At 70.3% G+C, this 56123-nt stretch carries 55 protein-coding genes, 1 pseudogene and 1 riboswitch (1 of these 57 running past the window's edge); of the genes and pseudogenes, 25 read left to right on the top strand and 31 right to left on the bottom strand.

Annotated features, from left to right (window positions below; genetic code table 11):
• From VF106_RS33010 to VF106_RS33000, 3 genes are all read left to right on the top strand, one after another.
• Positions 1-317, top strand: the 3' portion of a protein-coding gene (locus tag VF106_RS33010; protein WP_330843827.1) for a VOC family protein. Its footprint begins 64 nt before the window's first position; the window shows 317 of its 381 coding nt (coding positions 65-381); its start codon lies beyond the left edge, outside the window; it ends in the stop codon at positions 315-317.
• 368 nt (positions 318-685) lie between these two features.
• On the top strand, positions 686-1729 hold the full coding sequence (locus VF106_RS33005; protein ID WP_330843826.1) for a hypothetical protein: 1044 nt from the start codon (positions 686-688) through the stop codon (positions 1727-1729).
• Positions 1730-1755: 26 nt separating this feature from the next.
• Complete coding sequence (locus VF106_RS33000; RefSeq protein ID WP_330843825.1) at positions 1756-2031, top strand: hypothetical protein; 276 nt, start codon at positions 1756-1758, stop codon at positions 2029-2031.
• Here the strand turns inward: VF106_RS33000 and VF106_RS32995 are convergent.
• The 3 genes from VF106_RS32995 to VF106_RS32985 are packed head-to-tail and all read right to left on the bottom strand — an operon-like array spanning position 2028 to position 5902.
• Positions 2028-3959, bottom strand: coding sequence for a vWA domain-containing protein (locus VF106_RS32995; protein ID WP_330843824.1), 1932 nt, complete (start codon positions 3957-3959; stop codon positions 2028-2030). The two genes, VF106_RS33000 and VF106_RS32995, sit on opposite strands and share 4 nt — an antisense overlap.
• The gene (locus VF106_RS32990; RefSeq protein WP_330843823.1) at positions 3956-5365 is read right to left on the bottom strand and encodes a sigma 54-interacting transcriptional regulator; all 1410 of its coding nucleotides are present in this window, start codon (positions 5363-5365) and stop codon (positions 3956-3958) included. Before VF106_RS32990 ends, VF106_RS32995 begins: the two co-directional genes overlap by 4 nt.
• Before the next feature lie 48 nt (positions 5366-5413).
• The gene (locus VF106_RS32985) at positions 5414-5902 is read right to left on the bottom strand and encodes a signal peptidase II (protein WP_330843822.1); all 489 of its coding nucleotides are present in this window, start codon (positions 5900-5902) and stop codon (positions 5414-5416) included.
• 147 nt (positions 5903-6049) lie between these two features.
• On the opposite strand from VF106_RS32985, the gene VF106_RS32980 reads away from it, so the two are divergent.
• Positions 6050-6685 (top strand): glyoxalase superfamily protein, encoded by a 636-nt coding sequence (locus VF106_RS32980; RefSeq protein WP_330843821.1) that lies wholly within the window; start codon positions 6050-6052, stop codon positions 6683-6685.
• A complete protein-coding gene (locus VF106_RS32975; protein ID WP_330843820.1) occupies positions 6640-7212 on the top strand; it encodes a hypothetical protein in 573 nt (190 codons plus the stop codon). The genes VF106_RS32980 and VF106_RS32975 overlap by 46 nt, the downstream gene beginning before the upstream one ends.
• Here the strand turns inward: VF106_RS32975 and VF106_RS32970 are convergent.
• Positions 7209-8417: a low temperature requirement protein A gene (locus VF106_RS32970; RefSeq protein WP_330843819.1), complete on the bottom strand. Its 1209-nt coding sequence runs from the start codon at positions 8415-8417 to the stop codon at positions 7209-7211. The genes VF106_RS32975 and VF106_RS32970 overlap by 4 nt on opposite strands.
• On the opposite strand from VF106_RS32970, the gene VF106_RS32965 reads away from it, so the two are divergent.
• From VF106_RS32965 to VF106_RS32955, 3 genes are read left to right on the top strand one after another with little or no spacing between them, the layout of a single operon-like run.
• Positions 8416-8949: a YcxB family protein gene (locus tag VF106_RS32965; RefSeq protein WP_330843818.1), complete on the top strand. Its 534-nt coding sequence runs from the start codon at positions 8416-8418 to the stop codon at positions 8947-8949. The two genes, VF106_RS32970 and VF106_RS32965, sit on opposite strands and share 2 nt — an antisense overlap.
• Positions 8950-8997: 48 nt before the next feature.
• A complete protein-coding gene (locus VF106_RS32960; protein WP_330843817.1) occupies positions 8998-9795 on the top strand; it encodes an Rv1486c family protein in 798 nt (265 codons plus the stop codon).
• A complete protein-coding gene (locus VF106_RS32955; RefSeq protein WP_330843816.1) occupies positions 9785-10363 on the top strand; it encodes a hypothetical protein in 579 nt (192 codons plus the stop codon). Before VF106_RS32960 ends, VF106_RS32955 begins: the two co-directional genes overlap by 11 nt.
• On the opposite strand, the gene VF106_RS32950 is transcribed toward VF106_RS32955, so the two are convergent.
• The 6 genes from VF106_RS32950 to VF106_RS32925 all read right to left on the bottom strand — a co-directional run bounded on the left by VF106_RS32950 (position 10345) and on the right by VF106_RS32925 (position 15972).
• Positions 10345-11373, bottom strand: a complete 1029-nt coding sequence (locus tag VF106_RS32950) for a ferrochelatase (RefSeq protein ID WP_330843815.1) — start codon at positions 11371-11373, stop codon at positions 10345-10347. The genes VF106_RS32955 and VF106_RS32950 overlap by 19 nt on opposite strands.
• A gap of 2 nt (positions 11374-11375) precedes the next feature.
• Positions 11376-12143: an enoyl-ACP reductase FabI gene (gene fabI / locus VF106_RS32945; RefSeq protein ID WP_330843814.1), complete on the bottom strand. Its 768-nt coding sequence runs from the start codon at positions 12141-12143 to the stop codon at positions 11376-11378.
• 44 nt (positions 12144-12187) lie between these two features.
• Entirely contained in the window at positions 12188-12892 is a 705-nt protein-coding gene (fabG, locus tag VF106_RS32940) for a 3-oxoacyl-ACP reductase FabG (RefSeq protein ID WP_330843813.1), read from the bottom strand.
• A gap of 75 nt (positions 12893-12967) precedes the next feature.
• Positions 12968-13960, bottom strand: a complete 993-nt coding sequence (locus tag VF106_RS32935; RefSeq protein WP_330843812.1) for a VWA domain-containing protein — start codon at positions 13958-13960, stop codon at positions 12968-12970.
• Positions 13960-14844, bottom strand: a complete 885-nt coding sequence (locus VF106_RS32930) for a DUF58 domain-containing protein (protein ID WP_414639116.1) — start codon at positions 14842-14844, stop codon at positions 13960-13962. Before VF106_RS32930 ends, VF106_RS32935 begins: the two co-directional genes overlap by 1 nt.
• Positions 14845-14901: 57 nt before the next feature.
• On the bottom strand, positions 14902-15972 hold the full coding sequence (locus VF106_RS32925; protein ID WP_414639115.1) for an AAA family ATPase: 1071 nt from the start codon (positions 15970-15972) through the stop codon (positions 14902-14904).
• Positions 15973-16374: 402 nt separating this feature from the next.
• On the opposite strand from VF106_RS32925, the gene VF106_RS32920 reads away from it, so the two are divergent.
• Positions 16375-17166 carry a GNAT family N-acetyltransferase gene (locus VF106_RS32920; protein ID WP_330843809.1) on the top strand — a complete coding sequence of 264 codons (792 nt, stop codon included), beginning with the start codon at positions 16375-16377 and terminating at the stop codon, positions 17164-17166.
• Between the two features lie 130 nt (positions 17167-17296).
• On the opposite strand, the gene VF106_RS32915 is transcribed toward VF106_RS32920, so the two are convergent.
• Positions 17297-18565 (bottom strand): NlpC/P60 family protein, encoded by a 1269-nt coding sequence (locus VF106_RS32915; protein ID WP_414639114.1) that lies wholly within the window; start codon positions 18563-18565, stop codon positions 17297-17299.
• Between the two features lie 185 nt (positions 18566-18750).
• Between VF106_RS32915 and VF106_RS32910 the strand changes: the two genes are divergently transcribed.
• Positions 18751-19239 (top strand): hypothetical protein, encoded by a 489-nt coding sequence (locus VF106_RS32910; protein ID WP_330843808.1) that lies wholly within the window; start codon positions 18751-18753, stop codon positions 19237-19239.
• Positions 19236-20729, top strand: coding sequence for a flagellar basal body protein FliL (locus VF106_RS32905; protein WP_330843807.1), 1494 nt, complete (start codon positions 19236-19238; stop codon positions 20727-20729). Before VF106_RS32910 ends, VF106_RS32905 begins: the two co-directional genes overlap by 4 nt.
• Before the next feature lie 67 nt (positions 20730-20796).
• On the opposite strand, the gene VF106_RS32900 is transcribed toward VF106_RS32905, so the two are convergent.
• On the bottom strand, positions 20797-21162 hold the full coding sequence (locus VF106_RS32900) for a VOC family protein (RefSeq protein ID WP_330843806.1): 366 nt from the start codon (positions 21160-21162) through the stop codon (positions 20797-20799).
• 180 nt (positions 21163-21342) lie between these two features.
• On the opposite strand from VF106_RS32900, the gene VF106_RS32895 reads away from it, so the two are divergent.
• A complete protein-coding gene (locus VF106_RS32895; protein WP_330843805.1) occupies positions 21343-24147 on the top strand; it encodes an aconitate hydratase in 2805 nt (934 codons plus the stop codon).
• An 894-nt stretch (positions 24148-25041) separates the two neighbouring features.
• Here VF106_RS32895 and VF106_RS32890 read toward each other — a convergent pair.
• Together VF106_RS32890 and VF106_RS32885 are read right to left on the bottom strand one after the other, a co-directional pair.
• The gene (locus VF106_RS32890) at positions 25042-25704 is read right to left on the bottom strand and encodes a response regulator (protein WP_330843804.1); all 663 of its coding nucleotides are present in this window, start codon (positions 25702-25704) and stop codon (positions 25042-25044) included.
• Positions 25705-25756: 52 nt separating this feature from the next.
• Positions 25757-26986, bottom strand: a complete 1230-nt coding sequence (locus VF106_RS32885; RefSeq protein WP_330843802.1) for a sensor histidine kinase — start codon at positions 26984-26986, stop codon at positions 25757-25759.
• A gap of 242 nt (positions 26987-27228) precedes the next feature.
• Here VF106_RS32885 and VF106_RS32880 point away from each other — a divergent pair, with 242 nt between their 5' ends.
• Positions 27229-27924 (top strand): hypothetical protein, encoded by a 696-nt coding sequence (locus VF106_RS32880; RefSeq protein WP_330843801.1) that lies wholly within the window; start codon positions 27229-27231, stop codon positions 27922-27924.
• Between the two features lie 55 nt (positions 27925-27979).
• Here VF106_RS32880 and VF106_RS51210 read toward each other — a convergent pair.
• Positions 27980-28138, bottom strand: a pseudogene (locus VF106_RS51210) (DUF8691 family protein); the annotation flags it as partial.
• Between VF106_RS51210 and VF106_RS32875 the strand changes: the two are divergent.
• Positions 28137-28505 carry a zinc-binding dehydrogenase gene (locus tag VF106_RS32875; protein WP_330843800.1) on the top strand — a complete coding sequence of 123 codons (369 nt, stop codon included), beginning with the start codon at positions 28137-28139 and terminating at the stop codon, positions 28503-28505. The pseudogene VF106_RS51210 and the gene VF106_RS32875 overlap by 2 nt on opposite strands.
• A gap of 96 nt (positions 28506-28601) precedes the next feature.
• Entirely contained in the window at positions 28602-29078 is a 477-nt protein-coding gene (locus VF106_RS32870) for a DUF6326 family protein (protein WP_330843799.1), read from the top strand.
• 349 nt (positions 29079-29427) lie between these two features.
• On the opposite strand, the gene VF106_RS32865 is transcribed toward VF106_RS32870, so the two are convergent.
• The 6 genes from VF106_RS32865 to egtA all read right to left on the bottom strand — a co-directional run bounded on the left by VF106_RS32865 (position 29428) and on the right by egtA (position 36586).
• Positions 29428-30342 (bottom strand): DNA-3-methyladenine glycosylase family protein, encoded by a 915-nt coding sequence (locus tag VF106_RS32865; protein WP_330843798.1) that lies wholly within the window; start codon positions 30340-30342, stop codon positions 29428-29430.
• A gap of 126 nt (positions 30343-30468) precedes the next feature.
• Positions 30469-32061, bottom strand: coding sequence for an alpha/beta hydrolase (locus tag VF106_RS32860; RefSeq protein ID WP_330843797.1), 1593 nt, complete (start codon positions 32059-32061; stop codon positions 30469-30471).
• A gap of 240 nt (positions 32062-32301) precedes the next feature.
• Entirely contained in the window at positions 32302-33270 is a 969-nt protein-coding gene (gene egtD / locus VF106_RS32855; RefSeq protein WP_330843795.1) for an L-histidine N(alpha)-methyltransferase, read from the bottom strand.
• Positions 33267-34034, bottom strand: coding sequence for an ergothioneine biosynthesis protein EgtC (egtC, locus tag VF106_RS32850; protein ID WP_330843794.1), 768 nt, complete (start codon positions 34032-34034; stop codon positions 33267-33269). Before egtC ends, egtD begins: the two co-directional genes overlap by 4 nt.
• Before the next feature lie 3 nt (positions 34035-34037).
• The gene (egtB, locus tag VF106_RS32845; RefSeq protein ID WP_330843793.1) at positions 34038-35363 is read right to left on the bottom strand and encodes an ergothioneine biosynthesis protein EgtB; all 1326 of its coding nucleotides are present in this window, start codon (positions 35361-35363) and stop codon (positions 34038-34040) included.
• Positions 35360-36586, bottom strand: a complete 1227-nt coding sequence (gene egtA, locus VF106_RS32840; RefSeq protein ID WP_330843792.1) for an ergothioneine biosynthesis glutamate--cysteine ligase EgtA — start codon at positions 36584-36586, stop codon at positions 35360-35362. Before egtA ends, egtB begins: the two co-directional genes overlap by 4 nt.
• Positions 36587-36719: 133 nt before the next feature.
• Here egtA and VF106_RS32835 point away from each other — a divergent pair, with 133 nt between their 5' ends.
• The 4 genes from VF106_RS32835 (at position 36720) to VF106_RS32820 (ending at position 40550) form a co-directional block, all read left to right on the top strand.
• Positions 36720-37280 (top strand): TetR/AcrR family transcriptional regulator, encoded by a 561-nt coding sequence (locus tag VF106_RS32835; RefSeq protein WP_330843791.1) that lies wholly within the window; start codon positions 36720-36722, stop codon positions 37278-37280.
• A gap of 162 nt (positions 37281-37442) precedes the next feature.
• A complete protein-coding gene (locus VF106_RS32830) occupies positions 37443-38006 on the top strand; it encodes a TIGR03086 family metal-binding protein (RefSeq protein ID WP_330843790.1) in 564 nt (187 codons plus the stop codon).
• Positions 38007-38151: 145 nt separating this feature from the next.
• Positions 38152-39504, top strand: coding sequence for a hemolysin family protein (locus VF106_RS32825; protein ID WP_330843789.1), 1353 nt, complete (start codon positions 38152-38154; stop codon positions 39502-39504).
• On the top strand, positions 39501-40550 hold the full coding sequence (locus VF106_RS32820; protein WP_330843787.1) for a hemolysin family protein: 1050 nt from the start codon (positions 39501-39503) through the stop codon (positions 40548-40550). Before VF106_RS32825 ends, VF106_RS32820 begins: the two co-directional genes overlap by 4 nt.
• 129 nt (positions 40551-40679) lie before the next feature.
• On the opposite strand, the gene VF106_RS32815 is transcribed toward VF106_RS32820, so the two are convergent.
• Positions 40680-41576, bottom strand: a complete 897-nt coding sequence (locus VF106_RS32815; protein ID WP_330843786.1) for a DMT family transporter — start codon at positions 41574-41576, stop codon at positions 40680-40682.
• On the opposite strand from VF106_RS32815, the gene VF106_RS32810 reads away from it, so the two are divergent.
• The 5 genes from VF106_RS32810 to VF106_RS32790 all read left to right on the top strand — a co-directional run bounded on the left by VF106_RS32810 (position 41575) and on the right by VF106_RS32790 (position 45066).
• Positions 41575-42951, top strand: coding sequence for an aminotransferase-like domain-containing protein (locus VF106_RS32810; protein ID WP_330843785.1), 1377 nt, complete (start codon positions 41575-41577; stop codon positions 42949-42951). The genes VF106_RS32815 and VF106_RS32810 overlap by 2 nt on opposite strands.
• Positions 42948-43799, top strand: coding sequence for a 3-methyladenine DNA glycosylase (locus VF106_RS32805; RefSeq protein ID WP_330843784.1), 852 nt, complete (start codon positions 42948-42950; stop codon positions 43797-43799). Before VF106_RS32810 ends, VF106_RS32805 begins: the two co-directional genes overlap by 4 nt.
• Positions 43800-43809: 10 nt before the next feature.
• Positions 43810-44322: a SecDF P1 head subdomain-containing protein gene (locus tag VF106_RS32800; protein WP_330843782.1), complete on the top strand. Its 513-nt coding sequence runs from the start codon at positions 43810-43812 to the stop codon at positions 44320-44322.
• Positions 44319-44729: an ASCH domain-containing protein gene (locus VF106_RS32795; RefSeq protein WP_330843781.1), complete on the top strand. Its 411-nt coding sequence runs from the start codon at positions 44319-44321 to the stop codon at positions 44727-44729. The genes VF106_RS32800 and VF106_RS32795 overlap by 4 nt, the downstream gene beginning before the upstream one ends.
• A 127-nt stretch (positions 44730-44856) precedes the next feature.
• Positions 44857-45066, top strand: coding sequence for a winged helix-turn-helix transcriptional regulator (locus VF106_RS32790; protein WP_330843779.1), 210 nt, complete (start codon positions 44857-44859; stop codon positions 45064-45066).
• Between the two features lies 1 nt (position 45067).
• On the opposite strand, the gene gcvP is transcribed toward VF106_RS32790, so the two are convergent.
• The 9 genes from gcvP to VF106_RS32745 all read right to left on the bottom strand — a co-directional run bounded on the left by gcvP (position 45068) and on the right by VF106_RS32745 (position 53040).
• Positions 45068-47938: an aminomethyl-transferring glycine dehydrogenase gene (gene gcvP / locus VF106_RS32785; protein WP_330843778.1), complete on the bottom strand. Its 2871-nt coding sequence runs from the start codon at positions 47936-47938 to the stop codon at positions 45068-45070.
• Positions 47939-48084: 146 nt separating this feature from the next.
• Positions 48085-48176, bottom strand: a riboswitch (glycine riboswitch).
• Between the two features lie 220 nt (positions 48177-48396).
• Positions 48397-48954: a MerR family transcriptional regulator gene (locus VF106_RS32780; protein WP_330843777.1), complete on the bottom strand. Its 558-nt coding sequence runs from the start codon at positions 48952-48954 to the stop codon at positions 48397-48399.
• 143 nt (positions 48955-49097) lie between these two features.
• Positions 49098-49571, bottom strand: coding sequence for a bifunctional nuclease family protein (locus VF106_RS32775; RefSeq protein ID WP_054046144.1), 474 nt, complete (start codon positions 49569-49571; stop codon positions 49098-49100).
• 164 nt (positions 49572-49735) lie between these two features.
• Positions 49736-50419 carry a transcriptional regulator FtsR gene (gene ftsR / locus VF106_RS32770; RefSeq protein ID WP_330843775.1) on the bottom strand — a complete coding sequence of 228 codons (684 nt, stop codon included), beginning with the start codon at positions 50417-50419 and terminating at the stop codon, positions 49736-49738.
• A 46-nt stretch (positions 50420-50465) separates the two neighbouring features.
• Entirely contained in the window at positions 50466-50912 is a 447-nt protein-coding gene (garA, locus tag VF106_RS32765; protein ID WP_330843774.1) for a glycogen accumulation regulator GarA, read from the bottom strand.
• Between the two features lie 85 nt (positions 50913-50997).
• On the bottom strand, positions 50998-51381 hold the full coding sequence (gene gcvH / locus VF106_RS32760) for a glycine cleavage system protein GcvH (protein ID WP_330843773.1): 384 nt from the start codon (positions 51379-51381) through the stop codon (positions 50998-51000).
• 34 nt (positions 51382-51415) lie between these two features.
• Positions 51416-52006 carry a cardiolipin synthase ClsA gene (clsA, locus tag VF106_RS32755; RefSeq protein WP_330843772.1) on the bottom strand — a complete coding sequence of 197 codons (591 nt, stop codon included), beginning with the start codon at positions 52004-52006 and terminating at the stop codon, positions 51416-51418.
• Between the two features lie 21 nt (positions 52007-52027).
• Positions 52028-52213 carry a hypothetical protein gene (locus tag VF106_RS32750; protein WP_330843771.1) on the bottom strand — a complete coding sequence of 62 codons (186 nt, stop codon included), beginning with the start codon at positions 52211-52213 and terminating at the stop codon, positions 52028-52030.
• A 65-nt stretch (positions 52214-52278) separates the two neighbouring features.
• Complete coding sequence (locus VF106_RS32745) at positions 52279-53040, bottom strand: class I SAM-dependent methyltransferase (RefSeq protein WP_330843770.1); 762 nt, start codon at positions 53038-53040, stop codon at positions 52279-52281.
• Positions 53041-53158: 118 nt separating this feature from the next.
• Here VF106_RS32745 and VF106_RS32740 point away from each other — a divergent pair, with 118 nt between their 5' ends.
• Positions 53159-55948, top strand: coding sequence for a helix-turn-helix transcriptional regulator (locus VF106_RS32740; RefSeq protein WP_330843769.1), 2790 nt, complete (start codon positions 53159-53161; stop codon positions 55946-55948).
• The last annotated feature ends 175 nt before the right edge of the window (positions 55949-56123 follow it).

Below are 56123 nucleotides of genomic sequence, written 5' to 3'. Positions count from 1 at the left end.
AGAAGGTCTTCGGCTGGAAGTTCGACCGGTGGGGTGAGATCCCCTACTGGGTGATCACCACTGGTGACGGCCCGGGCATCGACGGAGGTCTGACGCCCCGCAGCGGTCCACGGCCAGCTCCCGACGCACCGGTCAGCTCGTTCGTGAACACCATCGGCGTCGACGACCTCGACGCGACGCTCGAGAACATCCTCCGCAACGGCGGCACCATCGCCCTGGAGAAGCAGGCGGTGCCCACGGTCGGGTGGCTCGCCTACTGCAAGGACACCGACGGCAACCTGTTCGGCGTGTTGCAGCCCGACACAGCCGCGGGCTGAAACTCATAGGAACCCGGTCGGCGGCCTATAGTGAAAGGGGTTTCAGCAGCGGCCCTGCTGGGGGGTGCGGTGTGTTCAGATATCACCAACGGTCCGAATCCGCGGAGCCACGGCAGAAGGACGCCGAACTGTCGCCAGAAGTGCGGCGTGTCGTGAAAGCCGCTGAGGAACGCGCGGCCCGCGCCGAGCGGGCAGCACGACCCGTTCCGTGGTGGCTGACGCGACCCGCCGAAACGGTTTCCACCCGGCCCGCCGAACAGGTTTCCACCCAGCCCGCCGAACGGGTTTCCGCTCCGCTCCCGGTCGCCGCTCAGACGCCGGTTTTCGCTCAACCAGAGGTACGGGAGTTTCCCAGGCACCTGGCGCCGATGATGATCGTCAAGTCGCCGCCGCACGCGCGGGTCCGTGCCGTCGGGCTGGGGAAGTTCATGCCGGCGAACACCGTGCACGTCACGTCCGCCAACGCGGTCGTCGCCGGCGACCGGTGCAAGCTGATCGGGGTCGATCACTACCACGTGCACCGGGCGACCGTGAACATCGAGCCGCTGCGGCGCCTTTCCGGTGCGGGTCGAGAGGCGTTGGCCCGGCTGATGGACGATCCCACCGACAGCGGGGCCATCCGCGCGTTCCAGAACGCGCTGGGAACCCGGCCGACGCCGCGGCTCGACGGCGACACCCAGGAGAAACGGCGGATCGCGGCGCGGCACAACGTCTTCGTCAGCCACAGCTCCGGCGTTCAGACCGGCTCGGACTCCACGATGAAGGTGCACACCAACTACGTGGTCGAGGAGACCGTCATCCCGCTCGCCGAGCTGCTCGCCGAGAACGCGCGGCTCGTCACCCGCTTCGCCGAGGCGATGCGAGCGCCCGAGGCCGGCGACGAGATGACGGCGTTCTGCCGGCTGCTGCTCGACGCCGTGGACGAGGTCGACGAGCTGACCAGGCTCGCCCAGGCCACGGACATCACACAGGTCCACGACACGACGCTGTGTTCCTTCTTCGGCATCGCGCACGTCAAGGCGGCGTCGGCCGTGCTGATCGGGCAGGACAACAGGCTGACCGAGAAGCTCGAGATCAACCTGCCCGGGATCGGCCGCCGCGGGCTCCTCGCCGACCTCGCCGACCTGCGTGAGCTGTACGGCTTCGCAGTCCAGGCCTCGAGCGTCGACCCGGTCAAGGCGACGTTCGACGCGGGGCCGATCGTCATTTCGGGGGAATGGCCGGACTGGCTTCCGGACCCGACAGGGTCGCCGATGCCGTCCCCCGAACCCACCGGTCGTCCGCTGCAACTACCGTCAGCCGGCCCGGTGCCTCCTCCTCCTCCGCCGCCGCCGACGGACCCGGACGTGGAACCTCCGCCGCCGCCGCGCCGTCGCCGTCGGCCCGGCGCGTTCCGCTGGCGCGACCTGTGAAACCGAAGCGACGCGGGCGTCTCCTCGTGTCGATCCTCTCGGCGCTGCTTCTCCTCGGCGGTGTCGTCTGGTTCGCCACGCACAACCTCGGCGCGGCCGACCAGGTCGCCAGCGTCGCCAGCTTCCTGGTCGGGCTCACCGGTCTGGTGTGGACGGTCCGGCACTCACGCACGGCACCGGAACCGCCCAGCCGCAACGTCTACGTCCGCGACAGCGTCGTCATGTCGACCGGCGACCACGCCACCAACGAGCTGACCGTCAACGTCGACCAGCGGCCCTCGCTCTGGCGGCGGCGGCGCTAACGGCCCCGGCGGGTGCGCAGGTAGTCGCTGACCACGGCGGCACCCAGGCCGTCCAGGTCGGGAGCCACCACCCGCCCGCCGCTGCGGCGGGCGACCAGGTCGACGAACTTCTTCAGTGACGGGTCGTCGCCCAGCATGAAAACGCTCACCGACGCACCCAGTTTGGCCAGTGCGTCGACCTCCGCGACCGTCTTGCGCAGCGTCCTGGGTTCCGGGGGCCAGGAGAACTCGGCCGTGCCGTCCTGTTCGAGGTGGGCGGTCGGTTCGCCGTCGGTGACCACCAGGACGACCGGCTCGGCGTCCGAGTGTTTGCGCAGGTGGCGGCCGGCCAGCAGCAGGGCGTGATGCAGGTTGGTGCCCTGCTCCCACACACCTTCCATGCCGACCAGTTCGGGCAACTCGACCGTCTGGGCGTGCCGGCCGAACGTGATCAGCTGGAGCGCGTCACCGCGGAAACGGGTCGTGATCAGCTGGTGCAGGGCCAGAGCCGTGCGCTTCATCGGCACCCAGCGACCGTCCTGCACCATCGACCACGACGTGTCCACGCACAGTGCCACCGCGGCCCGGACCCGCTGTTCGGTCTCCACGACCTCGACGTCGACCACGTCCAGGGAGACCGGCCCGGGACCCGAGCGCAACACCGCGTTGCGCACAGTCCTTGACGTGTCCCACGGCGACGTGTCACCGAACTCCCACGGGCGGGTCGAGCCGGTCGGCTCGCCGGACGCGCCCGACAGCGCCGACTCGCGCTGGCCGGCGTTGCGGGCCGCCATCAGGACGTCCTTCAGCGCGGTCTGTCCGAGCCGGCGCAGTGCCTTGGGGGACAACCGAAGCGAGCCGTCCGGGGCGCGTTCCAGCAGGCCCTGGGCGCGGAGCTGCTGCTCCAGCTCCGCGAGCCGCCTGGCGTCGACCCGGCTTTCCTCACCCAGCTGGCGTTCCAGCGCCTCCAGGTCGATGTCCTCCAGGCGGGCGCCCGGATACGACTGGGCGAGCTGCTCCGCCAACGCGTCCAGCTCCGCGAGGTCCGCCATCGCCTGCGCGCCCTCACCCATGCCCAGCGGCTGGTTGCCGCGGAACCGGGCCGACCCGGTCCAGTCCTCCCCCGGCCGCAGCGCACGCAGGTTCGCGTCCAAAGTGGAGATCTGCTGTGCCAGCCGGGGGTCACCGAACGCGGACGCCATCAGCTCGGACAGCTCCGCCCGCTGCTGTTCGGACATCGAGTTCATCATCCGCTGTGCCGCGGCGGCACGGGCGGCCAGCGCGTCGATCAGTTCCTCGGTGTTGCGCGGGTTCTCCGGGAAGAACTCGCCGTGCTGGCGCATGAAGTCCTGGAACTGCTGGGTGGTGTCGTCGCCACGCAGGTGCGCCAGCAGGAGGTCGTTGAGATCCGCCATCATCCGGCGGATCCGCTCGGTGTCCTCCGGCGTCATGTTCTGCAGGGTCTGTTTCATGCCCTGGAACCGGGACTCCATCAGCTCCTGGCCGAGCAGGTTGCGGATCTCCTGGTACTTCTCGCGCGCCTCTTCGGAACGCCAGTCGTACTCGGACAGTTCGCGTACCGCGGCGGCGGTGCCGGAGGGCAGCGCGTCCAGCTGCGCCTCGCGGAAGCGGGCGTCGTCGTCCGGGTCGGGGAACAGCGCCGCCTTCTCCAGACGCAGTGCGTCCTCCAACAGCTGCCGCACCTGCTGCAGCGTGCCGTCCAGGTTGTGCCGACGCTGGATCTCCGACCGCTTCTGCCAGAGCTTCCTGGTCAGCTCGTCCAAGCCGGCCGAGTTCCGCGTTCCGCGCCGGAGCAGCTCCTCCAGCGCGGAACGGGGAGAACGGCCGTCCATGACGTCCCGGCCGATCGCGTCCAGCGCGTCCCGCAGGTCGACCGGCGGCGCGAGCGGATCGGGACCGTCGTAGTACTTGCCGTAGGTAAACTTCACGGCCCGTACACCGTCGTTCCCTCGTCGGAGTCCTTCGCCAGCTTGCGCCGCAGGTACAGCGACTCCAGCGCCAGCTCGATCGCGGCGGCGATCCGGCCGGGGCTGTCGGTCGGGGACACGTCCAGCCGGGACGCGACCTCGTGCAGGATCGGGAGTTCGGGCAGTGCCTCCAGCACCTCGGCGCCGGGCACGCGCTCGCCGGTGGCGACCAGGTGGCCGTCGACGACCGTGTCCACGAGCGGTCGCAGGTCCAGCCCGGCGAACCGGTCCTTCGCGGTCTCGGCGACCGCGCGGCGCAGCAGGTGCACCAGGTGCTCGATCTCCCGGCCCTCCTCGCCGGACTCGAACTCCAGCTTGCCGCGCAGGACGCTCGGCACCGAGTCGAGGTCGACCGGGCGGGCGACCGCCGGGTGCTCGCCGACGATGGCGGAACGACGCAAGGCGGCCGCCGCGATCGTTTCCGCCGCGGCCACCGCGAACCGCGCGGACACGCCGGACCGCTGGTCGATGGCTGACGACTCACGCAGGTTGCGCACGAACCGGGCCAGGATCTCCAGCAGCTCGTCGCCGACCTCCGCGACGAGGTGGGCCTCCTGCCGGATCACCTCCACCTCGGCCGCGACCGTCATCGGGTAGTGCGTGACGACCTCGGCGCCGAAGCGGTCCTTCAGCGGGGTGATGATCCGGCCGCGGTTGGTGTAGTCCTCGGGGTTGGAGGTGGCGACCAGCAACACGTCGAGTGGAAGGCGCAGCGTGTAGCCGCGGACCTGGATGTCCCGCTCCTCCATGACGTTCAGCAACGCCACCTGGATCCGCTCGGCCAGGTCGGGCAGCTCGTTGATGGCCACGATCCCGCGGTGGGCCCGCGGCACGAGTCCGAAGTGGATGGTCTCGGGGTCGCCCAGCGTGCGGCCCTGCGCGACCTTGACGGGGTCGACGTCGCCGATGAGGTCGCCGACGGACGTGTCCGGCGTGGCGAGCTTCTCGGCGTACCGCTCGGAGCGGTGCCGCCACACGACCGGCAGGTCGTCGCCCAGCTCGGCCGCGCGCCGGCGCGACTCGGGGGTGATCGGGTCGAGGGGGTGTTCGCCCAACTCGGCCCCCTCGATCACGGGGGTCCACTCGTCGAGCAGGCCGACCATCGTGCGCAGCAGCCGGGTCTTGCCCTGGCCGCGCTCACCGAGCAGCACCACGTCGTGCCCGGCCAGCAGCGCCCGCTCCAGCTGCGGCAGCACGGTCTTGTCGAACCCGACGATGCCCGGCCACGGGTCGCGCCCCTCGCGCAACGCGGCCAGCAGGTTGTCGCGTATCTCGGTCTTCACGCCGCGCGGGAGGTGCTCGGCCGCACGCAGCTCGCCCGCGGTACGCGGGAGGTTCTCGGGTGGGGTAGGTACAGCGCCTGTCACGATTACAACGTTACGGACGTTTCCCGGCTGAGTCGACGTGGAGTGACTCTAGGTGCTCGGGGAGACCTCTGGCTTGCGGATGCCGAGCAGCACGAGCGACACCGCGCCGAGGAACAACGCGATGTCCGCGACGTTCCCGACGAACCAGCCGTTGTAGTCGATGAAGTCGACCACATGGCCGCGTGCGAAGCCGGGCGCCCGGAACAACCGGTCACCGAGGTGGGTCGTCGCACCACCGAGCAGCAGTGCGAGCCCGATCAACCACCCCTTGGCCTGTGGCCGTGCGACGAGCCACAGCAGCCAGCCCACCGCGACCGCGGCGGCGATCGCGAAGATCCACGTCGCGCCCTCGCCGATCGAGAACGCCGCGCCTGGGTTGTAGAGCAGCCGGAACTGGAGGAAGTCGCCGAGCACCGGGATGGGGTCGCGACCGGTGAGCGTGCGCTCGGCCCAGAACTTGGTGGCCTGGTCGAGCACGACCACGACCACCGCGATGCCCAGCGCGAGCGGCAGCCGGCGTACGGGAGTGGTGTCCATCGGTGGCCAGCGTAGCCGCGGCGGGCTAGGCTCCCTCGCAAGCGTGCTGGGGATCGCGCCGTGACTCGCCGGAAGGCTCGAAGCCACCCCTGGGACACCGAACGCTCTGCCGCACCCGTGCGAGTCCGGGTGACGAGCGAGGTGCCCATGCGAACGCTGCCCGACAACCCCGATCTCGACCACCTGCGACAGCAGGCCAAGGACCTCCTGACCGGCCTGCGTGACACCGACCCCACCACGTCGCTGGCCACCGCGCAGAACCTGCTCGCGCGGCAGCACGGGTTCCGCACGTGGACCGACCTCAAGGCCGAGGTCGACCGGCAACGCGGCGGAGCCGATGTGACCGACCCGGCACTCGCGCGGGCCGTCGCCGACGTGTACAGCCTCGGTGCGGTGACCGGCCCGATGCGGTCGTTGGCCAGGCCCGACGACGCCGGGCGCCAGTGGTCCCTCGAAACCGATCGCGGCCGCTGGGCGGTGCGCACCATGGACACGTGGTGGCCCATCGTCAGCGACGAGGACGACGTGGCGCTCCAGGAGGCCGCCGCCGCGGCCGGTGTGCTCCTCCCAGCCCCGGTGCGTAGCCGGTCGGGCGCCGTCACGGAGTCGGTCGGTGAGCACAGCTGGCGGGTGTACGAGTGGGCGCACTCCGGACCTCCGCTCACGGCACCGGCCGGCTCGGCGGTCACCCGTGAGGTAGGCGGGATCCTCGCCACCTTCACGGGCTGGCGCTGCCGGTGGACCGCGTCAGCCCGTGGCACGACCTGCTCCTGTCCGAGGTGAGCTGGCCGGAACTGGCGGCCAAGGCGGGGACGGAAGGCGCCGACTGGGCCCCCGTCCTGGCCCAACTGGTCCCGTCGCTGGTGGCGCTCGGCACCATCGGCACCGGCGCCCCGGCCGAGAAACCGGTGCTGTCGCACAACAGCCTCGGTCCGGCGAAGGTGCGACGCGGGCGACAAGGCCTCGTCGTCTTCGGGTGGGAACACGCGGGCGGTCAGCCACCGAGCTGGGAACTGGGCGACGCGCTGGTGCACTGGACCGTCGACCCCGGCCGCGGAGTGAACGTGGCCGGGGCCCGCACGCTCGTCGAGGGTTACCACGCGACTGCCGGATCGCTACCCGCGCTCGGCATGGACATGTTCCGCGGCGCCGTCACCAGCCTGGCCAACCACACCGCCGGGCAGATCGAGCTCGCACTGACGGCCCACGACGACGAGGAACGGCGGTACGCGAACCGCAGCGTGCGGCACCTGCTGACGCACCTGCCGACACGAGCCACCCTCGAACAGCTCCTCGACGCCGTGAGCTAGTGCTCGCCGTGCCGGATCTCGTCGCGGGCCTGGCTCAGTTTGATCGACTCGACGGCGTTCAGCGCGATCAGCAGCGCCGAGAGCACGCCGAGGCTCGCGAGGGCGGGCAGGTTCGCGACGAGCGGCACCAGCGCGAGCAGCACGAGGGCCACCGCCAGGCGGTACACCTTGAACGCGCGGTAGCAACTCCACGCGAAACCCACGTGTGCCAGGAGGTACATCGCCGCGCCGCCGTACATGGCCCACAGTGGCGCCCCGTACAGGGCGTCGGACAGTGTGTGGTGCTCGGTGTCGCCGACATAGGTGAGGACCTTCTTGAGGCCCAGTGCCAGCAACACGATGCCCAGCATCATCGGCATGTGGAGGTAGGTGAACCCGGTCCGCGCCATGGCCACCCGCTGGTCGCCCTGGGCTCTCACCAGCGCGTGCTCGCCGTGGAGGGCGGCGGTGTCGAAGTAGGTCCACCACAGGCTCGCCGACACCGCGAGCCCCAGGGTCGCCGCGATGACGATCGGCCACGAGATCGCCAGGTGGGTGACGCCCACGCCGATGGCCACGATCGACTCGCCCAGCGCCACGATCACGATGAGCCCGTGCCGTTCGGCGAAGTGGCGCGCGGAGTTCAGCCGCCAGCCGCGGGCGCCGATGACGAGCGTGCCGCCGTAGTCGGCGACGACCGCGGCACCCCAGAGCAGCAGCTGCGCGGTGCCGGACGTGTGCGCGGCGAACAGGAGCAGCACGGTGCCGCCGACCATCGTGGGTGCGAACCGGCCAACCTGGCGGTGCAGCACCGGGTCGTCGCGGCTGATGATCCAGAACAGCACGAGGTGCGCGGACCGCAGCACGAGGTAGCCGAACGCGAACACGGTCGGGCCGTGCAGGCCGCCGGGGAGGTCGGTGAACGACTCGGGGATGGCGAGCGCCAACAGGAACATGGGCACCATCGCGAAGAGGATGGTGACACGGGCGAGGCCCTCGTCGGCCTTCACCAAATTGGACACCCAGGAGTACCCGACCCAGCACCACCAGACGACGGCCATCAGCAGCGTGCCCCGCAACAGGCCCAGTCCGGTGGGCTCGTCCGCCATCAGTGCCGTGATCTGGGTGAGGGCGAACACGAAAACCAGGTCGAAGAACAGTTCCAGCGTTGTCGCTGAGCTCGCTTCCCGTAGCCTTTCGACCCGTACCCGGGCTGGTTGTGCCATGCGCACAGTCTCGCCCATCGCCGCGCAGACCAGAAAGGACGGCATCCCGATGGCCCTCGAACTGAGGTGGGACCCGGCGCCGTCGGACTGGAACGACGCGCTGCGTGCGGTGTACCCGACCTACCGCTGGGCGCCGTGGTTCGCGCTCGGCCTCGGCGCGCTCGCGATCGTGCTGCTGATCGCCGGCCAGCCGGCCCCGGGCTTCTTCGGACTCGTCGCCGCGATGATCATCGCGGCGATGCCGATGGTGGCCGTGTGGGTCCAGTTCCGCCGCAACCCCGTGGCGGCGGCGACGGTGACGGCGACCGTGGACGAGCAGTCGTTCCGCATGATGACGATCGACGGCACCGCCTACACCGACCTACGCTGGCCGACCCTGGCCGGCTGGGTCGAGACCAAGCACAACTTCGTGCTGCGTACGGGCGGTACCGCGCTGTTCCCGGTGCCCGCCCGCGCATTCACGAAGCAGGAAGACCTCGACGGGTTCCGCGACCTGTTGCGCGCCAAGCTCGGGGAGCCTTCGAGGCGCTAGATCACCTACCCGAAAGCAAGCCGACCATCGTCGCGTAATCTTTCTCGTGTGTCATCCCCCAGCGCGACATTGGCGGTGTGGAGCTCAGCCTGGCTGAGTGGCGCTGCCGCCGCCGACGATGTACTCGACGCCTTGCAGGACTGGGCCGAGCTGCACGAGGTGGTCGCCGCGGACGAGCGGCTCGCGGCCACCCTGGAAATCCCTCTTCGCGGTGAGGCCGGCGGGTCCCCCGCGGTGTTACTCGCCGCGCTGCGCCGGTCCGGCGCGGTCAACGCCGAACTGGTGATGCCGGTGCCCGGCGACGTGCGTGGCCTCGGCGGCGCGAGCCAGTTCGCGTCGGAGGCCCTGCGTGCCGGTGAGGCCGTGGTGCTGAACGGGCTCGGCATCGTGCCGGAGCGGCTCGGCGGCAACGTCGACACCGGCATCATCCGCTGGACGGTGTTCGAGATCGAGCGGACCTCGCCGACCCCGAACGTGCCGCTCGGCGAGGCGGAGCACGAGCTGACCGGCGCCATGCGTGTCGCGGCCGGCATGCTTCTCGAACTCGGCGTCGCCAAGCAGCGCGCCGGCGTCCGCGAGGAGCTGCAGGCCCGCGTCGCGGAACGCACGAAGGCCCGGTGGCCGGCCGGCACGCCGCAGCGCGCGTTGCGGGTGCTACAGCGGGCGGCCGAGGTGTCGGCGATCCTCGAGCTGGCCATGGAGGACGAGCCGGGTGGCGCGTTGTCCGCGTCCGCCGCGCTCAAGCGCGCCGAGGCCCTACGCCCGCTGTTCCACGCCGTCCGCACGGCCCGCTGCGCGGCGGTCGCCGAGGCCGTACGGGCCCTCGACGTGTCTGATGCTCATTGAGCAACGACTGCATGCCGGGATCCGGGACGGCTCCGTCACGGTGATGTTCCGCCGGTGGAAACGCCGGCAGGTCGTCGCGGGCAACACGTACCGGACCGCGGCCGGGCGGGTCGTGGTCGACGAGGTCACCGAGGTCACGCCGTCCCGGATCCGGCGGGCCGACGCGCTCGCCGCCGGGTACCGGTCCGTGGCCGAGGCCGTCGCGGATCTCCGTGGCACACCAGGGGATCCGATCTTCCTGGTGCGCCTGCGTCCGGCGACCGACGAGGATCCGCGTGCGGTGCTGGTCGAGTCGACCGAGCTGTCCACTTCGGACGTCGAGGCGATCACCAACCGGTTGGCGCGGCTCGACCGGGCCAGCTCGCACGGCCCGTGGACACAGGAGACACTCGCGATCATCCAACGTAGACCGGCGGTCCGAGCGGGAGATCTCGCGGAGGAGTTGGGCCGCGAGATGCTCCCGTTCAAAGTGGACGTTCGTAAGCTCAAGAACCTGGGCCTGACACTGAGCTTGGAAGTCGGCTACCGCCTGTCTCCCCGAGGCGAGGCCTACTTACGGCTGAGGTGAGGTTGTTCGCAACACCCGACCGCACAAGCCGCGCCGTTCAATGTGCAGCCCGCCACCGGGAAGTCCGACAGCTTGCGTGCCGGCGCGTCCGCCAGGTGCTCCCGCACCAGCTCCACCACCAGCTCGGCGAACCGTGGGTCGCCGCTCGGGGCGATCGCGCGGCCGAAGCCCATGCCCAGCTCGGCCGCCTTCTCCGCGGCCTCGGTGTCCAGGTCCCACACGACCTCGAGATGGTCGCTCACGAACCCGACCGGGCACAGCACGACCGCCGGAACTCCCTTGGCGTGCAAGGCATCCAGGTGGTCGAGGATGTCCGGCTCCAGCCACGGCACCTGCGGCGGCCCCGACCGGGACTGCCAGACCACGTCATAGTCGGCCACACCAACATCGGCCGCCACGAGCCGGGCGGCCTCCGCGACCTGCCTCGAGTACCAGTGGCCGCCCTCGGCGGGCGGGCCGGACGCGGCGTCGGCGGACACCGGCACCGAGTGCGCCGTGAACACCAGCCGGTACTCCCCCAGCCCTTCCGCCGCCGCGCGCACGGCGTCCGCGAACGCCGAGATGAACAGCGGGTGGTCGAAGAAGTGCCGCAGCTTGGTCAGGTCCGGCGCGCCGTCACCGACGGCTTCGCGGGCCCGCGAGATGTCCTCGTCGTACTGCCGGCACGCCGAGTACCCGCCGTACGCGCTGGTCGGGAACACCAGTGCCGAGCGAACCCCGTCCCTCGCCATCTCGGCGAGCGTGTCCTCGACCATCGGGTGCCAGTTGCGGTTGCCGAAATACACCGGCAGCTCGATGCCCTGCTCCGCCAGCACGGCCTCGACCGCCGACATCGCGGCCCGGTTCAGCGCGTTGATCGGCGACACGCCGCCGAACCCGAGGTAGTGCTGCTCGACCTCGTCGAGCCGCTCGGGTGGCACGCCCCGACCGCGGGTCACGTTCTCCAGGAACGGCCGCACGTCCTCGGGCTTCTCCGGCCCGCCGAACGACAGCCACAGGAGCGCGTCCATGGCTACTGCCCCGTCGCGTGCACGCCGCCGTCGACCATGATCATCGAACCGGTGGTCGCGGGCAGCCAGTCGGACAGCACGGCGCAGATCGACTTCGCGACCGGCGTGGCGTCCTCGGCGTCCCAGCCGAGCGGTGCGCGGTCGCCCCAGCCGTCCTCCAGCTCGTTGAAGCCCGGGATCGACTTGGCGGCCATCGTCTTCACCGGCCCGGCCGACACCAGGTTCACCCGGATGCCCTGCGGTCCGAGGTCACGCGCCAGGTACCGGTTCACCGACTCCAGCGCGGCCTTCGCGACACCCATCCAGTTGTAGGCAGGCCACGCGACCCGCCCGTCGAAGTCCATGCCGACGATCGAGGCGCCCCGGCCGAGCAACGGCAGGCACGCGACGGCGAGCGACTTGAACGAGTACGCCGACACCTCGACCGCGACCGAGACGTCCTCGCGCGGCGCGTCGAGGAACGGCGCGCCGAGGCAGGTCTGCGGGGCGAAACCGATCGAGTGCAGCACGCCGTCGAGCCCGTCCACGTGCTCACGCACCCGGTCCGCGAGCGTGTCCAGGTGCTCGGCGTTCTGCACGTCCAACTCGATCACCGGCGCCGGCTGCGGCAGCCGCTTGGCGATCCGCTCCACGAGGCTCATCCGGCCGAACCCGGTGAGCACCACGGTCGCGCCCTGCTCCTGCGCGACCTTGGCCGCGTGGAACGCGATCGACGCGTCGGTGATCACACCGGTGATGAGCAGGCGTTTTCCCTCGAGCAGACCGGACACGTTGGCCATCCTCCTGATCAGGTTCCTCTGTGGGCGCCAGTCTGTCAGTGCCCCATCCCGAGCCCGCCATCGACCGGTACCACCGCGCCGTTGACGTAGGCGGCGGCATCGGACGCGAGGAACGTCACCACGCCCGCGACCTCGTCGACCTGCCCGTAACGGCCGGCCGGCACGCTCGCGACGATCGACTTCTTGCGCTCCTCGGTCAGCGCGTCGGTCATGTCGGTGGCGATGAAACCGGGCGTGACGACGTTCGCGGTGATGTTGCGGCCGCCCAGCTCACGCGTGATCGAGCGGGCCACGCCGACCAGACCGGCCTTGCTGGCGGCGTAGTTCACCTGGCCGGGGCCGCCGGCCAGGCCGACCACCGACGAGATGAAGATCATCCGGCCCCAGCGGGCCTTGAGCATGGCGCGGGTCGCACGCTTCGCGACCCGGAAGGCACCGGTGAGGTTCGCGTCGAGGACCTTCGTGAACTGCTCCTCGGTCATCCGCATGAGCAGCGTGTCGTCGGTGATGCCGGCGTTGGAGACCAGCACCTCGACCGCGCCCTGATTCTCCTCGACCTCCTTGAACGCCGCGTCGACCTGCTCGGCGTCCGTCACGTCGCAGCGCACCCCGAACAGGTCCTCCGGCGCCGGCTTGCCCCGGTAGGTGACCGCGACCTTGTCACCCTGCGCGGCGAACGCCCTGGCGATCGCCAGCCCGATTCCCCGGTTGCCTCCGGTCACCAGCACTGAACGGCCCACATCAGTCTCCTCGCGCGCACGACTCCATGGCGAGGCCAGGCTATCCGCCGACGACGGCGTCACGCGCGCCGGCCGTCAGGGCAGGCGTTGACCCACCAGCAGCGCGCTGCCGGCCGCGAGCAGCGCCGCGAGCGTGCCGAGCATGAGCCACGGCTTGCTCGCGTCCGCGTCCTTGGTCTCGTAGCCGATCTGCTCACCGAGCGTGTCGTACACCCGGTGCAGTTCGTCGGCGCTGGCGGCCTTGTAGAACTCGCCGCCGGACAGCTCCGCGATCTGCTTCATCGAGTCGTCGTCGACCGGCACCGGCTGGCTCTTGCCGTCGATCGTGACCTCGCCGTCCATGGTGCCGAACGAGATCGTGGAAACCGGGATCTTCGCGTCCCTGGCCTTGCGCGCCGCGGTGAACGCGCCACGCGGGTCGTCGCCGTCGTCCGTCGGGACGGTCTGCTTGCCGTCGGTCATCAGCACGACCCGGGCAGGCGGGGCGCCCTGCGCACCGCCGACGACCTGTGCGAAGCCCTCGATCGACTGCAGCGCCGCGAAGATCGCCTCGCCGGTCGCGGTGGACTCGGCGAGCCGCAGGTTGTCGATGGCCTTCGCCACGCTGGCGCGGTCGGTGGTCGGCGACACCATCACGCTCGCGGTGCCGGCGAAGGAGATGAGTCCCAGGTTGATGCCGGGCGTGAGACCGGTGGCGAAGTCCTTCGCGGCGGTCTGCGCGGCCTTCAACCGGGTCGGGCGCACGTCCGTGGACTCCATCGACAACGACACGTCGATCACGAGCATCACGGTGGCCCGGTTGCGGGGCACCCGCTGCGTGTCGGTGGGCCCCGCCATGGCCGTGGTCAGCAGCATGAGAGAGATCACCAGCACCACGGCCGGTACGTGCCGGATCCAGCCCTGCCGTTTCGGCACGACCTTCTCCAGCAGCTCGAGATTGGTGAACCGCATCGTGCGCCGGTGACGCATGCGCTGCACCACGATGTAGCCGGCGATGATGGCGGCGACACCGATCAGCAGCAGGAACCACCACGGCGCGGTGAAGTTGCGGAAGCTGAGGCCGAACATCAGGCCACCCCTCCTCCGGACCACCGTCGCTTGCGGGCGACGACGAAACGTACGGTGTCGGCGATCCAGTCCGAGTCGGTGCGCAGCACCAGGTGTCCACCGCCGGCACCGCGGACAGCGGACGCGACACCGGCCCGGTGCTCGGCGGCCGCTGCCGCGAACTCCCTGCGCAGCAGTGCCGAGGCGTGCACCTCGCGCTGCCGGCCGGACTCCGGGTCGGCCAGCACGACGGTGCCGACCTCCGGCAGGTCGATGTCCCGCGGGTCGAGTACCTCGATGGCGATCAGCTCATGCCGGGTGGACAGCCCGCGCAGCGGCCGCTGCCAGTCGATCTCGCCGAGGAAGTCGGAGATCACCACGGCTAGACCGCGACGGCGTGGCGGCCTGCGCAGCTGCTCCAGCGCGTCCCGCAGGTCACCCCGGACACCCTCGGGCGCGCGGGGTGTCTCGGCGACCTTGCGGACCAGCCCCCGAGCGTGCGCGAGCCCACCCCTGGCTGGCACGCGGATGGTCTTGTCCCCGGTCGCGATGATCGCGCCGATCCGGTTGCCGCCGCCGCCCGTAAGGTGTGCGACAGCGGCGACCGCGGCCACCACGAGGTCACGCTTCTCACACGCGGCGGTGCCGAAGAACAGGCTCGAGGACAGGTCCACCACGACCCAGGTCTCGAGCTCGCGGTCGGCGACGGTCTCCCGGATGTGCGGCACGGTCGTGCGCGCGGTGACCGCCCAGTCCATGCGACGCACGTCGTCGCCCGGCTGGTAGGTGCGGGCCTCCCCCGGTTCGGAACCCGGCCCGGGCACCAGTCCGAGGTGGTTGCCCTGCAGGAGCCCGTCGAGCCGGCGCCGCACGTCCAACTCGAGCAGCCGGAGACCGTGCTCCATCCGATCACCCTGCAGGATCGGAGGCGCCCAGCCCGGCCGCTCCTTCTCCCTACTCAACTAGCGGCCCACCCCGACTGGCGGCGGCTGCACCCCACCCGACTGCGGGCGGGCGGAGACCTGCGGCAGCGGCACGGTCTGCAGCACGCGGGACACGATGTGGTCGATGGGCACGCCGTCGGCGAGCGCGTCGTAGGACAGCACGAGACGGTGCCGTAGCACGTCCGGCACGACGTCCACGACGTCCTGCGGCAGCACGTAGTCACGGCCGCGGATCAGCGCCAGCGCCCGGGAGGCCGCGACGATGCCGAGGCTCGCGCGCGGCGAGGCGCCGTAGGCCACCCAGCCGGCGACGTCGGCCAGGCCGTGCTCGGCGGGGGTACGGGTCGCGAGCACGACACGCACGGTGTAGTCGACGAGCGCGTGGTGCACGAAGACGCGGGAGGCGACGTCCTGGAGGCGGACCAACTCGGCGGGGCTGAGCACCTGGCTCGGCTCCGGCGGCGTCACGCCCATCCGGTAGACGATCTCGCGCTCCTCCTCCGCGGACGGGTAGTCCACGATGATCTTGAAGAGGAACCGGTCGCGTTGCGCCTCGGGAAGCGGGTAGACACCCTCGTTCTCGATCGGGTTCTGGGTGGCGAGCACGAGGAACGGGTTGGGCATCGGGAAGGTCTGCCCGCCGATGGAGACGTGGCGTTCGGCCATCACCTCGAGCATCGCGGACTGCACCTTGGCCGGCGCGCGGTTGATCTCGTCGGCGAGCACGAAGTTCGCCACGACCGGGCCCAGCTCCACGTCGAACTTCTCGCTGCCCTGCCGGTAGATCCGGGTGCCGAGGATGTCGGCGGGCACCAGGTCCGGGGTGAACTGCACACGCGTGAACGACCCGCCGACGACCTTCGCGAAGGTCTCCACGGCCAGCGTCTTCGCGACCCCCGGAACGCCTTCGAGGAGCAGGTGACCCTTGGACAGCAGACCGACGAGCATGCGCTCGACCAGCCGGTCCTGCCCCACGATGACCCGCTTGACCTCGAACACGGTGCGTTCGAGGAGCTGGGCGTCCCGGGCCGGCGTGCTGACGGGCGCGTCGCTCCCCGATCCATTCACCGACTCCGCCGGCTCGGTCACTGACCAACCTCCTCATGAAGCTGTACTTCTCCGAGTTACAGGCAACCGGACAACCGGTATGACGGCTGTGAACTGTGCTGAATGGCCCCTTTGCCCGGCCCCGCGCAGGCCCGAGACGCACGAGTGTCCCATTCGCTCGAACTGACCGGCGAAAGTTGTCCACAGGCCCCCGCGACCAGGGGTTTTGTCTCTGTCGCTTGGTACGATGGCCTCGGGGTGGCCCCCCGGGTACGGGTGGGGGATGCCTACGCAACCATCTGGGCTGCCTTTCCTTTGCGATTCGATCATCGCGGCGAGAGCGCACGTGTACTGAACGCGGTTCGCGGCGAGCACCGCCACCGGCCTGCTCCCCCGGCGACGATCACCGCGGCGAGCCGAGCGCGTGTGATGATCGGTGCCGTGGTGACCTTGCGTGTTCTCGCGCTCGACGACTGGCCACTGTGGCGGGCGGCCCGGCTGGCGGCGCTCACCGACTCACCCGACGCGTTCACCGTCAGCCTGGCCGACTGGCACGGCGGCGGCGAGGAACAGTGGCTGGCGCGGCTGGCGATGCCGGGTGCCCACAATGTCGTCGCGGTCCGGGATGGCGAGCCGGTCGGGTTGGCTCGCGGCGTCCCCGGCGCGGACGGCTACGAGCTGCGGTCGGTGTGGGTGGCGCCGGTGGTCCGCGGGCTCGGCGTCGGGGGTCGGCTGCTGGCGGACGTCGAGGAGTGGGCGGTACGTGCGGGCGCGCCGGCCCTGCGGCACTGTGCTCACCGCCAACCCGGCCGCGATCACCTTCTACCAGCGGCACGGCTACACCGAGCGAACGGTGACCGCCGATCAGGCCGTGATGGTCAAGCCGTTGGGATAATCCCAGCCATGGCCTACGACCTGGAGCTGGCAGACCGCATCCGCGAGTTGGTCGCGACCGAGCATGGGGTGGACGAGAAGCGGATGTTCGGCGGACTGGCGTTCCTCGTCAACGGGAACATGTCGGTGGCCGCCAGCGGCAAGGGCGGCCTGTTGGTCCGGGTCGGCCCGGAGGACGCCGGCGACCTGGTCGACGACCACGTGCGACCGGCGATCATGGGCGGCCGGGAGATGCGCGGTTGGCTCCGCGTGGACACGACCGCCGTCGACGACAGCCGGTTGAGGGAATGGGTGGACCGCGGCGTCTCCTTCGCACGGTCGTTGCCCGTCAAGACCCGCTGACGCCTTCGGCGAGGGCGTGTGGACCCTCGCGGACCCGGTCGACGCTCATGTGTTCGGAACGGGACGGACCCCACGGTGAGCACACCGAGCGAACTCCGGGTGGAATCACGCGAGGCGGCGCGGGCGCGGGTCAGAGGACCCTGGTCGCGAAGCCGACGATGCCGTCATAGCGGACCGACGTGACCCGCACGTACGCGCCGGAGAACGGCGCCTCCACCATCTTGTTGTCGCCCAGGTAGAGCGCGACGTGGTGGATGCGGCCCTGGGTCGCCCAGAAAAGCATGTCGCCCGGCGCCTTCTGTGACAGCGGCACACGCCGGCCCATGGTCGCCTGGTAGCCGCTGTAGTGCGGCAGGCTCTTCCCGACCGCGGCGAATGCGTAGATCATCAGGCCCGAGCAGTCGAACCCGACCTTGGCGTAGTCGCCGTGCGCGTCCGCCACCCCGCCGTCGCGGATGCCACGGGTCGGACCGTGGGCATTGCCGCCTCCCCACGCGTACGGGACACCGAGTTGCGACAGTGCCCGGTCGATCACGGTCCGCGCGTCACCGGGCGCCGGCAGTGCCACCGCCCCACTGAGCGATGCGTGGTTCTGCGCGGCCTCCTCGGCCTGCTTGATCGCGAGCCAGTCGAGGTAGCGCTGCCGCTGATCCTGTAGGCCGGCGGCGTTCGTCTGCGCGTTCACGAGCTCGGACTCCGCCGCGGTCTTGCGCGCCAGGAGCTGCTGGGTGGCCGCGGCCTGGTTGTTCTGCGCGTGCTGGGCCGCGGCCATCGCGGCGTCGGCGGCCTGCTTGGCGGACAGCGCCGCCGCCTGCTTCTGGTTGGCGAGGTCGAGCGCCTCGCGGGCCGCCGAGTCCAGGTTGGCCTTCTCGGTCCTGGCCACCTCCAGGCCGTCCAGGGCGTCGAGCTGGCTCGAGCCGACGGCCTCCAGGAGCTGCGCCCTGGCCAGCAGGTCGTCGGGGCTCTTCGACCCGAGGAACGCGGACAGCGAGCCGAGGGTCATGCCCTGCTTGTAACTGCCGGCGGCGAACTCGTCGAGTGCTTTGCGGGCGTCCACGATCTCCTGCCCCGCGCTGTCGGCCGCCGCCTTCGCCGCGACCGCGTCCGCCTGGGCCTGCGCCGCCGCGTCCTGGGCGATCTGGAGGTCGACGAGCGCGCGGTTGGCGTCCTCCATCTTCAGCTCGACCTCGGCCTGGAGCTGCGCGAGAAGTGCCTCCGCCTGCGCGACCTCACTGGTGAGCTGCCCGACCCGCGTGGCCTTCGAGTTCGCCTCCGCCTGGCTGCCGCTGAGCTGGTCGTCGCTGGGGTTCGGCGGCGGAGGTGGGGCCGCGACCGCCGTGCCGGCGCCCATACTGGCGGCCAGCAACAACGAAGCCGCGACGATCCGAAGCCCAGTCACGGTGCACACCCCTCCTCGCGCCTTGAGCAGCGGCACAGCGAGGTCACTGTGCCACCGTGATCACCTACCCAAGACTCGTAACGGCAGGTAGTTCCACCGCTGAACCAACATTCACTCTTTCGAGCACAAAGGACCCCATGAGGGTGTCGCTCACCGTCACTACCCCGGGCTGACACCATGGCGCCGTGCTGACCAGACTCGCGACCCGCCCGCACACGCCGATCGGTGTCGCAGGCGCCGCGCTGACCGCGGTGGGGCTGGTGACCGTGGCAGTCGGCACGTTTCTGCCCTGGGTGCGCTCGGGATCCGTGTTGCGGGACAGCTACGAGTCGATCGCGGTCCTCCGGGCGATCAAGGTGCTCGACGGGAGCCCGTTGGTCCTGGTCATCGACGCGTGGACGCTGCTCATCCCGGTCAGCACACTCTGCGTGGTCATCTACGCCGTGGGACTTCGGCGAACTGGCGGAACGATTTCCTCCGTTGTGGCGATAATCAGCGGAACCATCGCGGGGGCGGCGACCGTCGTAAGCGGTGGCGAGGAAGTCCGCCTCGGCATCGCGAGCGCCGGTCCGACGACGACGTTGGTCGGGGCCGTGCTGACCATTGCCGGGGCGGTCGGCATCTTCGTCGGACGGCGCGGAGCAGCGACCGAAAACGCAGGAGGGGAACCGTGAGTTATCCAGGCGGCGGCCAGTGGCAGCCGAACAATCCGAACCAGCCGGGGAGCGGTCCGTTCCCGGCTCAGCCGGGCGGCTACCCCCAGCAGGGCTACGGCCAGCAGCCAGGCGGGTACCCCCAGACCGGCCCGCAGGGCTTTCCGCAGCAGCCCCAGACCGGTCCGCAGGGCTTCCCCCAGGGTTACCCGCAGACCGGCCCGCAAGGTTTTCCGCAGCAGGCCCAGTTCGGCCAGCAGCCGCCGTACGGTGGGCTGCCCGGCTACGGCACCCAGGCCCCGAAGAAGAAGGGCAAGGGCCCGATCATCGGCGCGATCGCCGCGGTGGTCGTGGTCGCGCTCGGAGTCGCCGCGACGATCTTCGCGCTGAACAGCAGCGGCGGCGCTGGCAAGGGCGGCGAGGACAACCCGACGCAGGCGGCGACCAACCTGGTCGACAGCCTCAGCCAGGGTGACGTGCTCGGCGTGCTCGAGAGCCTGACGCCGGCCGAGTCCGCGTTGCTCGTGGACTTCAACGCCAAGACCACGCAGCGCCTCAAGGAGCTGAAGGTCTACAAGGAGGACGCCGACCCGAACAAGCTGCACGGGGCGTCGGTCGAGGCGAAGAACCTGAAGTACGACGAGGCAGGCGCGGAGAAGGTCAACGACCACCTGACCATCACCAAGCTCGTCGGCGGCACCGTGTCACTGCACGCGGACGTCAGCGAGCTCCCGCTCACCGAGGAGTTCATGGAGGCGGCGTTCCCGGACGGCGTGAACTCCGAGCCGGCGGACGAGACGGTCGACATCGCCCAGGTGGTCAGGGAGACCGGAGAGCCGATCCGCATCGCGACCGTGAAGGTCGACGACAAGTGGTACCCGAGCCTCTTCTACACGGTCGCGGACTACGCGCTGATGGAGGCCGACGTGGACTGGCCGTCGAAGCCGATCGCGAACAACGGCGCCGACACCGCCGACGACGCGGTCAAGGAGATGGTGCAGGCCGCGATCAACAGCGACGTCGAGCGGGTGATCGAGCTACTCCCGCCGGACGAGATGGGCGCACTGCACGACGCCGGCCCCGCGCTGCTGGAGCAGCTGGGCTCCCCGTCCCCGTCGCAGGTGGAGGTCACCAAGCTGGACACCGAGTCGACCGAGGCGGAGACCGGCGGCCAGCGGGTCATGCTGAAGGAGGTCGAGGTCAAGGTCGACGGCCAGACCTACCGAGTGGCCAAGGACGGCGACTGCTACCTGGCCGAGGGCGAGGGCGACTCGCAGCAGATCTGCGCCGACGATCTCGCCACCGAGATGGCCGGCAGCGGGGCGAACCCGGAGCTCCAGCAGGCGATGTCCCACCTGGCGTCCGGTCTGCTCAAGAACACCGGTGTGGTCGCCACCGAGGTGGACGGCAAGTGGTACGTCAGCCCGCTTCGCACCTACATGGAGCTGGGCCTGACCGCCCTGTCCGACCTGACCCCGGAGGACGTGATCGCCCTGGTGTCGGCGAGCTGAGTTCCCCGGTACGTCGCGGCCCGGCACCCCTTTCGCGGGGTGCCGGGCCGTTTCACGTTCAGCCTCGTCAGATCTCGAGGAACTCCAGCCTGTTCCCGTGCGGATCATCCGTGTGGAAGCGGCGGCGGCCGGGGACCTCCGCCGGGTCCGCCCAGCGCACCTCGTGGCCCGCGGCCGTCACCGCGGCGGCCGTCGCGTCCACGTCGACCACGAACGCCGGGTGCGCCTTCTTCGCCGGACGGAAGTCCTCCTCGATGCCGACGTGCAGCTCGCCGGCCGGGCCGCCCCTGCCCGGCACCTGGAACCAGCAGCCCCCTTTCGCCGCGAGCAGCGGTGGCTTCACCAGCTCCGGCCAGCCCAGCACTCCTGTGTAGAACGCCCGTAGCCGATCTTCACTGCCCGCCGGAGCCGCGATCTGTACGTGGTGCAGCATGGTGCCGACCCTCCCTTGGCTTCGAATACAGGACAAGCGTACTGTTTGTGTCGAGAGACGAGGACAAGTTGGAACGAGCCGGCTCGACAACGTCACCCAAGGCCCGAGCTACCGCCGGCAAGGTTTCACGTTGTCCTCGGTAGTTCCCGAACAGACACCACAGGCCCAATGGAGTTGGACGTGACCGCACCAGAAAGCAAGGACACCTTCGGCGCCCGCCAGGCACTGACCGTCGGCGATGACTCACACGAGGTGTTCCGGCTCGATGCCGTGAAGGGATCGGAACGTCTCCCCTACAGCCTGAAGATCCTGCTGGAGAATCTGCTACGCACGGAGGACGGCGCGAACATCACCGCCGACCACGTCAACGCGCTCGCGAACTGGGACCCGGCCGCCGAGCCGTCGACGGAGATCCAGTTCACGCCGGGTCGCGTGGTGATGCAGGACTTCACCGGCGTGCCGTGCGTGGTGGACCTCGCGACCATGCGGGAGGCGGTGACCGCGCTGGGCGGTGACCCGGCGAAGGTGAACCCGCTCGCGCCTGCCGAGCTGGTCATCGACCACTCGGTGATCGCCGACATCTTCGGGCGTCCGGACGCGTTCGAGCGCAACGTGGACCTGGAGTACGAGCGCAACAAGGAGCGCTACCAGTTCCTGCGGTGGGGGCAGAGCGCGTTCGACGAGTTCAAGGTCGTGCCGCCGGGCACCGGCATCGTGCACCAGGTGAACATCGAGCACCTGGCGCGTGTGGTGATGACGCGTGGTGGCCAGGCCTACCCGGACACGCTGGTCGGCACCGACAGCCACACCACGATGGTCAACGGCCTCGGCGTCCTCGGCTGGGGCGTCGGCGGCATCGAGGCCGAGGCCGCGATGCTCGGCCAGCCGGTGTCGATGCTCATCCCGCGGGTGGTCGGCTTCAAGCTGGAGGGCGAGTTGCCGGCCGGCGCGACGGCCACCGACCTGGTGCTGACGATCACCGAGATGCTGCGTGACCACGGCGTGGTCGGCAAGTTCGTCGAGTTCTACGGCGCGGGCGTCTCGGCCGTGCCGCTCGCGAACCGCGCCACGATCGGCAACATGAGCCCCGAGTTCGGCTCGACCTGCGCGATCTTCCCGATCGACGGCGAGACCGTCGAGTACCTGAAGTTCACCGGCCGGTCCGCCGCGCAGGTCGCCCTGGTTGAGGCGTATGCCAAGGAGCAGGGCCTGTGGCACGACCCGGCAGCCGAGCCCGCCTTCTCCGAGACGCTGACGCTCGACCTGTCCACTGTGGTCCCGTCGATCGCGGGCCCGAAGCGGCCGCAGGACCGGATCGCCCTGACCGACGCCAAGCCCGCGTTCCGGTCGGCGCTCGGTTCGTACACTTCGGACGCCCCGCAGTCCCCCGTGGACGAGGCGGTCGAAGAGTCGTTCCCGGCTTCCGACTCTCCCGCGTACTCCGGCAGCGGCAACGGTGACGGCAAGCCCGCGCACTTCACCGCGGCCGAGGGCGCGGAGGGCCGGCCTTCGAAGCCGACCGCCGTCTCCTTGGACGGCGCAACGTTCGAGCTGGACCACGGCGCCGTCGCGATCGCGGCGATCACGTCCTGCACCAACACGTCGAACCCGTCGGTGATGATCGGCGCGGCGCTGCTGGCGAAGAAGGCCGTGGAGAAGGGCCTGTCCCGCAAGCCGTGGGTGAAGACGACGCTGGCGCCGGGTTCGAAGGTGGTCATGGACTACTACGAGCGCGCCGGCCTGCTGCCGTACCTGGAGAAGCTGGGCTTCCACCTGGTCGGCTACGGCTGCACCACCTGCATCGGCAACTCGGGCCCGCTGCAGGACGAGATCTCCGCGGCGGTCAACGAGGCCGACCTCGCCGTGGTGTCGGTGCTGTCCGGCAACCGCAACTTCGAGGGCCGGATCAACCCGGACATCAAGATGAACTACCTGGCGTCCCCTCCGCTGGTGGTGGCGTACGCGCTGGCCGGTTCGATGGACAAGGACATCACGACCGAGCCACTCGGTACCGGCACCGACGGCCAGCCGGTGTACCTGTCGGACATCTGGCCGTCGCCGCAGGAGGTCCAGGACGTCGTGGCGTCGGCGATCTCCTCGGAGATGTTCACGAACGACTACGCGGACGTGTTCGCCGGCGACGAGCGCTGGCAGTCGCTGCCGACGCCGTCCGGCAACACCTTCGAGTGGGACGCCGAGTCGACGTACGTGCGCAAGCCCCCGTACTTCGAGGGCATGGCGCCGGCACCCGCCCCGGTCACGGACATCGCGGGCGCCCGCGTGCTCGCCCTGCTCGGCGACTCGGTGACGACGGACCACATCTCCCCGGCCGGCGCCATCAAGCAGGACTCCCCCGCCGGGAAGTACCTGACCGAGCACGGCGTGGAGCGCAAGGACTTCAACTCGTACGGCTCGCGCCGCGGCAACCACGAGGTGATGATCCGCGGCACGTTCGCGAACATCCGCCTACGCAACCTGCTTCTCGACGACGTCCAGGGCGGCTTCACCCGCAACTTCCTGGCGGCCGACGCCCCACAGACGACGATCTACGACGCGTCGGTGGCCTACGCGGATGCCGGCGTGCCGCTGGTCGTCCTGGCCGGCAAGGAGTACGGCTCGGGTTCGTCTCGTGACTGGGCCGCCAAGGGCACCTCCCTTCTGGGTGTTCGTGTGGTCATCGCGGAGAGCTTCGAACGGATCCACCGCTCGAACCTCATCGGCATGGGCGTGCTGCCGCTGCAGTTCCCGCAGGGCGAGTCGGCGTCGTCACTGGGCCTCGACGGCACGGAGACGTACGCCGTCGAAGGCGTGACGGCCCTCAACGACGGCGAAACCCCACGCACGGTCAAGGTCACGGCAACCCGCGCGGACGGCACCACGAAGGAGTTCGACGCGGTCGTCCGCATCGACACCCCGGGTGAGGCCGACTACTACCGCAACGGCGGCATCATGCAGTACGTGCTGCGCAAGATGGTCAACAGCTGACAGTTTCTCCTTTCCAGTGCCGGCGGCCGACTCTCGGCCGCCGGCACTCGTTTTCCAGCGGTCGCGCGGGCGGGGCCGCCCGTGCTGCTGGGCCCCGAGGGTGCCTTGGGAACTGAAGGCGACGTGACGTCTCGAAGGGCACCCTCGAGACATCGGCCCCCCGCGCCCACGGACACGGCACCGCCGGATGGCGGGGCCGCCGGTTGCGAAAGGTCCGCTGTGCGAAACGGATGTCAGTTGGAAGGGGGTTACCCGATTTGGGAAGGCCCCGTTTGAGACCTGGTTCAGGGAAGACCGGGTCGGGACAGGACCGGATGGGGAGAGGACAGCCGGCTCGGGGGTGGCGAATCGAGATGTGGCCCCCGTTCGGGCCGAAGGCGCTGGTCGTGGAGAGCGCTCGGCAACGTGAGGTGCCGCACCGATCTGGATGGTGCGCAAGCCGGTTGGCTAGCGAACCCTGCTGGCAGCCACTTGCCAACCGGGAACCACGCCTTGGCGGCAGCCCAACCGACGGCCCCTTCCAACCGGCAGCCCTGTACCCAACCCACGCCCCATTCCAACCGGCAGCCCCCCCAACCCACGCCCCATTCCAACCGGCAGCCCCTCCCCAACCTGTCGTCTGCCACCGTTGTGGGACCACCGCGTCGCCAGTCCTGGGACCACCGACAGTTGGCGATTCACCGAGAGAACATGTTCCAGATCCACATAGCGGATCGATCACGACGACGGCAACCGAACGTCCGGAAATGCCGATGTGTGGAAGTTGGGCAATAGCATGTGGTCGATGGCCCCCGTCTGAGCTGTCTGGCGGTGAGGGGTTGGCCGGCTCGCCGGCCAGCGGGTCGGCTCGCCCGCCCACGCCGGGTGCGGGCGGGGGCCAGAAGGTTTCCGGTGTCAGCCGGTGAGGCCGGCGTCGTGGGCGAGTAGGGCGACCTGGGTACGGTTGTTGAGATCGAGTTTGGTGAGTATGCGGGAAATGTGGGCTTTCACGGTGGCCACGCTCATGAACAGCTCGCCCGCGATCTCGGCGTTGGACTTGCCGCGCCCGACGGCGATGGCGACCTCGCGTTCGCGTTGGCTGAGCTGATCCAGCGCGGTGGTGGCGTGCCGTTGCCGGGCGGCGGCGCCGGTGTCGCTGAGGTGGGCGATGAGCTGTCGGGTCACGGTCGGCGACAGGATGGGTTCGCTGGCTGCGACCCGCGATATCGCGCGCAGGATCTCGGCGGGTGGGGTGTGTTTGAGCAGGAAGCCGCTGGCCCCGGCGCGTAGCGCGCGCAGGACGTGCTCGTCGGCGTCGTAGGTGGTCAGGACGATGACCTCGGGTGGGTTGGGTCGGGCACGCAGCTGTTCGGTGGCGGCGAGGCCGTCGAGGGTGGGCATGCGGATGTCCATCAGCACCACGTCCGGGGCGTAGGCGTCGACGGCGGCGGCTACTTCGCTTCCGTCGCCGGCCTCGCCCACCACGGTCAGGTCGGGTGAGCCGCCGATGACCATCGCCAGGCCGGCCCGCACGAGCGGGTCGTCGTCGACGACGAGGACCCGCACCGCTGCGTTCACGTTGGGCTCCTTCTCTCTGCTCAGCCGGGCCACGGACCGACTCTGGCCGCGATCAGAGGGTAGGCCACGGTAGCCAGGCCCAGAGTCGGAACTCACCGGCCGGGGTGGGTCCGTGTTCGAGGCGTCCGCCGGCGAGGGCGGCCCGTTCGGTGAGCCCGATGAGGCCGATACCGGCGCCGGGAATCGCGGTACCACCGCCGGTGCCCATCGGGCACGGGTTGCGGATCTCGACGGTTACGCCGTCGCCCGGGGTTGCCCGGACGGTGACGGCCACCTCGCCGTCGGGGGCGTGCTTGCGGGCGTTGGTCAGCCCTTCCTGCACGATCCGGTACGCGCTGCGCCCCACGCCAGCCGGTACGGTCGAAAGCGCGTCGGTCTGCCAGTCGAGCCGTACCGGCATCCCGGCGCGCCGCGATTGGTCGACGAGGTCGGGGAGGTCGGCCAGAGTGGGCTGCGGCCGTTCTGGCGTCTCGTCGGACCGGTCGACACCGGCGCGGAGGACGCCGATCACCTCCCGAAGGTCCTCTAGCGCCTGGTAGGCACTGTCGCGGACCACCCCGGCGGCACGGGCGACCTCCTCGGGCGCGGCGTCGGGGCGTAGCTCCAGCGCCCCGGCGTGCAGGCTCAGCAGGGACAGGCGGTGGGCGAGCGCGTCGTGCATCTCCCGGGCGATCCGGTTGCGTTCGCCCTGGCGGGCTTCGGCGACGCGCAGTTCCTGTTCGGCCTCGACCCGCCCAGCCCGCTCCCGCAGCGACTGGCGTCGGGCCCGTACAAACATGCCCCAGGCGAGCACCGCGACGCCGAAGACGACGCCCAGCACGATCTCCGACGGGGACCCGACTGGGACGTCGGGCCGAACCAGCAGCTGCAGGAACGGTACGAGCGCGCACCCAGCCGCGATCAGGGCGACCACCGCGAAGCGCCGGTGCACCGCGACGGTGAACAGCGCGATGAGCGCCGCGCCCCCGGCGGACGTCGCGTAGACGCTGACCAGACCCGCGGCCACGGCGAGGCCGACCGGCCAGCGCCGGCGCAGCCACACCGCCAGACTGCACAGGCCGCCGAGGACGAGGTCGACGGTGAGCGGGCCCGGCGCGATGTGCTGCGCGCGGCTGTCGGCCAGGGTCTGCACCACCACGCCAGCGGCCAGCAGGAAACAGGTGGCGTCGACCACCCTGCCGCGGACCGTGCGCTCGGCCGGGCGTACCGGATCGTGGTCAGCATCGCTGATCACGCCCGCCGGTAGCGGGCTCCGATCCTGAGGGTCCGCCGCGGCCATCATGATCAAAGGGTACGGCCGGGTCGGGCCCACGGCATCCGACCAAAGTCGAACCCGAGGTGTAGACCTTCGGCCCGCCGCCATCGACCTCGGCTCGTAGCGGCGCATGCGGCCGCTCCATCAATCTTGTTCCGCATAACCGGAACGGACGGCCCAACAAAACCTCCGAAACGGCATTCCGACCATTCCTGCGCCAACGAATGGCGCGGACAACCCGCCATCCGACTGAACCGAAGGAGTAGGAGATGAGATCACCGCAGAACACCGCCGCCACGCCAGCCCGCAGTTGGTTCGTTCGAGGCCGGCTCGTCGGCGCCGCGGCGATCGTGTTCGTGGTGTCGGTGGTGATGGAGAACGCGGTGTTGGCGGTAACGGGCGCGCCGACCTTCGACGCTCCGATCGACGAAGTGCTGGCCTACTACGCGGCCAACCGCGACTCGGTCGCGATCGCGTCCGGTCTGGTGGCCCTGTACCTGCCGCTGCTGCTCGTGTTCGTGACGGGCCTGCACGGCCTCGTGGAGCGGCGCGGCGGAGCGGGCACCGACTGGTCGCGCCTCGCCTTGGCCGCTGGCGCGACGCTGTCGGCCATCTTCGTGCTTGTCAACGTCTTGCAGATCGGGCTCGCGCTTTCCACCGGCGGGCTCGCCGAGCCGACGCCCGCGTTCGGGCTCGTCTGGCAGATTCACGCAGCGGCGTTCGCGCTGGCGCTGCCGATGCTCGGCACCACCTGCATCGGCTCGGCCCTCGCCGCGCACGCGAGCGGGTTGACTCCGGCTTGGCAGCGCCTGCTGGGCATGGTGGGCGGGAGCCTGCTGCTCGCTGCGGGGCTGGGCAACCTCGCGATCGCCGACGGCTCGCCGCTGATCTTCGTCGGGCTCCTAGGGTTCGCCGCCTGGCTCGTCTGGCTGCTCGCGACCGGCGTGCGTCTCGTCCGGTCGTGACCGAGATGAGGGCGGCGCCGAGGTCGCGCACGCGGGCGAGCACTCCGTGGAGGGCCGCCTGGTCGAGTCCTGGGCTGCGTAGCGTGGTGGTGCCGTCGTTCTCGTGGTGCATGGTCAGGCCGGAATCCCAGTCGTACCAATGGTTGTCGAGGTGTCCCTCCAGCGGGAGCTCGTAGCCGGGGACCCCATCGCCCGGCGTGATCCGGCCGGTCATGGCAGTGGCACCTGGACCGGCGCCGCGGGGGTACCACGGCGGGCCGCTCGCGGATCTGCCGCTCGGCGACCGCGAGGTTGATCGCCCAGGCGGCACCCTCATCCCCAACAGCGGACGCGGCGGCCCGCTGCTCGGGCCCCTCGGTCGGATCGTCACAGCGCGCGTGCAGTCCGGGATCACCCGTCAGCAGCTGAAGCCTTTCAAGTCGGTCGGGAAGCGCCAGGACCTCCTCACCCTGGCCGACCTCCTCGCGACCGGGCAGGTCACGCCGGTCATCGACCGCACCCACCCCCTCGACGAAGCAGCCGACGCCCTCCGCTACGTCGGGACCGGCCACACCCGAGGGAAGGACGTGGTCACCGCCTGACGACCGGACCGACGAGAACCACCCAACCTGTGCGTACGCACGCCCAGACCTACCGCCACTCCGGCGGACGGACCGCTCCTCTCGGAGGAAGAACCGATGACCATCCGAACGAACACCCCGAACCTGCTCGACAACCCGCCGGCCCCCGTGCAAGCCAAACTTGCCGCCGCATGGACCAGCATCATGTTCCTCTACATCTACGTCGACTACTTCCACCTCTACAAGCCCGGCGCCATCGACGAAATCCGGGGTGGCGTCATCTTTGAGTTCGACATCAGCCCGACGTTGTTGACCATTTTCCTCGCGATCGTGGCGATCCCGGCCCTGATGGTGATGCTCTCCATGACGCTGCCCGTCCAGGCGAACCGCGCCACGAACCTCGTCGTCGCATTGCTCTACATCCCCCTCTCGGTGTTCAACGCGGTAGGGGAATCCTGGGCCTGGGCCTCCTTCTACGGCCTCTCCATCGGAATCGAGGTGCTGCTCCTGGCCTTCATCCTGCGCTCCGCCTGGAAATGGCCTCGAACCCCCGCCGTCCCAGCCGCTCCCGCGACGACCGACCTTCGACAGTAGGTACCGGTGTAAGTCCTACGGCGTGAAGCCCGCCGCCGCGGAACTGATCGGAAAGCCTGGCGTTCGCGCGCTTCCACTACCGAGGCCGCCCGGTCCCTCGAACCCAACGAAACATCCTCATCTGCCGCTTATCGGTCGTTCTGGGACGCGGCGCTCGCCAATCGACAGTGCGAGAACCTGTTCCACTTCTGCACTGCTGTCGGTGGCCCCATGACTGGCGACGTGGTGGTCCCACAGCCGCGGCAAGCGACACCAACCCACGGCCCCCACCCCCGGGCCCCACCCCGCGGCCCCCCGGCGGCGGCCCCCACCCCGCGGCCCCGACCGCCGATCCCAACCAGCGAAAGCGTCAACGGTTGGCAGCGGCGGACGCCTCCTCTCGGCTTACTCGTAGCAGCAGAGACACCCACGTGCGGTACGGGCGCCACACCTCGGCGATCTCCCGTAGTTCGGACTTGGTCGTCGCCGGGTAGTGGCGGCGCATTTCCTCGTGCAGGCGGGTTTCCGACTCGGGGAAGCCGTCCGGGTGGGCGGCGCCTCTCAGGAGGATCAGTTCTGCTGAGAAGTCGCCTATGCCTGGTAGCTCTTTCAGGCGCGCCAGCGCGTCCGCGATCGGTACCGAGCGCAGGTTCGCCGCGTTCAGGTGGCCTGCTTCCGCTGCCTCGGCTATTGCCTTCAGTCGGTTGCTCTTCAGTTCGCTGACCATCGGTACTCGTGGTTGTGCGCGTAGGACCGCCGGGGGCGGGAATGTTGGCAGCGTGACGCCGTGCACGTCCACCGATTCGCCCAGTTGCACCGACAGTTGGCGTTTGATCGACGCGGCCTGTGTCATGCGGATGCGGTGGCCGATGATCGCGAAGCACGCGGCCTCGTACGGGGAGTGGAACGCCACCGGGCGCAGGCCCGGGTAGCGGCGTTGCAGTTCGCCCACCACCGGGTCGCGGGCGCCCACTTCGGGGAACCCGCTGCCGTCCACGTCGAGGGACAGGATGCGGCTCACCTCGGCCACCGCGTGGTCTACATCGGACGGTGCGCCGCGGACCGCCACGTGGACGGGACCGCCGGGGATCGATTGTCTCACCAGGACGCCGACCGGGCGCCAGCTTGGTGTGACGGGGAAGGCGAGTCTGAGCTCGCCGTGATGAGCGGCCGCGTCGGCGCGGGCCGCCGGGGCGAAGCCCTCCAGGAAGCGGGCGCTCGCGGTGAGGTCGAAGGGCCCCTGTACGGGGAGGTCAAGCCAGGTCACCTGGTCGATGGTCGTCATGGGGAGGAGTGTGCCGTGGGGGACCGACAGTGAGCCGGGGATGGCCGCACGAATGGGACTTTCGCGCGGAAAGGCCGCGAATCCCGGTCGGCCGACGCCCCACGTGCCGGCCGACCGGGGTTTCGTTCAGCTCGTTCGCGCCGCGGCGGGGAACGGCTGCACGTCCGGGTTGCACACGATGCCCGGGCTCGGGACCTTCAGGTTGATCAGGTAGTCGGCCGCGATCAGGTCGGTGCACGTGCTGTCACCGAGGATGCAGTGGCCGAACGAGTCCACACTGACCAGTCGCGCGTTGCCGAGCTGTCGCGACATGCGCCGCGAGAACTCGTACTGCGTTGCCGGGTCGTAGAAGTTGCCGAACAACAGCACCGGGGTCTCGGTCCGCTTGTTCCATGGGCCGCGGTACGAGTCCGGGTCGCGCACCGGCCAGGTCGGGCAGGCCGCGGGGTCGCCCCACGCGAGGTAGCGGCCGAAGCTCGGCATCTGGCGCTCCCACTTGTCGGCGAGTGCCGGGATGCCCGACGGCCGGTTGTCGAACGGCTTGTCCGAGCAGTTCACCGCGAGGTACGAGTCGTCGCTCGTGTACGGGGTGTCCGGCAGGATGTCGGCCCTGCCCATCTGCGTGCCGGCCTGCAGGGCCACGAACCGCTCGCCGGTCAGCGTGGTGGCCGCGCGGGCCGACGTCGCCGGGTTGATCATTGCCCACAGCTCCTGCAGCAGGTCGGCGAGCTGTGTGAACACCGCCGGGTTGTACAGCGCGCCCGCCACGGTGCCGGTCAGGGTGGCCTCGTCGACGACGAAGTCGTCTGGGTCACCGGGCAGCGTGATCGGGCCGACGTTGCGCAGGTGGTCGCGCAGGGCGTCGTACTTCTCGCGGGCGTCGCCGGTGAACGAGCACGCCGTGCCGACCGCGTCGCACTCGGCCAGGTACGCGTCCAGTGCCAGCTCGAACCCGCCGGTGCGCTGCTTGTCGTATTCGACACCGTTGTGCAGGCGCAGGTTCGGGTCGACGTTGCCGTCCAGGATGATCGCCCTGGCCTTGGTCGGGAAGAGGTTGACGTACGTCGCGCCGAGCAGCGTGCCGTAGGAGAAGCCGACGTAGGTCAGCTTGCTGTCGCCGACCGCCTGGCGCATCACGTCGAGGTCCCGCGCCACGTCCTTGGTCGACATGTGCTCCAGCAGCGGGCCGCCGAAGCGCTTGCAGAACTGGCCGTAGTCCTTGAGGGCCTTGAGAGTCGTCGCCTCGTCCGCCGGGGCCACCGGCAGCGGGTGCATGCGCCCGAAGACCTCGTCGGCGTCCTCCTCGGTGGCGAAGCAGCGCAGCGGGGTGCTGCGTGCGACGCCCCGAGGATCGAAGCCGATCAGGTCGAAGCGGTCCAGCACCTGCGGTTCGAAGATGTTCTTGGCCGACTTCGGCCGCTGGTAGCCGCTGCCGCCTGGACCGCCCGGGTTGAGGAACAGCGAGCCGATCTTCGCGGACGGGTTGTTGGCCGCGCGGCGCATCAGCGCGAGGTTGATCGTGCCGAGGTTCGGCCGGTCGTGGTCGAGCGGCACCGCGTAGTTGGCGCAGCTGTACTGCGGCAGCTCGTTCGCCGGGATGCCGACGAGTTCGCTGGGGTCGCACTGGCCCCAGGTGACCGGGGCCACGGCCTTCGCTGCCACCTGTTCGGGCGCGGCGGTGGCGGCGGTGGGTGCCACCAGACCGATCGCCCCTGTCATGAGAGCCAACACCGCGGTGGCACCACGTCTAACCGAGCGTCTGGTTGTCGAAGACACGACGGACCCTTCTCCCGACCTGGAGCGACTTTTCGTCACTGCACCAGTCGAAAGGGTCACACAAGGTGATGATCTTTAGTATCGGCGATTCGGTGGAACCCGCTGCCTCGTTCGGTCACGTCCGAAAGTAGGGAGATCGTCTGGTGATCGGGTGGACCGGTCACCAGACGATCTACACGCGCGCTACGCCACGGCCCTGGCCAGGGAAACCCCGAAGCGGCCCTGCCGGTCCGTCCACCACTTGGCCAGTTCGAAGCCCGCCTCGGCCAGCTCCGCCGACACCCTGGCTGGGCGGAACTTCGCCGAGATCTCGGTGTGCAGTTCCTCGCCGGCCGCGAAGGGCACCGTGAGATCGAGCTCCCGGATGTGGACCTCCATGTCCCGTGTGGCCCGCAGGTGCATCTCTATCCACTCCTCCTGCTCGTTCCACCGGGCCACGTGGGCGAAGGACGAGGTGTCGAAGTCCGCCGACAGTTCGCGGTTCAGCACGTGCAGCACGTTGCGGTTGAACTCGGCCGTCACGCCCTGCGCGTCGTCGTACGCCGCCACCAGGGTGGCCGGGTCCTTCACCAGGTCGGTTCCCAGCAGTAGCCACTCCCCGACCTGCAGGTTGTCGCGCAGGGCGGTCAGGAACTTGGCTCGTTCCGCCGGCACCAGGTTGCCGATCGTGCCACCGAGGAACGCGACCAGGCGCGGCACGTCGCCGGGCAGCAGCGCCAGGTGCCGGGTGAAGTCGCCGACCACACCGTGGACGGTCGCGGGGGCGTACGCCTCGCGCAGCACGGCCACCGAGGCCGACAGCGCGGCGTCCGACACGTCCAGCGCCACGATCTCCCGCAGACTTGCGTTGCGGCGCAACGCGTCCAGCAGCAGGCGGGTCTTCTCCGACGAGCCGGAGCCCAGCTCCACCAGCGTGTGCGCGCCCGTCAGCGTCGCGATCTCGTCGGCCCGGTCGGCCAGCACCTCCCGTTCTGCCCGGGTCGGGTAGTACTCCGGCAGGCGGGTGATCCGCTCGAACAGCTCACTCCCCCGCGCGTCGTAGAACCACTTGGGCGGCAAGGTTTTCGGCGTCGCCGTCAGTCCGGTCAGGACGTCCGACCGCAGTGCCCTCGCGACGTCGTCCTGGGTCAGATACACGGTCAGGTCCGTCATAGCTCTCCCAGTCGCATCATGTCCACATTGGACGTTGTAGCCGTCACGAGGTGCCCGTCCGGCACCTCCTGCCAGCCCGGATCCTCGTCGTACGGCTCTGAGGCGACCACCACGGCGGCCGGCGACGCACGCACCCACAACGAGTGCGTCCACGCGGTGCCGACGATCGCCGAGCCGTCGGTCAACAGCAGGTTCAGCCGCGAGCCAGGCGCGGCCTCGGCCACCTCGATCACCAGTGACGCCACCGCGTCCCGCGGTTTCTCACCGGATTCGAGGCGAGCCCGCAACAGGGCCCACAGCAACGCGGCGTCCGTCGGCGCGTCCATCAGGAGCAGGTCCGTCACCGGCAGCCGCGCCGCCAGCTCGGCCACCGACGACGGCCAGCCACGCACCAAACCGTTGTGGCTGAACAACCATTGCCCGGTCGCGAAGGGCGCGCACGCGGTCTCCACCACCGGCATCCCGATGGTCGCCGACCGCACCGCGGCGAGCACGGCGCCCGTGAGGACGGAGGACGCCAGCCCCGGCAGCGCCGCGTCGGTCCACATCGGACTGTCGCGGCGCAGCCGCACGGGCTCGTCCTTGCCGAAGGACGGGTCGGATGTCAGCGGATACCAGCCGATGCCATAGCCGTCCGCGTTGACGGTGCCACCGCCGCGCATGTCGCGGGGTGCCCATGACTGCCGCAGTAATGAGTGCGGCGGGGTCAGCAGCAGGTCGGCGAGCCGCACGGGCTCGCCGACGTAAGCCAGATGCCGGCACACGGCTCAGGCCAGCTCCTCGCGCGTGGCGTCCCGGGCGCACCGGAAGCCGGCGAAGATCTGGCGGCGGATCGGGTAGTCCCAGTTGCGGAACGTCGCCCGGCACGCGGCCGGGTCGGTGCCGAAGGAGCCGCCACGCAGCATCTTGTAGTCGCTGCCGAAGAACACCTCCGAGTACTCCCGGTACGGGAACGCCTCGAAACCCGGGTAGCCGTGGAAGTCCGAGTCCAGCCACTCCCACACGTCCCCGATCAGCTGGTGCACGCCCAGCGGCGACGCACCCGCCGGATACGCGCCGACCGGAGCCGGGGACAGGTGCCGCTGGCCCAGGTTCGCGTGGGTGGGACCCGGGTCCTCGTCGCCCCACGGATACCGGCGCGAACGGCCCGTGGCCGGGTCGAAGCGGGCCGCCTTCTCCCACTCCGGCTCGGTCGGCAGTCGCTTGCCGGCCCACGTCGCGTACGCGCGTGCCTCGTGGAAGCACACGTGCACGACCGGTTCGTCCGGCGGGATCGGTTCCACGTGCCCGAAACGGTTGCGCAGGAACCCTTCGCCGTCGCGCACCCAGAACCGCGGCGCGACCAGGTCGGCCTTGACCCGGAAGGCCCAGCCCTCCTCGGTCCACCAGCGGGGGTCGTCGTAGCCGCCGGCGGCGATGAACGCGAGGTACTGCCCGTTGGTCACCGGTGCCGTGTCGATGAAGTACGCGTCCACGTGCACCTGGTGCGCCGGCCGCTCGTTGTCCAGTGCCCATGGCTCGATCGAGGTGCCCATGTCGAACGGCCCGGCCGGCACCAGAACCTCGTCGACCGGCAGCGGCCGGCCGGTAGGCGGTGGTGGGGCGTGCAGCACGGGTGATCCCGAACGCAGCTGGTGCGTGGCCAGCATGGTCTCGTCGTGCTGCTGCTCGTGCTGGACGATCATGCCGAACGCGAACCCGTCCGCCTCCAGCCTGTGGCCCTCCAGCGGGCTGCGTTCCAGGACGTCGAACACCTTGTCCCGCACCTCACGCACGTACCCGCGGGCCTCGACGGGGCCCAGCAGGGGTAACGCGGGCCGGTCGGCGCGCGGGTGCTGGAAGGCGTCGTACAGGTTGTCGATGTCCTCCCGCACCGGCTCGCGGCCGCCGACGTCGCGGACCAGCCAGAGCTCCTCCTGGTTGCCGATGTGCGCGAGGTCCCAGACCAGCGGGGACATCAGCTTCGAGTGCTGCCGCACCAGGTCGTCGTCGTCGACGGCGTCGGTCAGCGCGACGCTCCGGTCCCGGGAACGACGCAGCTGAGTGGCCACGTGTTCGCGCAATGCCTCCGTGCCCGCGTCTGCCGCGGTCATGAACTGCTCCTCACGATGAGTTGGTCGAGGTCGGCGACGATCGCCATGGTCAGATCGGGCGGCAGGCCCATGCTGGGCAGCACGTCGGCGCCGAGCGAGAGCACCCTGGCCGCCGCGGTGGCGATCGCCCGGTCGGCGAGGCCGTCGCGAGCGGCCGGGAGCCACCGGTCGCCGACGGGCAGGCAGGCCTCCAGCACGGCCTCGACCGTGCCCTGGTCCGACATCAGCGCGGCGAGCAGCGCGGTCGGGGTGACCCAGCCGTGGCCCGGCTGCGCGTCGAGGTACCGCACCTCCAGGTATCCGTGCGGCCGCACGGGCGGGAACATCGTGGAGATGTGGTAGTCGAGGTCGTCGGTGGTCGGCGGGCTCGGCAGGCCGCCCGCGACCCATTCGGCGAACGTCAGCCCTCCGGGGGTCTGCCAGCGCTCGCCTTCCCCGCGTACGCACAGAACCGGGGTGTCGAGCACGCGCCGGGCCCACTCGGTGGCCGGATCGTCGACGATCGCGGACGGCATGGATCTCGGCGGGTCGGTGCCGAGCACGGCGCGCATCCTGGCCGACGCCCAGCCGGTGGCCTTCCCGTCGAACGTCGAGGAGTTGGCGAACGCGGCGACCAGTACCGGGCCGAGCGCGCTGACCGCGGCCCATCTGTCCGCGAACGTGTGCGGCTCACCGACATCGAGGCACACCTGTAAGCCGGCTGTGCAGCACATCATCGTGATCCCGTGCGGACCGATGGCCTCGAAGACGTGCTCCATCGCGGCGTAACGCGGGGTGTCGAGAACCCGCACCGGTGATCGGTGCTCGTCGAGGCCGCGATCACCGAGCGCGAGGCCCGATTCGCGGAGCAGCTGGGCGAGGAAGACGTGGTCTTCGGTGACCACTTGGAACAGTTCGGCGAGGGAAGCCTGCGGGAGGGAGGAGATCTCGACCTGCCCACCGGGCTCGACCGTGAGCGCCGAACCGGACGGTAACGGGAGTTGGGGACTGTCCTTTACGAGTGTTCGTGGAGCGTGGGGACCAAGTGCGACGGCCAGATGGGAGGCTTCGAGCCGCCGTCGCGGATCGTCCGTGTGGTGGACGGTCCATTCGAGCTCGACTCCGTGAAGTCTCGGCGGTCCGTGCTTGAAACAGACGGACGCGACATATGCCTCGGCTTCCACACGATCCCGCAGGTAGCGCCGATCGGGGCCTCTGACCTGCGGAGCTTGCAGTGCTGTCATGGTGAACCACACCTCCGTTGTGGACTGAATCCGACGCTACACGCGGGCACTGACAATTTCGTGACGGAAGAAGGAGACCAGGAAGACGTACGTACGGATTGCATCCTCATTCCGGGGCTGCCAGGATCGTTCGGTGCCCCGTGTCAGCCAGGATCATCTCGACGCGCGCCGCCACCAGATCCTCGACGGGGCCCGTGTGTGCTTCGCGCGGTACGGGTACGAGGGCGCGACCGTGCGGCGGCTTGAGGAGGCCACCGGCCTGTCCAGGGGCGCCATCTTCCACCACTTCCGGGACAAGGAGTCGCTGTTCCTCGCGTTGGCGGAGGACGACGCGTTGCGGATGGCCGACGTGGTCGCCAAGCAGGGTCTGGTGCAGGTGATGCGGGACCTGCTCGCCACCAAGGACGGCGCGGACTGGCTGGGCAGCCGGCTCGAGCTGTCGCGGCGGCTCCGCACCGACCCGGAGTTCCGTGAGCGCTGGGCCGAGCGGTCCAGGAACCTGACGCTGGCCACCCGTGCGCGCCTCGTTCGTCAGCGGGAGGCCGGCAACCTGCGGGACGACGTGGACGTCGACGTGCTGACCGCGTACCTGGAGCTGGTGTTGGAGGGCCTGGTCTCCCACCTTGCGATGGGTCTTCCCGCAGACGACCTCGAACCGGTGTTGGACTTGGTGGAGGCTTCCGTTCGGCGCTGAGCGGGCCGCCGGCGTCTGGACTGACGAGCGCGCAGATTCCCTGTGCGAGGAACGAGCCCAGGGAATCTGCGCGCGCAGGAGGGAAGACGTCGGGTCAAGGCCCGCGAACGCCGAGCGGAGCGAGGCCATGCCATTGTCGGTGGTCAGTCCTAGCCTTGGCGCATGGAACTTCTGGAGGCGCACGGCCAGGCGATGGACGTGTTCGACCGTGCCATGCACAAGGTCGGTGCGGCCGACTGGGACTCGCCGACCCCCTGCACCGACTGGACCGTGCGGGACCTGGTGAACCATCTCGTCGTCGAGCAACTGTGGGTGCCGGACATGCTCGCCGGGCGCACGGTCGCGGAGGTGGGCGACAAGTTCGACGGCGACCAGCTCGGCGCCGACCCGCTGCGTACCTGGGCGGACGCGAGCCGGGCGGCCAGGACGGCGTGGCTTCGGCCGGGGGCGGTCGAGCAGACCGTCCACCTCAGCTACGGCAAGGAGAGCGCCGAGGAATACGGCTGGCAGATGACCACCGACCTCGCCGTGCACGGCTGGGACCTCGCCACGGCACTCGGCGCGGACGCGGGCATCCCGGACGAGCTGGCCACGCGACTCCTGGCCTACATCGAGCCGCAGCTGGCCATGTGGTCGGGCTCGTCCATGTTCGCCGACCCGGTGCCGGTTCCCGACGACGCCGAACCACACGCACGGCTGGTCGCTCTACTCGGTCGACAGCCGTAAGCCCACCTCGGGCTTTACACTGGTCACCATCCCTACCTAGACAGGAGTGACCGGTAACCGTGCCCGAAGCACAGTCCCCCAGCGACAGTACCGAGCCGGGAGAGCCCGGCTGCCATACGAGCCCGGTCCTCGGCGGTGACCTCCGATGACCGGACTGCTGCTGGAAATACTCGGCGTCCTCGCCATCCTCGCACTCACCTTCGGCACGGCGATCTTCGTCGCGGCCGAGTTCTCCCTGACCGCCCTGGAACGCAGCCAAGTCGAGAACGAGCTGCGCAAAGCCGGCGACAGCCGCGCCAGGCACGTCCACAAGGCACACACCTCGCTGTCCTTCCAGCTCTCCGGCGCCCAGGTCGGCATCACGATCACCACGCTGACCATGGGTTACCTGGCGGAGCCCATCATCGCCGGCTGGATCGAGCCGCTGCTCGACGCGCTCGGCGTGCCGATCGGCGCGGCGCTGCCGATCGCACTCGCGCTGGCGCTCGTGCTCGCGAACATCATCTCGATGCTGTTCGGCGAGCTGGTGCCGAAGAACATCGCCATCGCGAAGCCGCTCGCCACGGCCCGCGCCGTCGCCGGCACACAGGTCCGGTTCTCGGCCGCGCTGAGCTGGTTCATCAACGCCCTGAACAGCTGGGCGAACTGGCTCGTCCGGCGACTCGGCGTCGAGCCCGCCGACGAGCTGGCCTCGGCGCGGTCGCCGCAGGAGCTCGGCTCACTGGTCCGCACCAGCGCCGCGCACGGCACCATCGACCCCGGCACGGCCACGCTGCTCGACCGGTCGCTGCGCTTCGGCGACCGCTCGGCAGAGGAGCTGATGACCCCACGCGTGCAGGTCGAGTCGCTGCCGGCGGACGCGACCGTGCTCGACCTGGTCGAGCTCTCCCGCCGGACCGGCTACTCCCGGTTTCCCGTGCACGAAGGCGACCTCGACGACGTGCGCGGGGTCGTGCACGTCAAGCAGGCGTTCAGCGTGCCGGCCGACAAGCGCGCGCGGACGCGGATCAGCGACCTGATGCAACCCGTCCAGACAGTGCCGGAGAGCCTGGACGGCGACACGCTGCTCGACCGCCTCCGCGACTCCGGGCTGCAGATGGCGGTGGTCGTCGACGAGTACGGCGGCAGCGCGGGGCTGGTGACCTTGGAGGACCTGGTCGAGGAGATCGTCGGCGACGTGCGGGACGAGCACGACCGGGGCGAGGTCAGCCCGGTACGCCCGCTCGGCCGGGACAGCTGGATGGTGTCGGGGCTGCTGCGTGAGGACGAGGTCGCCGACGCGACCGGCTTCCACATGCCGCCGGGTGACTACGAAACGCTGGCGGGCCTGGTGCTCGCCCGGCTCGGCCGCATCCCGGAGGTCAACGACGAGGTCCAGATCGACGGCTGGCGGATCACGGTGATGGCCATGGACCGGCACCGGGTGGCCGAACTGCGGGTGGCGCGGGTGCCCAACCCCGAGCCCACCGAGGAGCGGTCGGAGGTGGCTGCGCGATGACCGGTGGGGTTGCGATTCTTGTCGCCGTTTTCCTGTTGATACTGAACGCCTTCTTCGTCGGTGCCGAGTTCGCCCTGGTCAGCGCGCGGCGGGACCGGCTGGAGTCGTTGGCGGAGCAGGGCGTGGACCGGGCGCGGATCGTCATGCGCGCCGCCGAGCACACGTCGATGATGATGGCGGGTGCGCAGCTCGGCATCACGCTGTGCACCATCGGTCTCGGCGCGCTCGGCGAGCCGACGGTGGCGCACTTCCTGGAGCTGCTGCTCGGCCCGCTCGACCTGCCCGCGGCGGTGCTGCACGCACTGGCGTTCACGATCGCCCTGGTGTTCGTGTCGATCCTGCACATCGTGCTCGGCGAGATGGTCACCAAGAACATCGCGATCGCCGCGCCGGAGAAGACCGCGGTGTGGCTGACGCCGGTTCTGGTCGGCTGGGTTCGGCTGGTCCGCCCGCTGATCTCGGTGCTCAACGCGTCCGCGAACGGCGTGCTGCGGCTGCTGAAGGTCGAGCCGAAGGACGAGATCGAGAGCGCGCACACGCCGGAGGAACTGGCCAACATGATCGCGGACTCGCGGCGTGAGGGCCTGATCGACCAGGCGGAACACCGGCGGCTCGCGCAGACGCTGTCGTCCACGGAACGCACGGTCGCCGACGTGCTGGTCCCGCTCGACGAGGTCGAGACGGTGCCGCACCCGCCGACCGTCGCGGACATCGAGGAGGCGGTCAACCGGACCGGCTTCTCGCGCTTCCCTGTGCGCATGCCGGGCGGCCGGCTGAATGGGTACCTGCACGTCAAGGACGTCCTGGACTACGCCGACCAGGACCCGGCCACGCCCGTGCCGTTCCACCGGATCCGCGGTCTGCCGGAGATCCCGGCGGACTCACGGCTCGACGAGGCGCTCGCGGCGCTACGCCGGGCCCGCAGCCACGTGGCGAAAGCAGTGGCGGCGGACCGCACGGTCCTCGGCGTCGTGGCGCTGGAGGACCTGGTGGAGGAGTACGTGGGCACTGTAAGAGACAGCACCCACATAGATCCAGAAACGTGACATGGCCTCGCCTCCGCTCGGCGTTCGCAGGCCTTGACCCGGCGTCTTCCCTCCTGCGCGCGCAGATCCCTGGGCTCGTTCCTCGCACAGGGATCTCCGTGCTCGTCAGTCCAGACGCCGGCGGCCCGCTCAACTCCTGGTTCGTTGGGTGACGGCTACCGCGGTGATCACGAGCAGCGCCGCGGCGGCCGTCGCCCACGTGATCTGATTTCCCAGCAGCAGCGCCGACCAGGCCAGCGTCAGCACCGGTTGGAGCAGCTGGAGCTGCGCGATCTTCGCGATGCCTCCCTCCGCGAGGCCTCGGTACCAGGCGTAGAAGCCGGCGAACATGCTGATCGCGCTCACGTACGCCAGACCCAGCCACGCGTTCGCGTCCGGCGCGTGCCAGGGTTCCGCCCACAATACCGTCACCGCTATCGTGAACGGCAGCGACAACAGTAGCGCCCACGAGATGACCTGCCAGCCGCCGAGTTCGCGGGCCAGGACGCCGCCCTCCGTGTAACCCACGGCGGCGCAGCCGACGGCGGCGAGCAGCCACAGGTCCGCCGCCGTGATGTGGCCGGCGCCCTGGATCGCCGTGAAGCCGAGCACGGTCGCCATGCCGAAGGCGCACGCCGCCCAGAACTGCCATCTCGGACGTTCGCCGCCGCGGACCACGGCGAGGGCGGCCGTCGTGGCCGGGAGGAGGCCGACGAGCACGGCACCATGCGCGGACGTGGTGTCCCGCAAGGCAAGTGAGCTGCACAGCGGGAACCCCACCACCACACCGGTAGCGACGAACGCCAACCGCCGCCACTGCGCACCGGTCGGACGGGGCGCCCTGGCGACGAGCAGACATACCGCGCCGAGCAGTGCGGCCGGTACGGCCCTGCCGATGCCAACGGTGACCGGTCCGAACGCCGGCAGCGCGGCCTCCGACGCCGGGAGGGTGAGGCTGAACGCCAGCACCCCCAGGCTTCCCCACACCACTCCCGGCGCGAGTACCACGACCCGCCGTACGGCGATAGCGCTATCATCTACTGACATGTCCAACGATAGCAGTGTCGTTCGGTTGGCGAGCGCGCTGCGACAGCAGGCCGCGACGCTCCAGCCGGGTGACCAGCTGCCACCCAGCCGGGAGATCGTGACCCGCCACGGCGTCAGCCCGGTCACCGTGAGCCGGGCGATCGCGCGACTCACCGCAGAAGGCACCGTGGTCACCGAGCCGGGCCGGGGCACGTTCGTGGCCAGGCGGCACGCACCGGTCGAGGACGTCGGCTGGCAGACGGTCGCGCTCGGCGACGCGCGCGTCGACAGCGGTCACCTGGGCCGGCTGCTCGAGGTGCCACCGCCGGGCACACTGGTGCTGTCGTCCGGCTACCTCGCCGACGACCTTCAGCCGACCCGCTTCCTGGCCACCGCCGCCGCTCGAGCGGCACGCCGACCGGGTGCGTGGGGCAGGGTGCCCCCGGCCGGGCTGTCCGAGCTGCGGGCCGCGTTCGCGGCGACCGCCGGGGTCGACGCCGGGGACGTCACGGTCGTCGCGGGCGGGCAGTCCGGGCTCTCCGCGGCCTTCCGCGCGCTGTCGCCGCCGGGCCAGCCGGTGCTGCTGGAGGCGCCGACCTACATGGGCGCGGTGGCCGCCGCGCAGGCCGCCGACCTGCGGCCGGTGCCGGTGCCGACCGACCACGACGGCCTGCGACCCGACCTGCTGGCCGAGGCGTTCGCCAGGACCGGCGCCGGCCTCGTGTACACGCAGCCGACGTTCGCGAACCCGACCGGAACCGTGCTCGCCGCGAGCCGTCGGCAGGAGGTGCTCGACGTCGTGCGGGCGGCCGGCGCGTTCCTCGTCGAGGACGACTGGGCCCGCCACCTCGCGCTCGACGGGACCGCGCCGCCGCCGCTGCTGCGCGATGACCGCAACGGGCACGTCGTGTACCTGACGTCCCTCACCAAGCCGGTCGCGCCGAGCCTGCGGGTCGGTGCCCTGGTGGCCCGTGGCCCGGCGGCGGGCCGGCTGGCGGCGATCCGCCGGGCCGAGGACCTGTTCATCGCCCGGCCATTGCAGGAGGTGGCGGTCGAACTGTTCGGCTCCCCTGACTGGCCCCGGCATCTGACCGCGCTGCGGGCGGCCCTGCGAGAGCGGCGGGACGCGCTGGTCGCCGCGATCCGCCGCGACCTGCCGAGTGTGGAGATCACCCATGTGCCCGCCGGCGGTCTCCACGTGTGGGTACGGCTGCCGGCCGGCGCCGACGACGTCGAGGTGGCGGACCGTGCGCGACGCCGGGACGTGGTCGTCGAGCCCGGTCGGCCGTACTTCGTCGCCGAGCCGCCGGCTCCGCACCTGCGCCTCACCTACGCCGCGGCGACGCCGGCGGAGCTGACCGAGGCCACGCGCCGACTGGCTCAGGAGATACCGTGAGCGGCGTGCTGCTCGTTTCCGCTGACTGGCAGGCGCAACGGGACGCGCACGTCGCCCGTGTACGGCGCTGGACCGACCCGATGATGGAACGACGGTCTCGTGGCGAGCGGCATCCCGTGCTGGACTTCCTGTTCACGTACTACTCGCACCGCCCGGCCCGCCTCCTGCGGTGGCATCCCGGGCCTGGCGTCGAGTTGACGGACGCCGAGGAATACCTGGCCTGGCCGGCGTATCAGCGGACGGCACACGGGGTTTCCTTGGGACCACTGCCTTCGGCACGGCGAGAGTCGGTGGAGTTCATCCACGGGCTGCTGACCGCCACCGCGTCCCGCACACCCCGCCTCGGCTGCTTCGGGCTGCACGAGTGGGCGATGGTGTATCGGTCGACCGACGTCCGGCACGAGGACTGGCCGCTGCGGCTCGGCACGGCCGGCACGGACGCGGTGGTCGAGTCGCTTCCCGTGCGGTGCACGCACTTCGACGCGTTCCGCTTCTTCTCAGCGGCCGCGCGGCCGCTGAACATGGTGCAGCCGCAGCGCGGAGACCAGCTCACGATGGAGCAGCCGGGTTGCCTGCATGCCGGCATGGACCTGTACAAGTGGGCGTACAAGCTCGACCCGTACTCGCCGTCGTCGCTCGTGGCCGACTGTTTCGAGCTGGCACTGGACATTCGCTCGCTGGACATGCGCGCGAGCCCCTACGATCTCGGTCCGCTCGGCTACGCTCCGGTACGGATCGAGACGGCGGAGGGGCGCGCCCAGTACCGGCGCGAGCAGGCGGCGTTCAGCGAGCGGGCTCAACCGCTGCGCGCCAGGCTGATCGCGCTGTGCGAGACGCTGCTCCACTGAGGAGGCTGGCGTGCGTGCGGTGTTGCTTGTTCTGGTGCTGGTGCTCACCGCCTGCTCGTCCGAGGTGACAGGTGCGCCGGCGAAGGACGACTCACCCGTCGTCGGCCCGGTGACCCTGGTGGTTCCGATCGAGTTGCACCCGGTGCTGGAGAAGCAGGAGCCGTCGGGGACCGCACCGCCGCCGACCGCGTCACCGTCCCCGACCGAGCTGCCGGACCCGAGCGGCGAGGCCCTCACGCTCGCCGAGCCGATCATGACCATAGAACGGCTCGACCGCGCCGAGGTCATGCTGGACCAGTCCCAGCAGTGGGTGCTGTCCCTGGACCTGACCGACGAGGACACCGCCACGTTCGCCGAGTGGACGGCTGACCACGTCGGCGAACGCCTCGCGATGGTGGTCGACGGGGAGATCATCATCGCGCCGGAGATCCAGAGCGCCATCACCGGTGGCGCAGTGCAGATCGCCGGCAACTACACGCAGGACGAGATCCGCGACCTGCTCGACAAGATCACGGGCCGATGAGCACGCGCCTCGACGAGCTTCCGGTGATGGAGTTCGCTTTTCCCGGGCCGCTGCGGGATCGACTGGTCGCCGCCATCCTGTCGGGCGCCAAGACAACGACGTCGGCGCTGCTGCTCCCGGACGAGCCGGTGCCGACCGCCGGGCAGCGGCTCGCGGTGGTCGACTCGGCAGGCCGGCGTGTCGCCGCGATCGAGCTGACCGAGGCACGTGTGGTCCGGCTGGCCGACGTGGACCTGCGCCACGCCCTCGACGAGAGTGAGGGCGACAGGTCGGTCGCCGAGTGGCGGGCCAACCACGAGACGTTCTGGCACAGCCCGGAAGTACGCGCCGAGCTGGGCGAGGACTTCACCGTGGACGACGACACGTTGATCGTCGCGAAGCGGTTCCGCCTCGTGGCTACCCGCTGAGCTTTTCCGTGCCGAACGGGTTGTCGATCACGTAGAGCCAGCGGCCGTCCGTGCCCCGGCGGGCCACGTCGGTTGCCGTGCCGGTGAGGTCTGTCGCTGGCGGCGATCAGCGCGGTGGGCCACGTTGGTGCTGCGCAACCTCATGCACGGATCGAGGACGACCGGCGAGCTGCGGGCCGAGTTGCCCGCGCTGAGCGCCAAGGTCCTCACCGAACGGCTGGTTTCGTTGCGGCGCCAGGGAATCGTGACGCGAGCGAGCGGCCGCTACCAGCTGACCGAACGTGGCTGCTGCGGCCGCTGCTCGCTGAGCTCTACCGGACCGGCGAGGCCCTGCTAGCTCACTGATACGCCTCGATGGGCGGGCAGGAGCACATCAGGTTGCGGTCGCCCTTCGCGCCGTCGATACGGCGGACCGGGGGCCACAGCTTCGGGCCGGTCGCGCCCTCCGGGTACACGGCCTCCTCGCGGCTGTACGGGTGGTCCCACTTGCCCGCGATGGACTCGGCGGTGTGCGGGGCGCCGCGCAGCGGGTTGTCGTCCTTCGGCCAGTCGCCACGCACGACGCGGTCGATCTCGCGGCGGATCGCGATCATGGCTGTGCAGAAGCGATCCAGCTCCGCGAGGTCCTCGCTCTCGGTCGGCTCCACCATCAGCGTGCCGGCCACGGGGAACGACATCGTCGGCGCGTGCAGGCCGTAGTCCGCAAGGCGCTTGGCCACGTCGTCGACCGTGATGCCCGTCGCCTTCGTGATGCCACGCAGGTCCAGGATGCACTCGTGCGCGACGAACCCGCCCTCGCCCGCGTACAGCACCGGGAAGTGCTCGTTCAGCCGCTTCGCCACGTAGTTCGCCGCCGCCACCGCGGTCATGCTCGCCCGGCGCAGGCCGTCGGCGCCCATCATCCTTACGTACGTCCACGAGATCGGCAGGATCGACGCGCTCCCCCACGGTGCCGCGCTGATCGGGCCGACACCGGTCTTGGGGCCCGCCTTCGGCTGCAGCGGGTGGTTCGGCAGGTACGGCGCGAGGTGCGACCGCACACCGATCGGGCCGACGCCGGGACCACCGCCGCCGTGCGGGATGCAGAACGTCTTGTGCAGGTTCAGGTGTGACACGTCGGCGCCGAACTTTCCGAAGCGTGCCAGGCCGATCAGAGCGTTCAGGTTCGCACCGTCCACATAGACCTGACCGCCGGCGTCGTGCACCAGCCCGCACACCGTCCGCACCGTGTCCTCGTACACGCCGTGCGTCGACGGGTACGTGATCATGATCGCGGCGAGGTCGTCCCGGTGTGCGTCCACAGTGGAGCGAAGGTGGTCGACGTCGATGTTTCCCTTGTCGTCACAGCGAACCACGATCACGCGCATGCCGGCCATCGCCGCGCTCGCGGCGTTCGTGCCGTGCGCGCTCGCGGGAATCAGGCAGACGTCACGGGCGCCCTGGTCGTTCGCCCGGTGGTAGGCGCGGATCGCGAGCAGGCCGGCGAGCTCGCCCTGGCTGCCGGCGTTGGGCTGCAGGCTCACCGCGTCGTAGCCGGTGAGCTGTGCGAGCCACTCCTCGAGATCGCTGACGATGCTCAGCAGTCCCGTCGCGTCTGCCGCGGGGGCGAACGGGTGCAGGTTCGCGAACTCCGGCCAGGTGATCGGCTCCATCTCGGCGGTGGCGTTGAGCTTCATGGTGCACGAGCCGAGTGGGATCATGCTCCGGTCGAGCGCGACGTCCTTGTCCGACAACGCACGCAGGTACCGCAGCAGCGCGGTTTCCGAGTGGTGCGTGGCGAAGACGGGGTGTGTGAGGTACTCGGACGTGCGGGCCAACTCGTCGGGGAAAGCGTTTTCCGTGTCGACGTCCAGTGCGTCGACGTCGCCACCCACCCCGAACGACGCCCACAGCAGGCGCACGTGCTCACGCGTGGTGGTCTCGTCGCAGGCGACCGCGACCTGGTCGGGCGACACCCGGCGGACGTTGATGCCGCGGTCGCGCGCGTTGCCGACGACCTCGTCCGCGCGGCCCGGGGTGTTCACGAGCACGGTGTCGAAGAAGTGGTCGTGCACGACGTCGACGCCGCCGTTACGCAGCCCGGCGGCGAACACGGCGGCCATCCGGTGGGCGCGGGTCGCGATGTTCCGCAGACCGTCCGGCCCGTGGTAGACGGCGTACATGGAGGCGACGATGGCGAGCAGCACCTGCGCGGTGCAGATGTTGCTGGTGGCCTTCTCACGGCGGATGTGCTGCTCACGGGTCTGCAGCGCGAGGCGGTAGGCACGGTTGCCGTCCGCGTCGACGCTGACGCCGACCAGCCGGCCAGGCAACTGCCGCTCCAGGCCCTGGCGGACCGCGAGGTAGCCGGCGTGCGGGCCGCCGAAGCCCATGGGCACGCCGAACCGTTGAGTGCTGCCGGCGACGACGTCCGCACCGATCTCACCGGGCGCGCGCAGCAGGGTGAGCGCGAGGATGTCGGCGGCGACGACCACCTGCGCACCGCGCTCGTGAGCCGCAGCGACGAGCACCTCGTGGTCCCGGACCGCGCCAGAGGCGCCAGGGTAGGACAGGAGGATGCCGAAGAACTCGCCGTCGGGCAGGCCGTTCTCGAGGTCGACCACCTCGACGTTGATGCCGAGCGGCTCGGCGCGGGTCTCGATCACCGCGATGGTCTGCGGGAACGTGTCGGCGTCGACGAGGAAGCGGGTGGAGGACGCCTTGCCGGCGCGGCGGACGAGCGTCATGCCCTCGGCGGCGGCCGTCGACTCGTCGAGCATGGAGGCGTTCGCGAGCGGCAGACCGGTCAGGTCGGCGACCATGGTCTGGAAGTTGAGGAGGGCTTCGAGGCGGCCCTGGGAGATCTCCGGCTGGTAAGGCGTGTAGGCGGTGTACCAGGCGGGGCTCTCGAGCACGTTGCGCAGGATCACCGGCGGGGTGACCGTGCCGTAGTAGCCGAGACCGATCATCGAGGTCAGGGGCGTGTTCTTGGCGGCGAGGTCACGCAGCTCGGCCAGCACCTGGGCCTCGGAGGCGGGCGGCGGCAGCTCCAGCTCCACGTCGGTCTCCCGGATCGACTCGGGCACGGCCCGCTCGACCAGCTCGTCCAGGGAGCCGACGCCGATGACGTCCAGCATTCGCGCGAGCTCGTCGGCACGTGGCCCGATGTGCCGGTCGGCGAACGGAGTGCCGTCCTCGAGGGCGGCGAGTGGGATCCGGTCCTGGGTCATGGCGCGCCTCCGGAGCTGTGGGGTGGGCATGCGTGCTTCAGCTGCCCTCCCCCTCTGTCCGTGCACGCTAACGCGTGCGCCTGAGAGCTTCGTCCAGCATCGATGGACTTGCACCTTCGGCGGGCCAGGCCGCTTTCCAGAGGCGTCTCACCCTCGCGGTTCGGGTGCCTGAGAGGTTCCGGGGAGGATTTGCTCCTTCGGCGCCGAGCCAAGGCTCGGACTCTCCCGCGCGGGATCAGCGACTACCGCGCAAGCCTACCGCGCCCACCAACCGGGAGCGCCAAAAGGCGAGCAACGTAACTCCGCGACCACCCCAGGTCACCGCGCGAGTCCAACGCGACCGACTCGCGTGTCCAACACTGCGGACCCGCGAGTTCGACAATCGGAGTCCGGTCTCATTGTCGAACTCACCGGTCCACGACGTTGGACACGCGGGTCCTGGGTGTTGGACTCGCGGGTCAGCCGGCGTTGCGGGCCTTGCGGCGGGCTGTCAGTTCGTCTTCCGGCATCGTTTCCACGATGACGCCGTCCGCACGTTCGGCCGGGAACTCGTGGATCGTGCCGTTGATCTCCTGCATCGCGCCGGACACGGCTATGCCGAACACGCCCTGGCCACCCTGCAGGAGGTCCACGATCTCCTCCGGCGAGGTGCATTCGTAGACCGTGGTGCCGTCCGAGAACAGGGTGATCCTGGCCAGGTCACGGACGCCGCGACGGCGGAGGTGCTCCACCGCCACGCGGATGTTCTGTAGTGATACCCCAGTGTCGAGCAGCCGCTTGACCACCTTCAGGACCAGGATGTCCTTGAACGAGTACAGCCGAGCGGACCCGGAACCGTGGGCGCTGCGGATGGACGGTGCCACCAGCCCGGTTCGCGCCCAGTAGTCCAGCTGGCGGTAGGTGATACCGGCGATCTGACAAGCCGCAGGCCCGCGGTAGCCGACGAGCTCGTCCGGTCCGGACGCGTCCGGAAACAGCTCGCCCTGCTCACCGGTGACGGGACCATCCTCGACCACGCCTGCCTCCAGTCTCCTGCCACGCGAGAGCTGTGTAACCACAAGCTCGTAACACGACGGTAGGTCGGCGGGGGGACAGGGTCAACGCGACGCGCGGACAACGGGTCGCAAACCTAAACCTGTTATGGAGACTTTGTTACCAATCAGGTATCCGCGCCGCGAAAGTCCTCCGGCGAGACACTGTCGAGGAACTCGCGGAACTTCTCGACCTCGTCCTCCTGCTCGTCCGGGATGATCAACCCGGCTTCCTGCAGCACGGAGTCCTCCGCGTGGATGGGGACCCCGACGCGTAAGGCGAGCGCGACTGAGTCGCTCGGCCGGGCGGACACCCGCACGTCACCGTCGAACACCAGCTCGGCGAAGAACGTGCCTTCTCGCAGGTCGGTGATCCGCACCTGTTCGAGCTCCCGTCCCAACGCCCCGATCACGTCCTTCAGCAGGTCGTGCGTGAGCGGCCGAGCCGGCCGCACACCCTGCTGCTCCAGTGCGATGGCCGTGGCCTCCACCGAGCCGATCCAGATCGGGAGGTACCGCTCACCTTCCGTTTCGCGCAGTAGCAAGATCGGCTGATTAGCAGGCAACTCCACCCGCACGCCAACGACCCGCATCTCGCTCATCGGGTTCGCCTCCCTCCACAAGCTCAGCGAGGATGTGCACCCCACGCTTTCGAGGATCGCCTATCGCTGACCTCGACGCTACCCGCCATCCGGATCCGACGCTTGTGTTATCCGGAGACGTTTGAGTGCCGATGCCGTTTCGTGGCGGCGATCCGAACATCAGCCTACTTCTCGCCGATGCCTCGTAACCCCGCCTTCACCAGCAAGGTGTGCAGACCCACGGACAGCGCCGCCAGCTCGCGAACGGTCTCGTCGGCCCCGGATCGTCCCTGCATCGGGGCCACGATCTGCTCGACCAGCCCGACCTCCCGGTCCGCGGCCGCGCGGAAACCCCGTAGGTGCCGGGGTTCGATGCCGAACGCGGCGAGCGCCTTCGCGGTCGCGGCGATCTGGGCCGAGACCGTGTCGTACAGGCCCGCCGCGCCAGGTCTGACCAGTCCGAACTCTTCCAGGTCGGCCAGCAGGGACGCGTCGATGCCCGAGTTGGCGAGCAGCTCCTCCCGCGTCATCCGCCGGATGGGCTGCTCGACGAAGTCCTCGGCGGTCGGCAAACCGCCGTCCCCCACCGCATGCAGCACACGCGGCCGGTCCGCCTCGTCCAGCTGCTCCTTGATCACCTTCAGGGGCAGATAGCGATCGCGTTGGGCGGCCAGGACGAACCGCAGCCGCTCAACGTCCGTCTCGGTGAACTGCCGGTACCCGGAAGCGGTGCGAGCCGGTCTGACCAGCCCTTCCGACTCCAGGAACCTGATCTTGGAGATGGTGACGTCCGGGAACTCCTCGCGAAGCCGGCCGAGCACCACACCGATGCTCAGCCGGTCGCCAGCTGGTCGCCCGGCAGCCGTCACCCCTGCCTCCGCAGTGTTGATCTGGCTCGCTGCCTGTCGCGGTGCCCTAGGACGCGTTGGCGCCGGTGAGGAACACCAGACGGAACTTGCCGATCTGCACCTCGTCGCCGCCCGCGAGCACCGCCGAGTCGACCGGCTCGCGGTTGACGTAGGTGCCGTTGAGGCTGCCGACATCGATCACCACGAACTCGCCGCCCTCACGACGGAACTCCGCGTGGCGACGGGAAACCGTGACGTCGTCGAGGAAGATGTCGCTGTCCGGGTGCCGGCCCGCGCTCGTGGTGTCGCGGTCGAGCAGGAAGCGGGAACCCGCGTTCGGCCCGCGCTTGACGACGAGGAGAGCCGATCCTGCCGGCAGTGCGTCAACACCGGCGACGGAAGGCTCCGGTGCTGGCTGCTCGCTTCCCTCGGTCTCGAGGAAGTCGGCCCGGAAGACGGACGTCCGCTCCGGCGACTGCTCCGGCGGCACGCCGGGCCCGTCGTTGGTGCTCACCTGAGCTCTCCTCCTGCTGGTGCTTGTCCTACCCATGATGCAACCTACCGTGCGCGATCAGCGCCCTAGGAGTTGACTCCCCTGGTCACTCCTTGTCGGTGAGCTCCTGGTAGGCGGCGGCGTCCATCAGCTCGTCGAGCACGCTGAGGTCATCGACGTTGATCTCCACGATCCACCCACCGCCGTAGGGGTCGGAGTTGATGAGCTCCGGGGTGTCGTCGAGCGCGTTGTTCACCGCGACCACCGTGCCCGTGACGGGCGCGAAGATCTCCGAAACGCTCTTGGTGGACTCGACCTCGCCGAGGGGCGATCCGGCTTCCACCGCGGCACCGACCTTGGGCAGCTCAACGAACACGACGTCACCGAGCTGATCCTGTGCGTAGGCGGTGATCCCGACGCGCACCGCACCGCCTTCCGTGGCGGCCACCCACTCGTGCTCTTCGGTGTACTTGAGGTCTTCCGGCGTCAATTGAGTTCCTCCGCGCTCGGGGTTTGGGCGAAGCTTAGAGGGGTCGGGCCACCGACCGCAGTGCCGCTCGGGTCTGCACCACGTAGAGCAGTCCCGACCACACGAACAGCGCGCTGCCCCACACGACGAACGCGTAGGCGACCGGGCGGGCGATCGTGGCGAAGTCCGAGCTGCCCTGGGCGACCAGGAGCAGCGGCATCGCGTACATCAGGTTGAAGGTGGCGGCCTTGCCGATGTAGGTCACCTCCGGCGGGGCGAACCCGGCCCGGCGCAGCACCAGGATGCAGACACCCACCATGATGTCCCGGCCGACCAGGATCAGCGCGAACCACAGCGGGATGATGCCGCGCGCGACGAACGCGACCACGGTGGCGAGCGTGTACAGCCGGTCGGCGGCCGGGTCGAGCACCGCGCCGAGCCGGCTGGCCTGGTTGAGCCACCGGGCGATCTTGCCGTCGGCCCAGTCGGACACGCCGCTGTACACGAGCACGAGGAGTGCCCAGCCGTCTGCCTCGGGGCCGAGCAGCAGCCACAGGAACACCGGAACGAGCGCCAGGCGGATCACGCTCAGCACGTTCGGGATGGTGAGTAACCGGTCGGGTAACACCTCAGGCTGTGATGCCATGCCCCGCAGCGTATTCGCCGGTCAGCGGGTGGCGCGGGTCAGGCTCCAGCCACGGCGGCGCAGGTCCGCGTCGGTGAGCGACCGGGGCCGGCCGCGGTCGTCGAGGCCGACCCAGCGGGCGTCCTCACGCACGAAGGCGTGCCCCTGGCACCACACCACCCGGCCCGGCGCCGTGGGAAGTGGCGCCGGTGTCGTCTTGTCAGTCATGTTCTCGCTGCCTGTGAGTTGATCAGTCCCTCCCACAAGAGCTGTCGGACACCGAGTCCTTTTCGTTATCCGGTCAGAGGACTTGTCCACATCGTGGACGCGACGACGTACCGGAAGGTCTTGGGCAGACGGACGGTGCCGTCCGCGGTGACCTTGCCCGCCACGGCCTCGGCGAACGCCGCACGAACCGGCGCCTCCCCCGCCAGCCGGATGGTCCGCAGGACGTCCTCGCTGCTGAGCATGGCGGTCCACGCCGCGCCAACGGTCGGGTAGGTGGCCGTGCACTGAACGTCGCCGGCACCCCACACGGCCAGCCCGGCGGCACGCAGCGCGCCGTCCAGCCGTTCCTCCGTGCCGGCGATCGGACGCGCGGCGAGCCGGCGCAGGTGGCCCGCGAACTGCTCCGCCCAGCAGCCGGGCGGCCGGGCCCAGTTCCCGACCACGACCGAACCGCCCGGGCGGACCACCCGCACCAGCTCGGTGAGGACGGCCGGACCTCGCGCGGTGACCACGTCGAACGTGCCGTTGTCGAACGGCAGCGCCTCCCCAGCGCCGGCCACCCGTAGGTCCGCCTCCGGCAGCGCCCACCGCGCGATCTCCAGGCGCTCGACGGCCGCGTCCGTGCCGGCGACGAGAGCCCCACGCTGCTCGGCCGCCCGCAGGAACAACCCGACGCCGCAGCCGACGTCGAGCAACCGCTTCCCCGCGAGTGGACCGAGGGCGGTCAGGACGGCGCCGTGCAAGGGCTTGTGCTCCTGCTCGGGTAGTGGCGGCCAGTCCTGCCCTCGGTCCGGTAGCGGACACCTGTCGATCGTTGGGGTGATCATCTCGTGCTCCCCTGCCGGTCTCACCGCGACAATGCTCGCCGAGACCTGCTGGTGCGCACATCGGGCATAGCCTCAGATCCGCCTCACCGTCGCCTTAGGCCGGGCCCATACTGATCGCGTGTCACGACGGGTGTCGGTGCCGGAACTCATCGGCAGGCGAAACGAGTTGACCCTGCTGGCCGGCGCTCTGGCGGACGCGACCGCCGGCACCGGTCGGCTGGTGCTGGTGGAGGGCGACGCGGGCGTCGGCAAGACACGGCTGGTGCAGGAGTTCGTGGACCGGGCCGCCCGGGACGGCGCCACCGTGCTGTCGGGCGGCTGCCCGCAGCTCGAGGCCGACATCCCGTACGCGGCGTTCGACGAGGCACTGCCCGGCTCCTTCTTCGTCGGCACGGGCGATCGTGCGACCGAGTTCCGCCGGGTCGCCGACACGATCGCGAACGCCGGGCACCCGGTCGTGCTGCTGCTGGAGGACCTGCACTGGGCGGACGCGTCGACCCGGGACCTGTTCGTGTTCCTGCAGCGGGCGTTGCGGCACGTGCCGGTGCTGCAGGTCGGCACGCACCGCACGGGCGAGGTCGGCGGCGACCACCCGGTGGCGGGCATGGTGGCCGAACTGGCCCGCCTTCCACACGCCGAGCGGCTGCGGCTCGCGCCGCTGACACCGGTCGAGACGACCGCCCTCGCGCGCGGACTGCTCGGCGTGGAACCCGGCCGGGAGATGGTGCGGGTGCTGCTGTCGCGCGCCGAGGGCAACCCGTTCTTCACCGAGGAGCTGATCGCGGCGTGGCCGGCGCGGGGCGAGGTGCCGCAGACCGTCCGCGAGGTGGTGATCACCCGGCTGGCGCGGCTGACCGAGGGCGCACGGCAGCTGTCGCGGCTCGCGTCGGTGATCGGGCGTACGGTGTCGCACGACCTGCTCGCCGACCTGGCCGAACTCTCCGAAGTGGACATCGGCGGATCGGTCCGTGACCTCGTCCACCACGGACAGCTGGTCACGACCGGTGATGACGGTTACGCGTTCCGGCACGAGCTGATCCGGGAAGCCATCTACGCGGACCTGCTGCCGGGTGAACGACGTGCCGCGCACGCGCGGGTGGCCAAACTGCTCGCCGCGCGCCCGACACCGGTCGCGGAGCTCGCGCACCACTGGGACGCGGCAGGCGAGGTGGACCAGGCGCTGGTGGCGTCGGTGCGGGCCGGTGAGTCGGCTGGCGCGGCGTTCGCCCACGCCGAGGCACACGCGCACTACGAACGGGCCCTGCGGCGGTGGCGGGAAGCGTCGTCGCCGGCGGCGGCGTTGACCGGGTTGGACCTGGACACGCTGCTGGAGCGGGCCGCGGCGGCCGCGAGCATCGCGAGCCGCAACAGACGCGCGGTCGAGCTGACGCAGGAGCGGCTGGCGCTGCTCGATCCGGTCACCTCGCCCGAGAAGGCGGCACTCGCGTACGCGGAGCTGGCGCACCGGGCGTGGGCGTCGGCGGACTGGCCGCTCGCGCGGTCGGCGAACCTGCGTGCACTGGAGCTGATCCCGGCGGACTCGCCGTCCCGCGTGGCGATCATGGCGCACCGGGCGGGCCTCGCGATGCTGTCGTCCCGCCACCGCGACGCGCTGCGTTTCGCCCGTGAGCTGTTACCGGTCGCGTCGGCGGCGGGCGACACGATGTCCTACGCGCGCGGGGTCATGGTGCAGGCGATCTCGTTGATCGGCACCGGGCACGTCCAGGAAGGGCTGTCGTGCATGCGCCAGCACCTCGCGCTCGCCAACGAGACCCGGGTGCCGCGCATGCTCGGCGTCAACTACGCGAACCACCCCGAGGCGCTGGTGTGGGTGGACCGGCCGGAGGAGGCGCTGGCCCTGGCGCGGGAGGGCATCGCGCGGGCGAGCGAGTTCGGCATCGACTTCTACCTGCTGCTGATCGTGGGCAACCAGGTACGGGCGCTCGCTGAGCTGCACCGCTGGGACGAGGCGCTCGACACGACGAACGACCCGGCCGACCAGGGCGCGGACGCGTTCACCCGGCTGCCGGCGGACCTGACACGGGCGGACGTGCACCTGAAGCGGGGCGACCTGGCTGCGGCCGGCGCGTTGCTCGACGCGTCCGCCGCCGTGCTGACCGGCCAGGACGACGTGCAGTTCGGAACCGAGCTGTCGGCGTTGCAGGCACTGTTGGCACTGCGGGAGAGCCGCTGGCAGGACGCGCGTGCCGCGGTGCGTGAGGGGCTGCGGGTGGCACTGTCCGCGGACAACCAGCACCGGGCCGCACGCGTGGTGTCGGTCGGCGTGCGGGTGGAGGCGGACGCGGGACTCCCCGACGGCTTGGCCCGCGCCGACGAGATCCTGGCCGCGGGTTCGGCGTACCTGGCGGCGCTGGAGGCCGATGGTGCGGTGCTTCTGCCGCGAACGCTCCGGTTCCTGACGCTGGCGCGGGCGGAGCGTTCCCGACTGTTGACGCCGTCCCCCGCCGCGTGGGCGTCGGTGGCGGAGATCGCGGCCCACGACCGGCACCTGCTGGGCTACGCACGGTTCCGGCAGGCCGAGGCGCTCCTGCTCTCGCGGGGTTCCCGCCAGCAGGCCGTCACGGCACTGGCGGAGTCGACCGCCATCGCGACAGCGTTGGAGGCGACGCCGCTGGTGTCGGAGGTGCGTGCCTTGGCCGAACGGGCCCGGGTGACCTTGCCGGCGGTGCCGGTAGTGCCGGTCTCGACGGACCCGCACGGCCTCACGGCCCGCGAGGCGGAGGTCCTCGCCCTGGTGGGCCGGGGCCTCACGAACGGGGAGATCGCGGAGGAACTGTTCATCAGCACGAAGACGGCCAGCGTCCACGTGTCGAACATTTTGCGCAAACTGGGCCTGAAGAGCCGAATCCAGGCCGCTGCGGTGGCACAGCGCCGCATCTCCCCCTGACGCGCCCGTCCCTGTGCCCGACAGCCGCGCCGTTGGCCTCCGGCCCCCGGTTTCCAGCGTACGGGCGACCCCCGACAGTCAAGCGGGTGAGAACGGCAACGGGGAACGGTTTCACCCACCGAACCCGAGCGAATGGTCCATTCGTGCGCCAGGGGGTCCCCCGATTTCCACACTA

It is taken from the genome of Actinophytocola sp. (genome assembly GCF_036378875.1).
Lineage (GTDB): Bacteria > Actinomycetota > Actinomycetes > Mycobacteriales > Pseudonocardiaceae > Actinophytocola.
Note: the sequence above shows the minus strand (reverse complement) of the source record. Positions and strands in the feature narration are given on the sequence as shown.

Bases quoted from the DNA above. Each gene is read 5' to 3' on its own strand.
- VF106_RS32885 (WP_330843802.1), bottom strand. From the start codon at position 26,986: ATGATGGCCGCGGCGGACCCTCAGGATCGGAGCCCGCTACCGGCGGGC.
- VF106_RS32985 (WP_330843822.1), bottom strand. From the start codon at position 5,902: ATGGACACCACTCCCGTACGCCGGCTGCCGCTCGCGCTGGGCATCGCG.
- VF106_RS32795 (WP_330843781.1), top strand. From the start codon at position 44,319: ATGAGCACGCGCCTCGACGAGCTTCCGGTGATGGAGTTCGCTTTTCCC.
- VF106_RS32820 (WP_330843787.1), top strand. From the start codon at position 39,501: ATGACCGGTGGGGTTGCGATTCTTGTCGCCGTTTTCCTGTTGATACTG.
- VF106_RS32775 (WP_054046144.1), bottom strand. From the start codon at position 49,571: ATGAGCGAGATGCGGGTCGTTGGCGTGCGGGTGGAGTTGCCTGCTAAT.
- VF106_RS32810 (WP_330843785.1), top strand. From the start codon at position 41,575: ATGTCCAACGATAGCAGTGTCGTTCGGTTGGCGAGCGCGCTGCGACAG.
- egtD (WP_330843795.1), bottom strand. From the start codon at position 33,270: ATGACGGACCTGACCGTGTATCTGACCCAGGACGACGTCGCGAGGGCA.
- VF106_RS32750 (WP_330843771.1), bottom strand. From the start codon at position 52,213: ATGACTGACAAGACGACACCGGCGCCACTTCCCACGGCGCCGGGCCGG.
- clsA (WP_330843772.1), bottom strand. From the start codon at position 52,006: ATGGCATCACAGCCTGAGGTGTTACCCGACCGGTTACTCACCATCCCG.
- VF106_RS32745 (WP_330843770.1), bottom strand. From the start codon at position 53,040: ATGATCACCCCAACGATCGACAGGTGTCCGCTACCGGACCGAGGGCAG.
- VF106_RS32870 (WP_330843799.1), top strand. From the start codon at position 28,602: ATGACCATCCGAACGAACACCCCGAACCTGCTCGACAACCCGCCGGCC.
- gcvP (WP_330843778.1), bottom strand. From the start codon at position 47,938: ATGACCCAGGACCGGATCCCACTCGCCGCCCTCGAGGACGGCACTCCG.
- egtB (WP_330843793.1), bottom strand. From the start codon at position 35,363: ATGACCGCGGCAGACGCGGGCACGGAGGCATTGCGCGAACACGTGGCC.
- VF106_RS32865 (WP_330843798.1), bottom strand. From the start codon at position 30,342: ATGACGACCATCGACCAGGTGACCTGGCTTGACCTCCCCGTACAGGGG.
- VF106_RS32875 (WP_330843800.1), top strand. From the start codon at position 28,137: ATGGCAGTGGCACCTGGACCGGCGCCGCGGGGGTACCACGGCGGGCCG.
- VF106_RS32900 (WP_330843806.1), bottom strand. From the start codon at position 21,162: ATGCTGCACCACGTACAGATCGCGGCTCCGGCGGGCAGTGAAGATCGG.
- VF106_RS32825 (WP_330843789.1), top strand. From the start codon at position 38,152: ATGACCGGACTGCTGCTGGAAATACTCGGCGTCCTCGCCATCCTCGCA.
- VF106_RS32830 (WP_330843790.1), top strand. From the start codon at position 37,443: ATGGAACTTCTGGAGGCGCACGGCCAGGCGATGGACGTGTTCGACCGT.
- VF106_RS32955 (WP_330843816.1), top strand. From the start codon at position 9,785: ATGCTCATTGAGCAACGACTGCATGCCGGGATCCGGGACGGCTCCGTC.
- VF106_RS32935 (WP_330843812.1), bottom strand. From the start codon at position 13,960: ATGTTCGGCCTCAGCTTCCGCAACTTCACCGCGCCGTGGTGGTTCCTG.
- VF106_RS32980 (WP_330843821.1), top strand. From the start codon at position 6,050: ATGCGAACGCTGCCCGACAACCCCGATCTCGACCACCTGCGACAGCAG.
- VF106_RS32860 (WP_330843797.1), bottom strand. From the start codon at position 32,061: ATGACAGGGGCGATCGGTCTGGTGGCACCCACCGCCGCCACCGCCGCG.
- VF106_RS32950 (WP_330843815.1), bottom strand. From the start codon at position 11,373: ATGGACGCGCTCCTGTGGCTGTCGTTCGGCGGGCCGGAGAAGCCCGAG.
- VF106_RS32930 (WP_414639116.1), bottom strand. From the start codon at position 14,844: ATGGAGCACGGTCTCCGGCTGCTCGAGTTGGACGTGCGGCGCCGGCTC.
- VF106_RS32880 (WP_330843801.1), top strand. From the start codon at position 27,229: ATGAGATCACCGCAGAACACCGCCGCCACGCCAGCCCGCAGTTGGTTC.
- VF106_RS32815 (WP_330843786.1), bottom strand. From the start codon at position 41,576: ATGTCAGTAGATGATAGCGCTATCGCCGTACGGCGGGTCGTGGTACTC.
- egtA (WP_330843792.1), bottom strand. From the start codon at position 36,586: ATGACAGCACTGCAAGCTCCGCAGGTCAGAGGCCCCGATCGGCGCTAC.
- VF106_RS32970 (WP_330843819.1), bottom strand. From the start codon at position 8,417: ATGGCACAACCAGCCCGGGTACGGGTCGAAAGGCTACGGGAAGCGAGC.
- VF106_RS33005 (WP_330843826.1), top strand. From the start codon at position 686: ATGATGATCGTCAAGTCGCCGCCGCACGCGCGGGTCCGTGCCGTCGGG.
- VF106_RS32965 (WP_330843818.1), top strand. From the start codon at position 8,416: ATGCGCACAGTCTCGCCCATCGCCGCGCAGACCAGAAAGGACGGCATC.